This is a genomic window from Pseudomonas sp. UBA3149, from assembly GCF_002364655.1.
Classification (GTDB): Bacteria; Pseudomonadota; Gammaproteobacteria; order Pseudomonadales; family Pseudomonadaceae; genus Chryseomonas; species Chryseomonas luteola.
This window is the reverse complement of record NZ_DEYV01000040.1, coordinates 57672-115342: the sequence shown is the minus strand read 5'-3', so window position 1 is coordinate 115342 and position 57671 is coordinate 57672. Positions and strand designations below refer to the sequence as shown.

General features: G+C 55.7%; 52 protein-coding genes and 1 tRNA gene (2 of these 53 cut by a window edge). 25 read left to right on the top strand and 28 right to left on the bottom strand.

Annotation, left to right across the window (positions count from 1 at the left end; genetic code table 11):
- The 7 genes from B3729_RS22315 to B3729_RS22285 all read left to right on the top strand — a co-directional run.
- Positions 1-225: the 3' portion of a sarcosine oxidase subunit delta gene (locus tag B3729_RS22315; RefSeq protein WP_010796175.1), read on the top strand. 99 nt of this gene lie to the left of the window's left edge; only the last 225 of its 324 coding nucleotides appear in the window; the start codon falls outside the window, past its left edge; the stop codon is at positions 223-225.
- Positions 222-3239, top strand: coding sequence for a sarcosine oxidase subunit alpha (locus B3729_RS22310; RefSeq protein WP_286789027.1), 3018 nt, complete (start codon positions 222-224; stop codon positions 3237-3239). The genes B3729_RS22315 and B3729_RS22310 overlap by 4 nt, the downstream gene beginning before the upstream one ends.
- Positions 3232-3864 carry a sarcosine oxidase subunit gamma gene (locus tag B3729_RS22305; RefSeq protein ID WP_286789026.1) on the top strand — a complete coding sequence of 211 codons (633 nt, stop codon included), beginning with the start codon at positions 3232-3234 and terminating at the stop codon, positions 3862-3864. The genes B3729_RS22310 and B3729_RS22305 overlap by 8 nt, the downstream gene beginning before the upstream one ends.
- 182 nt (positions 3865-4046) lie before the next feature.
- Positions 4047-4904 carry a formyltetrahydrofolate deformylase gene (purU, locus tag B3729_RS22300; RefSeq protein ID WP_010796172.1) on the top strand — a complete coding sequence of 286 codons (858 nt, stop codon included), beginning with the start codon at positions 4047-4049 and terminating at the stop codon, positions 4902-4904.
- A 313-nt stretch (positions 4905-5217) separates the two neighbouring features.
- Positions 5218-6417: a formaldehyde dehydrogenase, glutathione-independent gene (gene fdhA, locus B3729_RS22295; RefSeq protein WP_286789025.1), complete on the top strand. Its 1200-nt coding sequence runs from the start codon at positions 5218-5220 to the stop codon at positions 6415-6417.
- A gap of 105 nt (positions 6418-6522) precedes the next feature.
- Positions 6523-6819, top strand: coding sequence for a YciI family protein (locus B3729_RS22290; protein WP_019367267.1), 297 nt, complete (start codon positions 6523-6525; stop codon positions 6817-6819).
- A 504-nt stretch (positions 6820-7323) separates the two neighbouring features.
- Positions 7324-8376 carry an acyltransferase family protein gene (locus B3729_RS22285; RefSeq protein ID WP_010796169.1) on the top strand — a complete coding sequence of 351 codons (1053 nt, stop codon included), beginning with the start codon at positions 7324-7326 and terminating at the stop codon, positions 8374-8376.
- Positions 8377-8677: 301 nt separating this feature from the next.
- On the opposite strand, the gene B3729_RS22280 is transcribed toward B3729_RS22285, so the two are convergent.
- The 10 genes from B3729_RS22280 to nikR form a co-directional block, all read right to left on the bottom strand.
- Positions 8678-9790: a polysaccharide biosynthesis/export family protein gene (locus tag B3729_RS22280; RefSeq protein ID WP_286789024.1), complete on the bottom strand. Its 1113-nt coding sequence runs from the start codon at positions 9788-9790 to the stop codon at positions 8678-8680.
- Positions 9791-10077: 287 nt separating this feature from the next.
- Positions 10078-11313: a flippase gene (locus tag B3729_RS22275; RefSeq protein WP_286789023.1), complete on the bottom strand. Its 1236-nt coding sequence runs from the start codon at positions 11311-11313 to the stop codon at positions 10078-10080.
- Between the two features lie 60 nt (positions 11314-11373).
- Positions 11374-12639: a hypothetical protein gene (locus B3729_RS22270; RefSeq protein WP_232235442.1), complete on the bottom strand. Its 1266-nt coding sequence runs from the start codon at positions 12637-12639 to the stop codon at positions 11374-11376.
- A gap of 90 nt (positions 12640-12729) precedes the next feature.
- A complete protein-coding gene (locus B3729_RS22265) occupies positions 12730-13488 on the bottom strand; it encodes a WecB/TagA/CpsF family glycosyltransferase (protein WP_286789022.1) in 759 nt (252 codons plus the stop codon).
- The gene (locus B3729_RS22260; protein ID WP_122041358.1) at positions 13481-14356 is read right to left on the bottom strand and encodes a glycosyltransferase family 2 protein; all 876 of its coding nucleotides are present in this window, start codon (positions 14354-14356) and stop codon (positions 13481-13483) included. Before B3729_RS22260 ends, B3729_RS22265 begins: the two co-directional genes overlap by 8 nt.
- A 195-nt stretch (positions 14357-14551) precedes the next feature.
- Positions 14552-16774, bottom strand: coding sequence for a polysaccharide biosynthesis tyrosine autokinase (locus B3729_RS22255; protein WP_010796163.1), 2223 nt, complete (start codon positions 16772-16774; stop codon positions 14552-14554).
- A gap of 17 nt (positions 16775-16791) precedes the next feature.
- Positions 16792-17229, bottom strand: a complete 438-nt coding sequence (locus B3729_RS22250) for a low molecular weight protein-tyrosine-phosphatase (protein WP_019367274.1) — start codon at positions 17227-17229, stop codon at positions 16792-16794.
- Positions 17230-17423: 194 nt separating this feature from the next.
- Entirely contained in the window at positions 17424-18842 is a 1419-nt protein-coding gene (locus tag B3729_RS22245) for an undecaprenyl-phosphate glucose phosphotransferase (RefSeq protein WP_010796161.1), read from the bottom strand.
- A 523-nt stretch (positions 18843-19365) separates the two neighbouring features.
- Complete coding sequence (locus B3729_RS22240; RefSeq protein WP_286789021.1) at positions 19366-20853, bottom strand: MDR family MFS transporter; 1488 nt, start codon at positions 20851-20853, stop codon at positions 19366-19368.
- A gap of 225 nt (positions 20854-21078) precedes the next feature.
- A complete protein-coding gene (gene nikR / locus B3729_RS22235) occupies positions 21079-21513 on the bottom strand; it encodes a nickel-responsive transcriptional regulator NikR (RefSeq protein ID WP_010796159.1) in 435 nt (144 codons plus the stop codon).
- A gap of 97 nt (positions 21514-21610) precedes the next feature.
- On the opposite strand from nikR, the gene nikA reads away from it, so the two are divergent.
- The 5 genes from nikA to nikE are packed head-to-tail and all read left to right on the top strand — an operon-like array spanning position 21611 to position 26524.
- Positions 21611-23164: a nickel ABC transporter substrate-binding protein gene (nikA, locus tag B3729_RS22230; RefSeq protein WP_409438612.1), complete on the top strand. Its 1554-nt coding sequence runs from the start codon at positions 21611-21613 to the stop codon at positions 23162-23164.
- Between the two features lie 3 nt (positions 23165-23167).
- Positions 23168-24112 carry a nickel ABC transporter permease subunit NikB gene (gene nikB / locus B3729_RS22225; protein WP_286789020.1) on the top strand — a complete coding sequence of 315 codons (945 nt, stop codon included), beginning with the start codon at positions 23168-23170 and terminating at the stop codon, positions 24110-24112.
- Positions 24106-24951: a nickel ABC transporter permease subunit NikC gene (gene nikC / locus B3729_RS22220; protein ID WP_286789019.1), complete on the top strand. Its 846-nt coding sequence runs from the start codon at positions 24106-24108 to the stop codon at positions 24949-24951. Before nikB ends, nikC begins: the two co-directional genes overlap by 7 nt.
- Entirely contained in the window at positions 24951-25724 is a 774-nt protein-coding gene (locus tag B3729_RS22215) for an ATP-binding cassette domain-containing protein (protein ID WP_150348472.1), read from the top strand. Before nikC ends, B3729_RS22215 begins: the two co-directional genes overlap by 1 nt.
- The gene (gene nikE, locus B3729_RS22210) at positions 25721-26524 is read left to right on the top strand and encodes a nickel import ATP-binding protein NikE (RefSeq protein WP_150348473.1); all 804 of its coding nucleotides are present in this window, start codon (positions 25721-25723) and stop codon (positions 26522-26524) included. Before B3729_RS22215 ends, nikE begins: the two co-directional genes overlap by 4 nt.
- On the opposite strand, the gene B3729_RS22205 is transcribed toward nikE, so the two are convergent.
- The 6 genes from B3729_RS22205 to B3729_RS22180 all read right to left on the bottom strand — a co-directional run bounded on the left by B3729_RS22205 (position 26521) and on the right by B3729_RS22180 (position 32485).
- Complete coding sequence (locus B3729_RS22205) at positions 26521-27744, bottom strand: methyltransferase (RefSeq protein ID WP_286789018.1); 1224 nt, start codon at positions 27742-27744, stop codon at positions 26521-26523. The two genes, nikE and B3729_RS22205, sit on opposite strands and share 4 nt — an antisense overlap.
- Before the next feature lie 57 nt (positions 27745-27801).
- Complete coding sequence (locus B3729_RS22200) at positions 27802-28554, bottom strand: transporter substrate-binding domain-containing protein (RefSeq protein ID WP_286789017.1); 753 nt, start codon at positions 28552-28554, stop codon at positions 27802-27804.
- Between the two features lie 191 nt (positions 28555-28745).
- Positions 28746-28821, bottom strand: a tRNA-Phe gene (locus B3729_RS22195).
- Between the two features lie 114 nt (positions 28822-28935).
- Complete coding sequence (locus tag B3729_RS22190; protein WP_010796151.1) at positions 28936-29208, bottom strand: oxidative damage protection protein; 273 nt, start codon at positions 29206-29208, stop codon at positions 28936-28938.
- On the bottom strand, positions 29205-30269 hold the full coding sequence (gene mutY / locus B3729_RS22185) for an A/G-specific adenine glycosylase (RefSeq protein ID WP_286789016.1): 1065 nt from the start codon (positions 30267-30269) through the stop codon (positions 29205-29207). The genes B3729_RS22190 and mutY overlap by 4 nt, the downstream gene beginning before the upstream one ends.
- Positions 30266-32485, bottom strand: a complete 2220-nt coding sequence (locus B3729_RS22180) for an AsmA family protein (RefSeq protein ID WP_286789015.1) — start codon at positions 32483-32485, stop codon at positions 30266-30268. The genes mutY and B3729_RS22180 overlap by 4 nt, the downstream gene beginning before the upstream one ends.
- A gap of 310 nt (positions 32486-32795) precedes the next feature.
- Between B3729_RS22180 and B3729_RS22175 the strand changes: the two genes are divergently transcribed.
- From B3729_RS22175 to B3729_RS22145, 7 genes are all read left to right on the top strand, one after another.
- Positions 32796-34454: an OFA family MFS transporter gene (locus B3729_RS22175; RefSeq protein ID WP_286789014.1), complete on the top strand. Its 1659-nt coding sequence runs from the start codon at positions 32796-32798 to the stop codon at positions 34452-34454.
- 159 nt (positions 34455-34613) lie between these two features.
- A complete protein-coding gene (hisB, locus tag B3729_RS22170; RefSeq protein ID WP_010796147.1) occupies positions 34614-35207 on the top strand; it encodes an imidazoleglycerol-phosphate dehydratase HisB in 594 nt (197 codons plus the stop codon).
- Positions 35207-35845 (top strand): imidazole glycerol phosphate synthase subunit HisH, encoded by a 639-nt coding sequence (gene hisH, locus B3729_RS22165; RefSeq protein ID WP_286789013.1) that lies wholly within the window; start codon positions 35207-35209, stop codon positions 35843-35845. Before hisB ends, hisH begins: the two co-directional genes overlap by 1 nt.
- Positions 35846-35990: 145 nt before the next feature.
- A complete protein-coding gene (gene hisA / locus B3729_RS22160; protein ID WP_019367289.1) occupies positions 35991-36728 on the top strand; it encodes a 1-(5-phosphoribosyl)-5-[(5-phosphoribosylamino)methylideneamino]imidazole-4-carboxamide isomerase in 738 nt (245 codons plus the stop codon).
- A gap of 26 nt (positions 36729-36754) precedes the next feature.
- Positions 36755-37525, top strand: coding sequence for an imidazole glycerol phosphate synthase subunit HisF (gene hisF, locus B3729_RS22155; RefSeq protein WP_010796144.1), 771 nt, complete (start codon positions 36755-36757; stop codon positions 37523-37525).
- 111 nt (positions 37526-37636) lie between these two features.
- The gene (locus B3729_RS22150; RefSeq protein WP_239383492.1) at positions 37637-38356 is read left to right on the top strand and encodes a substrate-binding periplasmic protein; all 720 of its coding nucleotides are present in this window, start codon (positions 37637-37639) and stop codon (positions 38354-38356) included.
- Positions 38357-38419: 63 nt separating this feature from the next.
- Positions 38420-39175, top strand: coding sequence for a substrate-binding periplasmic protein (locus tag B3729_RS22145; protein ID WP_150348482.1), 756 nt, complete (start codon positions 38420-38422; stop codon positions 39173-39175).
- 49 nt (positions 39176-39224) lie between these two features.
- Here B3729_RS22145 and B3729_RS22140 read toward each other — a convergent pair whose 3' ends face one another.
- The 4 genes from B3729_RS22140 to gpmI form a co-directional block, all read right to left on the bottom strand.
- On the bottom strand, positions 39225-39986 hold the full coding sequence (locus B3729_RS22140; protein WP_219651731.1) for a divergent polysaccharide deacetylase family protein: 762 nt from the start codon (positions 39984-39986) through the stop codon (positions 39225-39227).
- On the bottom strand, positions 39983-41329 hold the full coding sequence (locus B3729_RS22135; RefSeq protein ID WP_010796140.1) for a S41 family peptidase: 1347 nt from the start codon (positions 41327-41329) through the stop codon (positions 39983-39985). Before B3729_RS22135 ends, B3729_RS22140 begins: the two co-directional genes overlap by 4 nt.
- A gap of 24 nt (positions 41330-41353) precedes the next feature.
- Entirely contained in the window at positions 41354-42619 is a 1266-nt protein-coding gene (locus B3729_RS22130; RefSeq protein WP_150348484.1) for a murein hydrolase activator EnvC family protein, read from the bottom strand.
- Positions 42620-42798: 179 nt separating this feature from the next.
- Positions 42799-44334 carry a 2,3-bisphosphoglycerate-independent phosphoglycerate mutase gene (gene gpmI, locus B3729_RS22125; RefSeq protein WP_239383426.1) on the bottom strand — a complete coding sequence of 512 codons (1536 nt, stop codon included), beginning with the start codon at positions 44332-44334 and terminating at the stop codon, positions 42799-42801.
- 152 nt (positions 44335-44486) lie between these two features.
- On the opposite strand from gpmI, the gene B3729_RS22120 reads away from it, so the two are divergent.
- Genes B3729_RS22120 through secB form a run of 3 tightly spaced genes read left to right on the top strand, consistent with a single transcriptional unit; the run spans position 44487 to position 45685 of the window.
- The gene (locus B3729_RS22120; protein WP_010796137.1) at positions 44487-44909 is read left to right on the top strand and encodes a rhodanese-like domain-containing protein; all 423 of its coding nucleotides are present in this window, start codon (positions 44487-44489) and stop codon (positions 44907-44909) included.
- 22 nt (positions 44910-44931) lie between these two features.
- On the top strand, positions 44932-45186 hold the full coding sequence (grxC, locus tag B3729_RS22115) for a glutaredoxin 3 (RefSeq protein WP_010796136.1): 255 nt from the start codon (positions 44932-44934) through the stop codon (positions 45184-45186).
- Positions 45187-45214: 28 nt separating this feature from the next.
- Positions 45215-45685, top strand: a complete 471-nt coding sequence (secB, locus tag B3729_RS22110) for a protein-export chaperone SecB (RefSeq protein ID WP_010796135.1) — start codon at positions 45215-45217, stop codon at positions 45683-45685.
- A 52-nt stretch (positions 45686-45737) separates the two neighbouring features.
- Here secB and B3729_RS22105 read toward each other — a convergent pair whose 3' ends face one another.
- Complete coding sequence (locus B3729_RS22105; RefSeq protein ID WP_010796134.1) at positions 45738-46202, bottom strand: tRNA (cytidine(34)-2'-O)-methyltransferase; 465 nt, start codon at positions 46200-46202, stop codon at positions 45738-45740.
- Positions 46203-46301: 99 nt separating this feature from the next.
- On the opposite strand from B3729_RS22105, the gene B3729_RS22100 reads away from it, so the two are divergent.
- On the top strand, positions 46302-46895 hold the full coding sequence (locus B3729_RS22100) for a hypothetical protein (protein WP_286789012.1): 594 nt from the start codon (positions 46302-46304) through the stop codon (positions 46893-46895).
- A gap of 370 nt (positions 46896-47265) precedes the next feature.
- Here B3729_RS22100 and ntrC read toward each other — a convergent pair whose 3' ends face one another.
- The 5 genes from ntrC to glnA form a co-directional block, all read right to left on the bottom strand.
- Positions 47266-48696 (bottom strand): nitrogen regulation protein NR(I), encoded by a 1431-nt coding sequence (ntrC, locus tag B3729_RS22095; RefSeq protein ID WP_019367298.1) that lies wholly within the window; start codon positions 48694-48696, stop codon positions 47266-47268.
- A complete protein-coding gene (gene glnL / locus B3729_RS22090; protein WP_074827128.1) occupies positions 48693-49769 on the bottom strand; it encodes a nitrogen regulation protein NR(II) in 1077 nt (358 codons plus the stop codon). Before glnL ends, ntrC begins: the two co-directional genes overlap by 4 nt.
- A 197-nt stretch (positions 49770-49966) precedes the next feature.
- Positions 49967-50608 (bottom strand): DUF4124 domain-containing protein, encoded by a 642-nt coding sequence (locus tag B3729_RS22085; protein ID WP_286789011.1) that lies wholly within the window; start codon positions 50606-50608, stop codon positions 49967-49969.
- A 9-nt stretch (positions 50609-50617) separates the two neighbouring features.
- Positions 50618-51145, bottom strand: coding sequence for a DUF4124 domain-containing protein (locus B3729_RS22080; protein ID WP_010796129.1), 528 nt, complete (start codon positions 51143-51145; stop codon positions 50618-50620).
- Between the two features lie 134 nt (positions 51146-51279).
- Positions 51280-52686 (bottom strand): glutamate--ammonia ligase, encoded by a 1407-nt coding sequence (gene glnA, locus B3729_RS22075; protein ID WP_010796128.1) that lies wholly within the window; start codon positions 52684-52686, stop codon positions 51280-51282.
- A 369-nt stretch (positions 52687-53055) separates the two neighbouring features.
- Between glnA and thiI the strand changes: the two genes are divergently transcribed.
- Both thiI and typA read left to right on the top strand, forming a co-directional pair.
- The gene (thiI, locus tag B3729_RS22070) at positions 53056-54510 is read left to right on the top strand and encodes a tRNA uracil 4-sulfurtransferase ThiI (protein ID WP_286789010.1); all 1455 of its coding nucleotides are present in this window, start codon (positions 53056-53058) and stop codon (positions 54508-54510) included.
- 217 nt (positions 54511-54727) lie between these two features.
- Positions 54728-56548: a translational GTPase TypA gene (gene typA / locus B3729_RS22065; RefSeq protein WP_026004159.1), complete on the top strand. Its 1821-nt coding sequence runs from the start codon at positions 54728-54730 to the stop codon at positions 56546-56548.
- 118 nt (positions 56549-56666) lie between these two features.
- On the opposite strand, the gene B3729_RS22060 is transcribed toward typA, so the two are convergent.
- Together B3729_RS22060 and B3729_RS22055 are read right to left on the bottom strand one after the other, a co-directional pair.
- Entirely contained in the window at positions 56667-57431 is a 765-nt protein-coding gene (locus B3729_RS22060) for a TerC family protein (RefSeq protein ID WP_010796125.1), read from the bottom strand.
- A gap of 87 nt (positions 57432-57518) precedes the next feature.
- On the bottom strand, positions 57519-57671 hold the final stretch of the coding sequence (locus B3729_RS22055; RefSeq protein ID WP_019367303.1) for a CitMHS family transporter. 1185 nt of this gene lie beyond the right edge of the window; 153 of the gene's 1338 nt are visible here — the last part of the coding sequence; the start codon falls outside the window, past its right edge; the stop codon is at positions 57519-57521.

The window sequence follows — 57671 nt, the reverse complement described above, 5'->3', positions numbered from 1 at the left end:
AACTGCACCGATGCGGAGTGGGGCGACTACATGTTCTTTCGCGATAACCCGCGGGGCATCCACCATGAACTATGGGTCCATGCCACCGGGTGCCGTCACTATTTCAACGTGACCCGCAATACGGAAACCTACGAAATTCTCGAAACGTACAAGATTGGCGAGCAACCGCAGGTAAACGGCAAGCCGGTCGTAGTGGCCAAGGCTATCGAAGGAGAAACCGTATGAGTCAGGTCAATCGCCTTACCCACGGTGGTCGGATCGATCGCCGTCAGCCGTTGACCTTTACCTTCAATGGTCAGCGCTACCAGGGCTTTGTCGGCGATACGCTGGCGTCGGCGCTGCTGGCCAATGGTGTCGATGTCATCGGGCGCAGCTTCAAATATTCCCGCCCGCGCGGCATCGTGGCCGCTGGGGCTGAAGAGCCCAATGCCATCATGCAGATCGGCTCCACCGAGGCCACGCAGATTCCCAACGTGCGTGCTACCCAACAGCCCCTCTACGCAGAGCTGGTGGCCGCCAGCACCAACGGTTGGCCGAGCGTGAACAATGACCTGATGGGCATTCTTGGCAAGGTCGGCGGCAAGATGATGCCGCCCGGCTTCTACTACAAGACGTTCATGTACCCGCAAAACCTGTGGCTGACGTATGAGAAGTACATCCGCAAGGCGGCGGGGCTGGGTCGTGTGCCGACCGAAGTCGACCCGGACAGCTACGATCACATGAACCAGCACTGCGATGTGCTGGTGGTCGGTGCCGGACCGGCCGGTCTGGCTGCCGCCCTGGCGGCTGCCCGCAGTGGGGCGCGTGTCATCCTGGCTGACGAGCAGGAAGAGTTTGGCGGCAGCCTGCTCGACACGTGTGAGCTATTGGATGGCCAGCCCGCCGCCGATTGGGTTGCCAAGGCCATCGCGGAGCTGGAAGCCACCCCCGACGTGACCCTGCTGTCTCGGGCGACCGTCAACGGCTATCACGATCACAATTTTCTGACCATCCATCAGCGTCTTACCGATCATCTCGGTGAAAAGGCCCCGATGGGACAGGTGCGCCACCGAGTGCACCGTGTCCGCGCCAAGCGTGTCGTTCTGGCGAGTGGCGCCCATGAGCGCCCATTGGTATACGCCAACAACGACCTGCCCGGAAACTTGGTGGCGGGTGCCGTCTCCACATATGTGCGTCGCTATGGGGTAGCACCGGGACAAAAGCTGGTGCTGTCCACCAACAATGATTATGCCTACCGTGTCGCGCTGGACTGGCTGGAAGCAGGGCGTGAAGTCGTTGCCATCGCCGATGCACGTCAAAATCCGCGTGGGGCCTGGGTTGAAGAGGCGAGGGCGAAGGGGATTCGCGTCTTGACCGGCGCAGCGGTTACCGAAGCCCGTGGCTCAACGCGGGTGACCGGCGCGCGTGTCGTCGCCATCGACATCAAGGGGTTCCGTACTACCAGTCCCGGCGAGTGGCTGAGCTGCGACCTGATCGCCACGTCCGGTGGTTACAGCCCTGTGGTACACCTGGCATCTCACCTGGGCGGGCGTCCCTTGTGGCGCGAGGATATCCAGGCGTTTGTGCCGGGCCCGGCTCCGCAAAAGCGCGTCTGTGCTGGCGCCGTGAACGGCGTGTTCGCCCTGGGCGATGTGCTGGCCGATGGCTTTGAGGCGGGCGCCACTGCTGCTGGCGAGGCGGGTTTGAAGCCGGTAGCCGGCGAAGTGCCCCGGGCGGAGCACCGCTTCGAAGAGCCTTCGCTGGCGCTCTTTCAGGTGCCTCACGAAAAATCCACGGCCCGCGCACCCAAGCAGTTCGTCGATCTGCAAAATGACGTGACGGCAGCGGGTATCGAGCTGGCGTGCCGTGAGGGGTTCGAGTCTATCGAGCACGTCAAGCGCTACACCGCCCTGGGTTTTGGCACCGACCAGGGCAAGCTGGGCAACATCAACGGCCTCGCCATCGCTGCCCGTGTACAAAACAAGGCGATTCCCGAAGTCGGCACCACCATGTTTCGCCCTAACTACACACCGGTCACGTTCGGTGCCGTCGCTGGTCGCCACTGCGGCCATCTCATGGAGCCGGTACGTTTCACCGCGCTTCATGGCTGGCACGTCAAGCAGGGTGCCTTGTTTGAAGATGTCGGTCAGTGGAAGCGCCCCTGGTACTTCCCCAAGGCCGGAGAGGACCTGCATGCCGCCGTGGCCCGTGAGTGCAAGGCCGTGCGCGAGAAAGTCGGCATCCTTGATGCCTCGACCCTCGGCAAGATCGATATTCAGGGCCCGGACGCCCGTGAGTTTCTCAATCGCGTCTATACCAATGCCTGGACCAAGCTGGAGGTCGGTAAGGCCCGTTACGGCCTGATGTGCAAGGAAGACGGCATGGTCATGGACGATGGCGTCACGGCCTGCCTGGCCGACAATCATTTCCTGATGACCACCACGACCGGTGGCGCCGCGCGTATCCTTGAGTGGCTGGAACTCTACCATCAGACCGAATGGCCGGACCTCAAGGTGTATTTCACCTCAGTAACCGACCATTGGGCGACCATGACCCTGTCTGGTCCGGAAAGCCGTAACCTGCTCGCCGAGCTGACCGACATCGATCTGGACAAGGATGCGTTCCCCTTCATGAGCTGGAAGGAAGGCACCGTGGGCGGCGTACCGGCTCGGGTGTTCCGCATCTCCTTTACCGGCGAGCTGTCTTACGAGATTAACGTCCAGGCCGATTATGCGATGGGCGTATGGGAGCAGCTGATAGAGACCGGCAAGAAGTACGGCCTAACGCCCTACGGCACCGAAACCATGCACGTGCTGCGGGCCGAGAAGGGGTTCATTATCGTTGGTCAGGATACCGATGGCTCCGTCACCCCACAGGACTTGGGCATGGGCTGGGCCGTCAGCATGAACAAACCGTTCTCCTTTATCGGCAAACGCGGCATGAACCGGCAGGATTGCCTTAAAGCAGACCGCAAGCAGCTGGTGGGCCTCAAGCCAGTCAATCCCAAGGCGGTTCTACCGGAAGGCGCACAGCTGGTGTTCAACACTCAGCAGTCGATTCCAATGACCATGGTGGGGCACGTCACCTCCAGCTATTACAGCGCCTCGATGGGCTTTGGCTTCGCCTTGGCCGTTGTAAGGGGTGGCTTGGGCAAGATGGGACAAAAGGTTTATGCCGCGCTCAGGGATGGCACGTTCGTCGAAGCCGAAATCGTTTCTTCCGTGTTCTATGATCCGAAAGGGGAGCGTCAGCATGTCTAACGTGAACGTTTATCAGCAGCGTCCCGCCGGACCTGCACGCGCCGAATCCCCCTTGTTTCATGCTGAGCTCGACAAGCTGGTGGGCCGGAGCGTCGGCAGCGCGGGTGTGACCTTGCGCGAGAAAAAGCTGCGGGGCCATTTGGTCCTGCGGGGAGAGGCCAGCGATACCGGCTTTACCGGTGCGGTCGAATCCGTACTGGGTTTGGAGTTGCCCGCCGCCCTGGGCTTGACTGTGAAAGGTGAAACCTCCCTGCAATGGCTGGGGCCGGATGAGTGGCTCCTGATCGTTCCGCAGGGCGAGGAGTACTCCACCGAACTGAGCCTACGTGAGGCGATCGGCGATCGGCATATTTCCATCGTCAATGTCAGCGGTGGCCAGACCCTGTATGAGCTGACAGGACCGAATGTACGCAACGTCCTGATGAAGTCTACATCCTACGATGTCCACCCTAGTCAATTTCCGGTAGGCAAGGCGGTCGGGACGGTATTTGCCAAATCCCAGCTGGTTATCCGTCACACCGGTGAGGAGACGTGGGAGCTGGTGGTTCGCCGCAGTTTTGCCGACTACATCTGGCTCTGGTTGCAGGACGCCAGCGCCGAATACGAATTGGCCATCGCCAACTGACCGCGTACGGACAGGATGGGTTGTGCGTATCGATTCCATCCTTCCGCGAACTAACCATTTGGCTGGATACCACAGGTTAAACGTATACATTTGATCAGTAATGTGCGTGGGGCGCAGCGATACCTATGTCCCTGGCCCCAGGTTATTTAACCCACAACATCCAACCTATTCGGTAGCTATCCATGAGCCGCACCCCCGATACCTGGATTCTCACTGCCCAGAGCCCAAGCCGACTGGGGACCGTGGACGTCGTGACCCGCTTTCTGTTCGAGCAGCAGTGCTACGTCACCGAGCATCACTCCTTTGATGACCGCTTGGCCGCGCGCTTTTTTATCCGCGTGGAGTTCAAGGCGCCGACTGCCTTCGACGAGACTGCTTTTCGTGCCGGTCTTGCCGATGCCTTGGGACCGTTCGACATGCAAATGGAGCTGACCGCGCCAGGCTACCGCCCAAAGGTGGTGATCATGGTCTCTAAAGCCGATCATTGCCTGAACGACTTGCTCTATCGCCAGCGCATCGGCCAATTACCGATGGATGTGGTCGCAGTGATTTCCAATCACCCTGACCTTGAACCCCTGGCCCGCTGGCATGGCATTCCCTACCACCACTTTCCGCTGGACCCCCACGACAAACCTGCTCAGGAAGCACGAGTCTGGCAAGTGCTGCAGGATACCCAGGCGGAACTGGTCGTGCTTGCACGCTACATGCAGGTGCTTTCGCCCGAGTTGTGCCGTCGTCTCGATGGCTGGGCAATTAACATCCATCACTCCCTATTGCCAGGCTTCAAGGGCGCCAAGCCTTACCATCAGGCCTATCAGAAGGGGGTAAAGCTGGTCGGTGCCACCGCCCATTACGTCAATAATGACCTCGACGAAGGGCCAATCATCGCGCAGGGCGTAGAGAGTGTGGATCATGCGTATTATCCAGAAGACCTTGTAGCCAAAGGCCGAGACATCGAATGCCTGACCTTGGCCCGAGCCGTGGGATATCACTTGGAGCGCCGCGTCTTCCTGAATGCCAACCGGACGGTGGTGCTATAGCCGCGCCTCATGTCACTCATAAATTTTTCGGGAGGTTTAGGAAAGCTCTGGTCGCGCGATGAATTGAGGCGTACGGGATGGGTTGAGCAAGGCGATATCCATCAAGGATAGTCCAATTATAAAAGCAGAACCTGCCGCTTTCCGTGCGCTCACCGCACGCTTTCATTGACGTTCGGTTCACGTTTTCTACGCTCAGAATGCCCGTCGCAGAAGGGCTTAAGCGTAGCGCTACCCCATAGCATTCACTGTTGTATCGCTTTTCATGAACCAATGCCCGCTCATGGGCTTACTACAACAACAAGAGGAAACGCGTATGTCAGGCAATCGAGGCGTCGTCTACCTGGGCGCTGGAAAAGTCGAAGTACAGAACATTCCCTTCCCCAAAATGGAAACGCCCCAGGGACGTCAAATCGACCACGGTGTGATCCTGCGAGTCGTCTCCACCAACATCTGTGGCTCCGACCAGCACATGGTGCGTGGCCGTACTACAGCCCCCGAGGGTCTCGTACTGGGCCATGAAATCACAGGAGAAGTCATCGAGGCGGGCAAAGGGGTGGAAAACCTCAAAGTAGGGGATCTGGTCTCCGTCCCCTTCAACGTAGCCTGTGGCCGCTGCCGTACCTGCAAAGAGCAACACACCGGCGTCTGCCTGTCGGTAAATCCCTCCCGCGCTGGCGGTGCCTATGGCTATGTCGACATGGGTGGATGGGGCGGTGGCCAGGCGGAATATGTCATGGTGCCCTATGCCGATTTCAACCTGCTCAAGCTGCCTGACCGGGATCGGGCCATGGAAAAGATCCGCGATCTGACCTGCCTCTCAGACATTCTGCCCACCGGCTACCACGGAGCCGTCACGGCGGGCGTCGGACCGGGTAGTACCGTTTATATCGCCGGCGCAGGTCCTGTCGGCCTAGCCGCCGCTGCTTCAGCGCGCCTGTTGGGCGCTGCGGTCGTCATCGTGGGTGACGTCAATCCGGTACGTCTGGCTCATGCCAAAGCACAAGGGTTTGAAATTGCTGACTTGTCCCAAGACACGCCCCTACATGAACAAATTGCGGCACTTCTAGGCGAGCCGGAGGTGGATTGCGCCGTGGATGCGGTCGGTTTCGAAGCCCGCGGCCATGGTCACTCCGGATCACAGCACGAAGCACCTGCCACAGTCCTTAACTCACTGATGGGTGTTACACGTGTCGCCGGCAAGATCGGGATTCCAGGCCTCTACGTGACGGAAGATCCCGGCGCAGCTGACCAGGCGGCCAAACAGGGTAGCCTAAGCATTCGCTTCGGCCTCGGCTGGGCTAAATCTCACAGCTTCCATACCGGGCAAACGCCTGTCATGAAGTACAACCGACAGCTGATGCAAGCCATCATGTGGGACCGCATTAAGATTGCTGACATTGTAGGTGTCGACGTTATCACCCTGGATGATGCACCCAAGGGCTATAGCGAATTTGATGCGGGCGTACCCAAGAAGTTTGTGATTGATCCGCACGCTTTGTTCCGCGCGGCATAACGCGGTTGGCGAGGCATAAGGACATGCCTCCTTGATCGATACGCTTTACCCAGGGCCTGGTCATACAGGTATGCTAGGGAGACGCTATCAACCAAGGAAAACGCCATGCCTTTTTTGATCGAAACCTGGGACAAGCCCAACACTACCCAGCTGCGCCAGGACAACCGTCCTGCCCATCTGGATTTCCTCCGTGAAAATGCCAGCAAGCTGCTCGCCTGTGGAGCCAAGCTTGACGACGAAGGGGCAAACGCCAGCGGAAGTGTCTACATCGTGGATGTCGAAACCCGCGAAGAAGCCGAGGCCTTTTTGGCACAGGATCCCTTCAGCCAGGTTGGCCTGCCAGAAAAGGTCAATATCGTGCGGTGGCGTAAAGCAGTCCTGGACGGTAAAGCATTCGTCTAACGCATAATGCTCATAGCGTATCTGTCACGGCATGCGGCTAAAATGCGGACCGTTGCAGATACGCCCGCCATCAAAACAGTCCCGTTTATCTATTTGTAATGAGTTTCACTCAAAAAAAATATATAAACCCGAACAATAAGGGTATTGATCTGTCCTTATCCTGCTTGAGTTCGCTGAAGTCTGATATCAATACGATATCGATATGTCGCTTAGTTTGACACTGGCAGATACAAAAGATAATTGAGCGACCTGGCGAGCTCTATTTCACAGGTTTTCAATGAAGAGACGCAATATTAATTGAAAACTACTGCATCCTTCCGAGCTTAAAAGCTGCACATTAGTCAGCATATGGCAGTTAGAAAGTGATTCAGTTCAAATACAAGCCAAGTATTGAGTGAATATAAAAATGGAGGGCTTTCTGTGGCCTATCCTCTCAGGTCAGTAGATTAATAGTGGTCGATATCCGAGCGATATCATATGTATTGATTTAAGGAAGGGCGCCTAATGAGCACTACCAAACCCGAAAAAGATTTAAGGATCGAAACGATCAGGGGGTTGGCGCTATTTTTAATGGTAGCCGGTCACGTTATTGGCAGTTCGGGTGATCAGGGAATGAAAGTCGCAGATGACTCATTCCTCCGTTATCTCTACGACTCGCTTGTTTACATTCGCATGCCGCTCTTCACGGCCATCTCCGGGTATGTATATGCCCTGAGACCCGTTACTTCCGCAAGCTCCCTGCCGCGTTTCTACCAGGGCAAGTTTCGCCGGATTCTGATCCCGATGATCGTTGTCTCAACGCTCTTCTTCATCTCGCAAGCGTTGGTGCCCAACACCAATACGAAGCCGGAATGGAGCGATGTATTCGGTATCTATTTCTTCAGTTATGCCCATTTCTGGTTCCTGCAGTCCATCTTCTGCATCTTTGTCATGATTGCCTTGATGGAGAAGTTCAGCCTGCTGTCCTCTCTCAGGAATTACTTGATCATCATGTGTATCGCCCTGGTGGGCTCCTTGCACTACGAAGTATTCCCGGACTTCTTCTGCCTGTACAAGGCCATCCAATTGCTGCCCTTCTTCCTGTTGGGGCTGGGGCTTTATCGCTTCTCCGACCAGTTGAATACCGCTTCAAAACAGCTAGTGATTGGCGTCGTGCTGGCGGCATTGGTTGTCATTGATCAGGCCTATCTGTGGAATCAACTCTCCATCAGTGATCGTGGAATGGATTACATAGGGACGGCTCTAGGGATTACGGCCATTTACATGATCATTACCCGCCGGGTCTATTTCAAACCGTTGGCGTGGCTGGGGTATTTCTCTTTTGAAATCTACCTATTCCATGTATTTGGAACGGCGGGCAGCCGTATCGTACTGAACAAACTGGCAATCCATGATGTATGGATTACCTTTACCGTTAGTATGATTCTGGGGCTTATCCTGCCAGTAGCCCTTAAGAAGGCAGTCGGTCGCTTTAGTCTGCTTAATTTAGCGTTCTTTGGTATACAGTCAAAGAAGAAGCCTGCAATGAAGTTGCAGGAAAAAGTCTCGCTTAGTTAAGGCATGTAATAGCAAAAAGCCCAACACTAACGTTGGGCTTTTTTATGCCTGCCAAATAACTTCGTTATAAAGATCCCTTCGCAGAGTGCCGCGTCTTGACTTGACCCGGTATCGGCTGAGTGCTGCAGGTAGTTATTGTAAGTACATATGTAGCAGCTATGGCTAAAGGTTCAGCCAAGCCTGTCTTGAGCATTAATACCTGTAAGGGAGCCTCCAGTAGCAGTAAGGCGGTTCCGAGGAATTTATTAAGGCATAAAAAAGCCCTTCAAACGAAGGGCTTTTTGATCGTCCAGAAGGCTTCTTAGTTGAAGTTCTGTTTGGCGTTTGCGGTGGAGCTAAGCACGTTTGAAGAGCCCAGCAGCTGGCTGACGAAGCGGTTCCAGCGGGTGATTCCGGCAGGACCTACGAATACAACGTCTTGCGGCTGTAGTGCAAAGTGCTGTGCCAGAACGAAAGCGGTCGGCGAGGAAGCACTCAGGTGGAACACTTGAGCCTTCGCAGTTGGGGAAGAATTAAAATTCTCCGGACCACGGATTACATACACTTCATCCGCATCGGCAGTTTCCTGGTTCAGGCCGCCTGCCTGGCCGAGTGCGTCCATTAGCGTCAGGCTAGTGGTCTTGAAGTTGGCTGCCAGCGGGCTTACCACTTCACCCATCACGTAAACCTTGCGGTTATCGTTGTAGGGTAGGTGGATGCTATCGCCATCCTTGAGGTATACGCCGTACAGCTTGGAGTCCTTACGGTTCAGGGTGTCGGCATCCAGGCGGTACTCCTTGCCGTCACGTACCAGGGTCAGGCCGCTCAGGTCAGCTGTCTGGGTGTCAACGCCTGCCTGGCCCAGTGCTTCAACCAAGGTCATCGGCACAGTTGTCAGCGGAATGGAGTCGCCCTTGGTAAAGGCACCTGACAAGGTGACTTTCTGACTGCCAAAGCGCAGGACGCTCACGTCGACCTGAGGATTGTCGATAAAGGCCGCCAGACGAGTCGAGATGACCTTACGGATCTCCTCAAGCGTCTTGCCTTCTGCTGTCAGGGTACCAACGTACGGATAGAAAATAGTACCGTCAGGACGTACCAGTCGACCGTTCGCCTCGATCTGCTGTTGGGCACCAGAAGGAGCGGTTAGCTCGGGGTGATCCCATACAGTGATATACAGCAGGTCCGCCTTGCCTACACGATAAGCCGCTGGATGATACTTGAGCAGTTCCTGCCAGTTCCCAGTATCTGCAGTCGGGTTAACAGAGTCATGACTTTTCAAATAAGCCGATGTGATAGGAATCAGCTCAACCTTTGTCCCCTCAATGGAGCCGTTGGTCTTCAAATCGTCCCGGTGCAGGTATTGGCCTGGAGACCATACGCAGCCCTGCAGAAGCAGGGTAGAAAGTAGTGCAAGGGTAAAGGTACGTTTCATCTATTTTCTTCCTTGATCGCTGTAAAAAAGTTTTTAAAAACTTCGTATCGATCGATTTATAAGCGTCAGAACGTGTTTGGGCATAAGAAACTTTATGAATCATGTAGGCCTGTGGCGCGCCTGGCGCTGGATAATTCGTAACAGCTCCGTATCCAACCAAACCATACATATCAGCGCAGGCTGTGACAGAAGCTTAAAAAATTAGTTCACTTTTGCGGAAACACTCTTTTTAAAAGTAAATCGATCCAATTTTTGGCTTTATCCTGACGTTATATGTCAATAAGCCATTAGCTGATTTTTCGTGACATAACTTCCAGAGCAATGAAGTCAACAGCCACCCTGATCGACCAGGCAATGGCAGCTCCCTGAAGAGAAAATAGGTGTATGCACACGACCAGCAAGCCTATATAAGGCAAAAGCTCAGCCAGATGGATAAAAGCGGTGATCTTCGAATGGCCCTTCGCCTGGATTTTCGCAAAGGGAATCTGTGCCAGCGCGTTAAAGATGAAGCCAATCAGGAGAATACGCAGAACCTGCGCGCCTTCCTGACCATATTCCGGTCCCATCCATAAAGTCATGACCATGGGGGCGAGTATGAATAGAGGTAGCACCATGACTACACAGGCGGCGAGCAGGGCCCAGAACGCTCGATTGGCCTGAGCAGTCGCATCCGCCGAACGCTTGCTCAGAAGCGGGAAGATAACCCGAGCGACAGCATTGGGAATGATCAGCATGCGTGAGATGGCTTCAGAGGGCGCGGTGTAAAAGGAAACGCGCTGGGCTCCGACCATGTTGGACAGGATAAAACGATCAAAATACACCATGACAGGGCTGATGATATTGCTCACAGTCATCCAGCTGCCAAACGCGAAGAGTTCCTTGAAAACGCTCTTTTCAAATCGGTAAAAGCCCGGCGGAAATTCTCGCCAACATGGAATGAACGCCACGGCCATCGAAATAAGGCGGGCGATGACAAGCCCTATTGCCGTCGCGGTAAAAGACTCATCGACCAGCACGGCTACCAGGGGGGAAACAGCCAGAATGGAGTTGGTGATGGTGCGTAACAGGTTGAATTCTGCAAACCGTTCGTTTCCTTCCAGATAGGAAAACCAGATCATGGTGAGTAGAAAGGGCGGTATCGAAAGGCTTAGCCACTTGAAGCCAGCCACCGCAACGTCAACGTTTTCTGCCGAAACGTGTAGCAGGGAAACGAGTTCTCCTGCGCCCAGCCATAACAAGAGCACCGCGAGTGCGCTCAGACCGACCACAGCATAGGTAGCGGTCGCGATAACGGATTTATTCTTTTCGACATTGCCATGATGCATGGCCACGGCTCGTATGACGGCGCGTGTGAGTCCCGCGTCAAAAATAGTGGCATAACCGACAATAGCAAACGCCAGTGTAAACAGGCCGAATTGCTCGATACCTAACTTTCGAGAAAGAACACCCATGGTAGAGAGTGCGATAAGGCTTGGAATGACTACACCCAGAATATTCCAGGTGCTGTTTTTCAGCATTGTCATGGGGGCTCTTTTGCAGAAAGGCATGTCTGCCCTGGTCGGACAGACATGCAGGGGAGGGGGCTATCTAAAGCTGGGCTGCATCAGTGGGTGTTCTTCAACATACGAATCCAGCGCTGGGCTCTCCACGTTTCGGTGGTAGGCCTTGAGTGCCTGGATCACGAGCAGGAACGCAATCGTTGCCTGCATATATTCGAAGATACCCTGAAGCGGCCAGATCACCATATACGCCAGCAGGGCGGTAACGGTGAAGCTGGTATCCCTGTGTAAGCGCTTGGCGAAGTAGTAATAGCAGAACAGGGTCAGTGGGACGATCAGGAAGGCCAGGAAGCCGAATCTGAACAGCGTACCGAATATCCCAACGTCGGAAAGGAAGAAGTACTCGCCAAAGTGAGGGATAAAGCCATTGTTCCACATCAGGGACAAGGAGCCACTGGGTAACCAGTTATTCGCATGCAAATGGCCGAAGATATAACCGATGGTTTGTTCACGGACATTATCGGTTGGACCGTTTTCGAGCGATTCGGCATAGAAATCAAGATTGAGTCCCAGCTCTTTCAGCAGATCCGGGAACAGGTAGAGAGGAGAAACCAAAATACCCGATACCACGATCCAGATAACCGACTTGCTCTTCAGGCAAAGCAGCGTGAAGCAAAGGGACAGGAAGATCAGCTGGCGCGTTTGTGTTGCAAAGACCAGAGTCAGCAAAATGAAACAGGCGAACACAATATAAGGCGTCTTGGACCTGGGCGAGCCATCAATGGGCGATATCCCTTTGTTCCATACCTGAATGCAATAGAAATAAGCCAGGCACTGCGCCAGTGCACCGATTGAGGAGCGGTCTGGCCGGTCGAAGGACGCCACCTTGTCCCGCAGGTCCGGCAATACGGAGAACTTGAACATCCAGGCCAGAATGCACGCCATGAAACCTACAAACAGGAATGCCTTTTCAAATTGGGCAGCACTCATGTTCCGGGCGAGGTAAAGCATGACGGAAAAAGTGAAGCAATACAGTATGCGACGCTCTTCGATAATCCCGTATATCAATGGTTGCCCATAGTAAAGATTCGAGAAAATCGCTGGCAGCAGAATGAAGATAACCGACGAGTAGGCGCAATAAGTTAAAAGGATTTTCAAATCCTTCTGCTCTTTTCCCACAGACGCCAGTACATAGAAGGCTGTAAACGCCAGACAAATAACCAGATACAACTCGCTGACATACAAGATGCCAATCGGGTTATGGGGGGTTTCTTCGAAAATACCAAAATGTAATACGAAGACGAAAATTAATAATATGAAGTAGGCACCGCTTTTGCTTACTGCTCTCATATCGCTTCCCATCCAGCGTAACGTTGCATTCCATCCAGCATGGCTGTCTTCCCTGTCCTCAGACTGGCCAAAAAATGCAGTCGCAATCGATTAATTTACTTCTTCACTGCTTCGTCTTCCTGATCTTTCTTTGAGATAGATAGGAAGAATATGGGTGGCGTCATGAACATAGCGACGCACCAGACGCTGGGGCTCCGATAGCATTCTATGCAGCCACTCGATACGGGCTTTCTGCATCCAGACCGGCGCTCGCTTCAGGCTGCCGGTAGCAAACAAAATCGAGGCCCCGATGCAAAGGCCAACGCCTGTACGCTTGGTAGCATCGATCATGCTGGCCAACATTTCCTGCCGTGGCGCACCAACCGCGTAAAAAATGAGGTCCGAAGGGTTGGCATAGATGAAGTCGAGGCACTTCTGCACTTCGTCAGGCTTGTTGATAAAGCCCATCGGAGGGTTGTAGTGATTCAGCCGGATACGTGGATACAAAGCCTTGAGCTTTACCACGTCCTTTTCTTCCGAGCCAATCAGCGTAATGGACAAGTCTTCCTGGTCGGCTTTCTTCAGAAGCGAGACCGTAAGGTCGCTGCCTGTGATCACTTCCTTGATCTCAACGCCCAGGGATTTGAGCAAGGGCGACAGGATACGGCTATCACAGACACGCTTGTCAGCGGTGCGATACGCCTTTTGCAGATTTTCGTTTTCCTGGAACTGGACAACGTGATCAATGTTCGGCGTAACGATATAGGTGTAAGGTTTTTTCAGGCTGGCTGAAATATGCTTCAGTAGCTCATCCTTGGTGCCCAGGAAAAAGTCGATACCGAATGCCTGGCTTACTACTCCATTAGACATGCATTGTTGCCCCTTTGAACGCGCCCTTGATACCAGACCAGGCCAGCTTTGGACTCTTGTATTCCTTCAACACGGTTATGCCGGAGAGTAAAACCGCAGACATGAGTGCATACGGTGAGCCATAGAACTTCTTGTTGAAGCGAGTGGCTGCACGGTTGCGGAAGTAGTAGTAAAACTCGGACTTCCCGCCTGAGCTCATTGAGCCATAGTGATAGAGCTGGCTATCCGGTGCGACATACAGTGCAATACCGTGCTTTTTCGCCTGGTGCTGCCAATCCACTTCTTCGGAGTACATGAAGTAGGATTCGTCCATGTAGCCAACCTTATCCAGTATCTCGGCGTTGAAGGCCAGGCTGCAGCCCATGATGTAGTCCGGCTCACGGTTGAGCTGGCCGATCTCATCAATGGAAAGCCCTTTGCCGAGAAGCTTGGACTTGCCTAGCAGAGGGTACATGATCCCGCCGCCATAGCATTCGATCTTTCCTGTCTGAGAGCTCAGGATGACCGAACCTGCAATGGTGTTCTTGTCAGCCGTGATCTTATCCAGTAACGGCTTGAAGGCATCGTCTTTAACATAGGCGTCGTTGTTGAGAATCCAGAAGTTCTCAACCTTGAACTGTTCGCGTGCCCATTTCATTCCAAAGTTGTTACCACCGGCATAGCCGCTGTTAACAGGGCTGGCGATAACGGAAACCCGGTCTACGTTATGGGTTTCTTTCCATTGTTTCATCGTTTCGTAAGAGCCGTCCTTGGAGTCGTTATCTATCAGGACGACATGGTCGATTGTCTTACAAAAATTAAGAATACTTTCAGCGCAGGAAATGCTTTCTTGCGGAGCCTTGTAATTCAGCACCATTGCAACGTTCATTTCGATATCCCTTTAGCCTAGAAAATCAATTTACTGATCTGAAACGGTCAAAAGCCTTGAAATAACGTAGGAGCTCAAAAGAGCTCCTACCTGTGGACTTTTATGCTTCATCGTTCAATTGAAGCTTTCTCATGCTATGCATGGTGCTTTTTAGTCCCATTCCATGTTTGCAAGCGCTGCTGCCTATAACAGGCTTCAGCTCTTGCTTGGTCTCTCATAGGCGTACTGATAGTTACCGTAAGAGGAATAGTTGGAAGCCTTGCGCTCTACAGCGTTCAGGATCACACCCTTGAGCGGTACACCATTGAGATCAAAGCGACGCTTGGTAGCCTCCAGCTCCTTGGCACTGTTCATGCCGAAGCGTGCGACGATCAGGCTGGTACCTACATGGGCGCCAATGATGGCGGCTTCGGTTACGGCCAGGATCGGCGGAGTATCGATGATCACGATGTCATACAGGTCGCCGAGCTGCTTCAGAACAGTGGTAAAGCGATGGCTCATCAACAGTTCGGAAGGGTTTGGCGGGAACTGGCCACAAGACATGAAATCAAGCATGTCGACTTCGGTCTTCTTGATGGCATCGTTGATTGCAATGCGATTGCTCAGCAGGTCGGATAGACCGTCTTTCTGCTTCACATTGAAGATCTTGTGCATGTAGCCCTTGCGCATGTCCCCGTCGATCAGCAGAACGCGCTGACCCGACTCGGCAATAACAGCTGCCAGGTTGGACGAAACGAAGGACTTACCGACATCCGGGCTTGGGCCGGAGATCATCAGAATGTTGTTCTTAGCCTCGATCATCGCAAAGTGCAGGCTGGTCCGCAGGCTACGCAGCGCCTCGGTACTCAGGTCCGTAGGATGAGCGATGGACAGCAGCGCCGATTCGCCAATCTTGCGGGAGCCGCGGCCAAAGAGCTTTTCGGATTCGGACTGGTTGCGGCTGTACGGAATCGAAGCATAAACCGGCAGACCCAACTGCTCGATGGCTTCAGGTGTTTCAATACCGCGCTTGAGGGTATGGCGGGTATAGATAACGGCCAGGCCCAGCAGGCAGCCCAGAACCAGTGCAGCAACTACGATCAGCGGCTTGTTGGGGCTTGCAGGATCATCAATGTTCGCGTTTGCATTATCGATGATACGCACGCTGCCGACAGTACCAGCACGGATAACATCAAGCTCCTGCACCTTGTTCATCATCAGGGTGTAGGTCTGGCTGGTCACGTCAACGTCACGCTTGAGGCGGAGCAGCTCTTGCTGAGTGGAAGGCAGATTGCCTACGCGCTTCTCAAGCTTGTCCTTTTCAACTTCAAGCTGGCGCAGCTGGCCGAGTACGGCCTGGAATGCCGGGTGCTGAGTGGTGAACTTGCGGCTCATCTCAACACGCTTGAGGTTCAGCTCGGAAATCTGGCCATCCAGCGAAACGATCTGATCCAGAACACCCTTGGTCTCGCTGTCGATATCAACAGAGCGGCGGTTGGTCTGATATTCGTTCAGCGCACGCTGCGCGTCTTCCAGTTCTTTCTTGACAGAAGGAATCTGGCTACGCAGGAACTCAAGGCTCTGAGTCGATTCTGCTGCGTTGCGGTCAATGTTCTGAGCAACGTACAGATCGATCACTTCTTGAACAATGCGCTGAGCACGCAGAGGATCGGAGTCCTGCAGGGCAACGGACAGAATGCCTGACTGCTTGCCACGCTCGCCTGCGCTGATGCGGCCCTGGTATTCCTGAATTGTTCTGGACAGTCGCTTCTTCATGACTGTGAATTCAGTACCGGGACGTGCTTGCAGCTTGCTGACCTGGATGAAATAGCCATCCTGCTCGACAGGCTGGTTGACAGTGCCGTGCAGCAGAATCTGATTGTCGGCATCGAAAACCGTGAAGCTCTGGTTTTCTTCGACTTTCAGTGTCATAGGCTTGTCCTGGGCGCTGTCGGGGACGCGCAGCTCAGCAACTTCTACATCCTCACCGCCCCAGGCAAAGCTGTTCAGGCCCAGAACAGGGGAGGCAACTTCGTCTTCGCTTTCAGCTTTGAAATGACGAGCGACATAGCCACCAAAAATAGGGAAGTACTTGGGCGTTACGACAACATCCAGGTGCAGATTCTTGACCGCGTTGCCAATCACCAGACGGGATTTGAGCAACTCGATCTCAGTCACTGCCTCCGGAAGTGGCGGTGGCATGCCGGATGTTTGATCAGTCAGGCGTGTTACACCTTTCTTTTCTTCGATCTGCAGCATTGCATTGGATGCATACATGGGCGTAGCCAGCATGGCATAAGCAATACCGAGGAAAGTGAAGATACCGATAATAGAAAGAAGCTGCCATTTGTAATCAACGAGGATTCCAAACAGTGCTGAGAAATTAATATCGGTATCGTTCTTAACTTCAGTGGCCGTAAAACGAGGCATCGTGGTCATGAAATTCCTTCTTCCCCTTATCTAATGTATGGAAGCCAGCTATCTACGCATTTTGCTAAAAGTATATGTACTTCTTTGAACATTTCTTTTGAGAGGCGGTATGGATCGGGTACCTCACGGTTATTTACCCATTTACCAATCAGAAAAACTCTCCCTTTGATTTCTGGCGCCATACTTTCAACAGAACGAGAATGAAATTCTTCCATCGTCAAAATAAGGTCTGCCTTCCGAAGCATTTCTGCATCAACCTGGCGAGCTTTATGTGTCGATAGCTCAAGTCCGTTTTCTCTTAGTACTTCTTGAGCCGTACTATCCATAGGGCGGCCTACCAATGCACCAATACCCGCTGAACTGACTTCTATATTCCGCCCTTTCAGGCCTTCCCTTAGAAGCGTTTCGGCCATTGGACTTCTGCAAATATTTCCAACGCAAACCACTAAAACTGACTTAATCATGAAAACTCTTCCAGACGGGAAATCAGATGCTCTTGATGGCATTTACCAATCGTATCTGGAGCTCACCCTGACATGTCTTCCGCATCTGAACTCCTACTGGGATTCGATCAGGCAAGCTCTGACATCTCTACCTTAGAAAGTTCAGCTGTTGCCGGCCTGAATCACTTTTCGGTCGTCAGGTCCGGCAGCAGTTCTCAGTAAGCGTTCTTGTTGATGAAACCCTTGAAGAGGGTCAGGAAGATGATCTTGACGTCCCACCAGAAGGACCAGTGGTGAATGTAGTCCAGGTCGAACTCGATGCGCTTCTGCATCTTGTCCAGGGTATCCGTCTCACCACGCCAGCCGTTGACCTGGGCCCACCCTGTAATACCGGGCTTGACCTTGTGGCGCAGCATGTAGCCTTGAACCAGCTTGCGGTACTGTTCGTTGTGAGCAACCGCATGGGGTCGTGGGCCTACGATCGACATCTCACCACGCAGTACGTTAATGAACTGGGGAAGCTCATCGAGTGACGTGCGTCGTAGGAACGAGCCAAAGGGTGTGATGCGGCTATCGTTCTTGGTCGCCTGCGTCACCTTCTCGCCATTCTCCATGACCTTCATGCTACGGAATTTCCAGACTTCGATCGGCTTGCCGTCCATGCCATAACGCTTCTGGCGGAAAAATACCGGGCCAGGAGAGGACAGCTTGATGCCAATGGCGATAACCAGCATGGGAATGGAAATGATCGACAGAATGATCAGGGACAGAACGATGTCCTCGATACGCTTGACGATCAGGCTGGCACCATCCATTGGCGTATCGAAGATACTGATGCTGGGCAAACCATCGATGCTTTCGCTGCGGGCATGGAGCAGGTGGAACATGAAGACGTCAGGAATGATGTAGACCGAAGCGGTCGTATCGCTGAGTTCTTGCACCAGCCAGTTGATGTGCTCCTGGTGCGCCATGCTCAGGGTGATATAGACCTTGTCGATATAACCGGCGCGCGCATCGTCTACCAGCTGTTCCAGGTTGCCGCGAATCGAAAAACCGGGCTCGCTACGGTTGAGCTCGGGATGGTCTAGCGGATTCTCGACATAGAAACCGAGCAGTTGCAGGCCCATCCATGGCGCTCTGTCGATTGTATGGGCAAGACGCTGACCGATCTTGTCGGCACCTACGATGGCTACTCGGCGCGTATTGAAACCGGCTTTTCGCAGCGAGTGCATAACAGAGCGCAGCAGCACCCGATATCCGCACAGGCCAATCAATGAAAGAGCCAGCCATGCCTTCATGGTACTGCTGATTAAAAAGGATTCATTAAAGAAGAAATAATCAACCATGAAAACAGTTGAGAATGTTAATACCCAATAAGTTGATATTTTTATTAGTTCATTGGATATTCTTTCGCCGCGCCATGAAAGATACATTTGATTCATTTCTGTCAGGAAATGAAATATCAGAAGAGCAAGGAATACTATTACCCAGTGCTCAGGTTTCATGGGGACGCCAGGAATTACGGAGCCAGCCAGATAAGCTGTTCCTGAAATTACCATTAAATCTAACAAGCGATGTGATAGTGAGATCGCTGATGAATTCGAATGTAAAATACCACGTTCTTTAAAATTCATAGTTCCATCCTTGTGCATAAACGTATGCACGAACTTCAACAGGACCGAATAGTCATGGACAACGATCGATGAACATTCGTAGTCGATAACAACCGAACGTGTTTAGGATTCCATCGCGCTGACTCAGGGAATGCTTCAACGGTGACTATAGCCGTCGGTAGGACCGCCCGAAGATTCAAAGGTTCCTTGACTTTGAAGCCCTCGATAAGTGGTTACCGACTCATTCAAGGAGCAAAAGATGAAGGCGTGGTTATAGTCGTTTTAAAAGGTGAATTGGATCACCTTTTAATGGTTAAAAGTGGGCGGATGTTCAAGTTTTATAGGTATTCCAACACCGATAAGCGGTGCTCATAGGGATAAAAGGTCGCTGTGAATCTGTTACAAATTCTAGAAAATTCTTTTTGAAACCTGTTCGTTAGACCTTGAGTGACAATTGTTGTCTTTGCGGCTTGAAAGATCATTGGATTCCTTCACGTGCTTCAGATGGAGCGTGCTCGATATACCGCTCCGCGTATCGCTTGGATCATCGATCTGCCTTGTCGGTCCGGCCGCGCAAGGGACGCTCGGGTACAGACAAGGCGCAGGCAAGTGCGAGCAGGGAAAGCCCAGCCGATACCAGAAACAGTTTATGAAAGGTTGCAAGAAGCGTTTGGCGTAATGGATCGATCGTACCGGCTGACCCAGCCAGGTATGTCTGCAGCACGTTTTCAACGGAGCCCGCATAACCCTGCATAGGGGGTAGCCATAGCAAGAGTAGTGCAGACAAGCCAGCGGCGCCTACCGCACCTCCTAGTGAACGGAACAGCGAAATCGTACTGGACATAACCCCGATATCAGCCTGTGGAACAGCATTCTGGGCGGCAACCAGTGCAGTGGGAAACTGCATGCCCGTTGCAAGTCCTGCCAGAAACAGACTGCCGCCGGCCAGTAACCCGCTGCGCGGATCAATAAAGGCAAGTATTACTAGTGCGCATGGCATGATTAGCGTACCCACCAGGATCTGAGGTTTATAACGTCCCAGCACGGCGGTCAGTCGCCCACAGGTAAAGGCACCCAAGGGAATGCCCGCTGCAAACGGAATCAGATGCAGTGCCGCTTTGCTCATGTCATGGCCGGCGCCAGCTTGAAACCATAAGGGGATCAGCAGCGTTAGCCCTATGGCCTGGAAGTTGGTAAGGAAGTTGAGCATACAGCAGAGCCCGGCCGTTCTGTTCCGGAGTAGGCGTAAGGGCAGAAGTGGTTCTCTGGCGCGCTGCTCATGGTATGCGAATAATGTCAAAGCTGTTATTGCCGCAGCGGCAAGCCAGAGAAGATAGCCGCTGCTTAAGGGCGCTCCTTTGCCGATCAATGTTGTAGCCATTAAAAGCGCAGTAAGGCCGGTAGCCAGTAGCAGAATGCCCGGGTAGTCAATGATGGCCTTGCGGCCGGGCACGGGAAGGCTGGCTAGAACGCGGTAACAAATGAAGAGCCCGGCAATGCCAACGGGCAAATTGATCCAGAAAACCCAGCGCCAGGATAAATACTCGGTCATCAAGCCGCCCAATACGGGGCCTGCGATACTGGCCAGCGCATACATGCTGCTGATATAGCCTTGATAACGGCCTCGCTCGCGTGGCGGTACGACGTCGCCAATGACCGCTTGGCTTACGGCAATCAGCCCTCCTGCACCCAAGCCCTGTAAGAGTCTGGCCAGGATCAGTTGGGGCATGTCTTGGGCGAGCGCACAAGCGAGTGACGCTACCGTAAAGAGGCTGAAAGCTGCCGACATCATCTTTTGTCGGCCATAGAGGTCGCCAAACTTTCCGTAGAGCGGCATCGAGACGGTCATGGCAACCATGTAGCCCGATATTACCCAGGCTAGAAGTCCGGTGTCATTGAGCTGTGCAGAGATGGCCGGCAGCGAAACCGCCACGATCGTTTGATCCAGAGCGGCCAGCAAAATAGCCAGCATGGGTGCCGGCATAATGGCCTTTATGCGATGTGAACGTGCCGCGTCTGAGTTCAACTGCATTCTCGATAAGATAGGAACGATACCGGTCTGTTTCCATGATCGCTTCGTAGTATCAGTAGCAATGTATGGATAAGGCCTAATAAGGACAGGTCTGCCTCCTTTTTATAGTGCTTTTTTCTAAGGCTGAAATTTTCTTATTCACCTATTGAAAATTACCAAAAGCCTTGGTATCAGGGCTTTTCCTACAGGCTATACAGAAACTGCGCACAGAGTTATCCACAGGCTTTAGAGGTCATGCTCATGGGTATGAGTGGCAGGGGGCATCGGTACGATGAACGCTCTGCCATGGCGTACCCCACGCTCTGCAGTGACATGCTGGGCCAGCTCTCGGACCTCCGCGGTAGTTCCCTTCAACACTGAGACCTCCATGCAGCTTCCATGATCCAGATGGACATGCAAAGTAGCCAGTGTAAGGTCGTGGTGGGCATGAAACGTACGGGTCAGCCGCTTCGAGAGTTCACGAGCATTATGGTCATAGACATAACTCAAGGTGGCGATACAGGTGGAGTCGGCTGGCAGATCCTGCGCGACGGGTTCGCGCATGCCTTCTCTCAGCAGGTCCCGGATGGCCTCGGAGCGTCCTTGATAACCGTGGCTCGCCACACGATCGTCAACAGCGGCCAACAGGTCGTCATCCAGTGTAATCGTTACTCGTTGCATAAAAACCAATCACCTTCAGTATGAAGTTTTCTCGTAGACATCATACTCTTCCCTGACTATTCTCCCGCGCTTGTCTACGCATAACGGGAGTGGGAGTGTGAATCAGCTTGGCTTCAAGAGAAAGCTCGGGGTGCTTCTATTGGCAGCGGGATTGGTTCTGCCTGTTATGGCGCAAGCTGAGGTGCTTACCTACTCCTGGCCGACGAATGCCGGGCCGCTTGATCCTCGCGGTTATTCACCGAACCAGATGTATGCCCAGGCGATGGTCTATGAGCCACTGGTACGCTATAAGGTCGATGGCAGTGTCGAGCCCTGGCTGGCGACCCGGTGGGATATATCCCCGGATGGACGGACCTATACGTTTATCCTGCGCGATGGCGTGCGCTTCAGTGATGGCAGCGTGTTTGATGCGGCAGCGGCAAAAGCCAATATCGAAGCCGTTCTGGCAAATCGCAAACGGCATGCCTGGATGGAGCTGGTTGAAACCATCGATCATGCCGAAGCGCCAGATGCCCATACGCTGCGTCTGGTTTTAAAGCATCCTTATTATCCTACCCTGCTTGAGTTGGCACAGGTGCGCCCCCTGCGGTTTGCAGCGCCCAATGCTCAACCTGGACAGCCGATAGGAACAGGCCCCTGGCAACTGGTTGAAAGTCGTCGAGGCGAGTTTGATCGCTTTGCCCGCAACCCTTATTACTGGGGCCCAAAGCCTGCCTATGACGAGGTACTGGTTAAGGTCATTCCTGACCCGAGTGGGCGGGCGATTGCGCTCGAGACGGGGCAGCTTGACCTGATCCAGGGTTCCGAGGGTGAGGTTTCCGCCGACACTTTCGTTCGCTTGAAACAGGTGGGCTACCATACGGCTATCTCAGCGCCTCTGGCGACCCGGGTCATTGCACTCAATACCAACCTTGCGCCTACCAATGAGCTGGCGGTGCGACAGGCCATCAATTGGGCCGTCGACAAGGATGCGATCGTCAAGCACGTCCTGTATGGCCTGGAACCACGGGCCGATACGCTTTTCTCAACCAACCTGCCGTATACCGATGTTGGCCTGAAGCCGTATGGCTATTCTCCTGAGAAGGCTAGCGAGGCGCTGGAGCAGGCTGGTTGGATACTGAATCCAGGCGAGAAGATTCGCTACAAGAATGGGCAGCCGTTACGCCTGGAGCTGTGCTTCTATGGGGCAAATGCACTACAGAAGAGTGTGGCTGAGGTTGTTCAGGCCAACCTGGGTAGTCTGGGTTTCGATGTGGTTCTCAAGGGAGAGGACGAGGGGGCTTTGGTAGAGCGCCAGCGTGATGGTCGCTTTGGAATGATCTTCGCAGAGACATGGGGAGCACCCTACGATCCGCACTCTTTCGTCAGCTCCATGCGTTATGCCGGGCATGCGGATTATCAGGCACAGAAAGGCCTGCCAATGAAGGCCGCCATTTACCAGAAGATCGGTGAAATATTGGCGTCGGTAGAGGAGGGCAAACGGCAGGCGCTCTACAAGGACGTGTTGACTACTTTGCATGAGCAAGCGGTTTACGTGCCGATTTCATACCTGACCGCTACCAGCGTAAGCCGCGATTCAGTCGAAAACGTGCAGTTCGGCGCGACTCTTTTCGACGTGCCTTTCGAGGTCATGAAGCCGGGCGGAGAGTAACTTATGCTGCGTTATATCGCCTATCGGCTGGCCCTGCTGATACCCATCCTGCTTGCTGTTTCGCTACTGGTATTCGTGCTGCTGCATATGGGGCGGGGTGATCCTGCTCTGGATTACCTGCGTCTCTCCCAGATTCCGCCTACGGACGCGGCCCTGGCGGAGGCGCGGCATACGCTGGGGCTCGATCGTCCTTTGGTTGAGCAGTACTTGATGTGGCTCTGGCGCGCGCTGCATCTGGATTTCGGAACATCATTCGTGACGGGACGGCCCGTCCTGGGTGATCTTCTCTATTACCTGCCCGCCACCCTTCAGCTAGGAGGCGCTGCGCTGGCGGTCACTTTGCTGGTCAGCTTGCCGCTGGGCATCTGGGCGGCCCGCAGACCGGGTGGCTGGCCGGATCAGCTTGTACGGTTTATCGCCTTTTTTGGCGTTTCGATGCCCAATTTCTGGCTGGCGTTCCTGATGGTCGCCCTGTTTTCCGTGACCCTGGGATGGCTGCCTTCCATGGGGCGGGGAGGAATAGCGCATCTGGTCATGCCGGTACTGGCAGTGGCGCTGATGTCGTTATCGATCAACGCGCGACTTCTTCGTGCCAGCCTATTGGAAGCCAGCGGGCAGCGACACGTCTTGTACGCGCGCCTGCGTGGGCTGCCGGAAGGGCAGGTATGGCGCAGACATATCCTGCGCAACGCCTGGCTACCCGTCGTGACAGCCATCGGGATGCATGTCGGTGAATTGATTGGCGGCACGCTGGTCATCGAAACGATTTTCGCCTGGCCCGGGCTGGGCCGTTTTGCAGTCAGTGCCGTTTACAACCGGGACTTCCCCGTATTGCAGTGCTTTACGCTGCTGATGACCGGGCTGTTTGTCCTCTGCAATCTGGTTGTGGATGTACTGTACGCCTGGCTCGACCCTCGCACGCGATTGGAAGGAGCACAGGCATGCTAGTACAGACGATGAACGCGCCCCGGACGCGCTCATGGGGGGCTTGGCTGGGTGGTGTATTGGTCATCCTTCTGCTCGCCTTGACGCTGCTGGGGCCCTGGTTGGCTCCCTACGATCCGACTGCCGTCGATGTGAGCCAGCGGCTACAGGGGATGAGCGAAGCACATTGGCTGGGAACCGACCATCTGGGTCGTGACGTCCTGTCGCGCCTCATTACTGGGGCACGTTTGTCCCTGGGTACGGTTGTGCTGACGCTATGCCTGATCCTCACGCTTGGCATTGTCGTAGGCGGTGTGGCCGGGTTTATCGGTGGTCGACTGGACACGGTGCTGATGCGAGTCGGCGAGTTGTTCATGACCGTACCCACCTTTGTTCTGGCGCTCTTCTTTATTGGTGTGCTGGGAACAGGGCTTTCGAATGTCATCCTGGCCATCGCCCTTTCGCATTGGGCCTGGTATGCCCGAATGGTTCGCAGCCTGGTGATCTCGCTGCGTGGGCGAGACTATCTGCTGGCATCCCGTCTGGCGGGTGCGTCACGTCTGCAGAGCTTTGTCAGCCACATTCTGCCGAGCGTGCTGGGTCAACTGATGGTCCTGGCCTCGCTGGATATCGGCCACATGATGCTGCACGTATCAGGTTTGTCCTTTCTCGGTCTGGGCGTCAGTCCACCTACGCCGGAGTGGGGCGTGATGATCAACGACGCCAAAGAATTTCTCTGGACGCATCCTCAACTCTTACTCTGGCCGGGTCTTATGACTTTCCTGACCGTAATGGCCTTCAACCTGCTTGGGGATGCGTTGCGGGATCGCCTGGATCCCTCGCTGCGCACAGGAGGGCATTGATGGGTCGTGTATTGGAAGTCCAGGGCCTGACCCTGGCTGTTAATGATCACGTCTTGGTCAAGGATCTGAGCCTGACGGTCAGGACCGGGCGTGTTACCGCTTTGGTGGGTTCCAGTGGCTCTGGCAAATCCATGACCTGTCTGGGCATGCTCGATCAACTTCCCGCAGGCGTGACAAGGGTGTCAGGACACGTGCTGTGCGACGGACAAAGGACGAGCGGCGAGCATCTGCGGGGGCGTCAGGTTTCCATGATCATGCAGAATCCCCGTTCTGCCTTTAATCCTGTACTGACGATGCGGGCGCATGCTTACGAAGTGCTGGCGCTGCGTAACATCCGTGGTGCAGATGCCCAGGCGCGTCTGGACGCCTGCCTGGTGGATGTTGGCCTGAATACTTCCTCTCAGGTGCTTGACCTTTATTCCTTTCAAATGAGTGGCGGCATGTTACAGCGCATGATGATTGCGTTGGCACTGCTGGCTGAAACCCCTTTTCTATTGGCCGATGAACCAACAACGGATCTTGATCTGCTCATGCAGGCACGTGTGCTGGATGTACTTGATCGACTGGTTGAAGAGAAAGGTCTAGGAATTCTGCTGGTAACGCATGACATGGGAGTTGTTGCCCGTTGCGCCCACGATGTGCTGGTGATGGATGAAGGGAGCCTTGTGGAGGCTACGTCTGTCGAGCAATTGTTTGAAGCACCATGTAGCCCTGCCGCGCGTGATCTGCTGGCTGCGCATCAGGCGCTCACCTTGGCGGAGGATTATGAATGAGACTGCTCAGCGCTGAGGGTATCGGGCACGGCTATCGCTCGGGAGGTTTCTGGTCACGGCGGCCCTTGCAGACCGTATTGCAGGGTGTGGATTTTCACATTGACGAAGGGGAAAGCGTTGGTCTTCTGGGAAACAGCGGCAGTGGTAAAAGTACATTGGCGCGTCTGTTGCTGGGACTTGAAAGACCGATAACCGGGCGCGTCAGCTTTCGGAATGAGGTGCTATCCGAGCTACGGGGTGAAGCGCTTCGTACGTTTCAGCGCCGTGTCCAGTTGGTCTTCCAGGATGCACCAAGCGCATTCAACCCTCGCCACTCGATTGGCTGGAGTCTGTCTGAACCGCTTCGACACTTGATGGGTCTTTCCAGGCCGGACTGTTTGCGGCGAGTTGCTCAGCTGTTGGAGCAGGTTGGATTGGCGGCTTCCATGGCTGACAGGTTCCCCGGCCAGCTCAGTGGCGGACAGCTCCAGCGGGTCGGCATTGCGCGGGCGCTGGCATCAAACCCCTCGCTCATTGTACTGGATGAGGCGCTGTCCAATCTGGATCGAGTCCTTCAGGTGCAGATACTGGATATGCTCAGCGAAATACGTGAAACGCAAGGAACAGCCTTTCTGTTGATTACCCACGATCTAAGCCTGGTACAGCGGCTGTGCCATCGGGTGGCTGTGCTGGATCAGGGGCGGCTGGCCGAAGAGTGTAAGGTAACCACGGGGCTGCGTTTTGAGCATCCGGCTGGAGTGGCGTTACAGAAAGCCATTCTGCCGGCTCGACCTGTAAGGCGCGCGCCGGCCGTTCTTTAAGGTTTCTCAGCCAGCAGCATCAGATTGCGGGGTGTCAGGCTAGGGTCGCAAAAGCTGCCTAGTCTGACCTCGTAGCCCTGTTCCTCCAGAAAGAGCGCCCGATCAAGGAGCAGCCAGAGCTCGAGCGGTCGCCGGAAAAGCCCGCGGACCAGTTCAAGATTGCGAACAGCGGCGAGACGCTTCCAGCCGGCGGCCTCAAGTGCCTCCCAGTTGCGCTCAGGGATGGGCGGCAAGCCTTTGAGCGTGGCAAGCTCCAGGCAGTAGTCGCGAAAGGTGCGCTGCAGCCAATGGGTTGCCAGTGGAGGAGTAGGAAGGTATTCATCGATTCCGCAGATCTCTCGCTGAAGCAGGTCGAATCCCAGCCTTCTGGCCATGGAGAGGTCACGCTGGCGGCGAACCCGGGCACCGGCGGTCACGGTTTCACACAGGGGCAGCCCAAGGTCCTCCTTGCTCAGGAGAAGTGCTGACTGCCTGGCGTTCGCGGAAAGCGGGCGGTACTCATCGCCGCTGATACGGTTATAGCAACAGGGCGCTAACGCCAAGGCAGGGCAGCCTGTCTGGCTGGCTACCTGCATCAACCGCACATGGAGATCACCGCACGCATGCAGCGCTACAGGCGTGTGAAAGGCCTTAAGCCTTTTCGTAACAGAATCAGCCATTACATCCTGTTCATAATGATGGGCTGAAAGCCCCAGGCGCTCGCTGATACGTTGCCCTGTCTCTACCAGTGAGGGATCGTATTCCAGACAGTCGAACGCAGCGCCATGGACGCCCAGGCGTCGTCCTAAATGACCTTTGCCTGAGCACCAGTCCAGCCAATGCGAGGGAGGGCTGCTGAACAAGGCGTGGTGAGCGAATGCCTCCACCTGCTGCCATTTGCGTCCCGGCACGTCCACGCTCAGCCTGTTAGGCGCTTCGCTGTACTGCCTGGGCAACTCGCCGATCATGCACAGCTGACGTGCCTCTTCGGCCCAGGCTGGAAAAGGCGAGGGGGCCTTGAGTGCATGGGGATGTGTATGCGTAGCCTCCGCCTCTTCAAGTGAGCGGGCGCGAAGCCACGAGGATAACCCCGGGTTGGCCTTCTCCCAAGGCAGTGTTGGCTGGGTGAACGGCTTGGGTCGCCAGAGCGCCTGGTGCTGTATCAGGAAGCTGTCCAAGGCATTGAAGCGTGCTTCTAACGCACTGCCCTGGAGGAAGGAAGCAGGATAGGTCTCACTCATGCCGATCACGGAGGCTAACGGGGCGGCGAAGCATAACGCACCGCCCTGTCGCTGTGATCAGTAGAGGCTGAACGGAAAGTATCGGGCGTTGATCTGCTGGTATGTCCCGTTGGCGAGAAGACCTTTGAGCGCTTCATCCAGGCGGGCTTTCAGCGGATCGTTCTTGCGTACCGCTATCGCAATGCGGTCCTTTTGCAGGACGGGTTCGCCTTTAAGCTCGAAGCGTTGCCCCTCTGGGGTCTGCAGCCAGGCGTAATGCGCAAAGCGGTCTCCCAGTACGGCATCCACACGCCCATCTGCAAGGGCCTGGTTGGCTTCCTCCTGGGAGTCGTAGAAGCGCATGTTGACCTGACCGCCCAGATGGTTGGAGAGCCAATCTGCCGAAAGCGTCGCGCGGCCGGCACCGATAACCTTGCCTTTGAGTCCGCGGGGGTCTGTGCTGAACGGTTTATCCCTGGGGGCAATGAACTGAATGCTGTTCATGTAGTAGGGGATAGTGAAGGAGACGAGCTGCTCACGCTCCGGTGTGATCGACATCGAGGAAATGATGGCGTCGAACTTGCGTGCGTTCAGTGAAGGCAGCATGCGATCCCAGCTGGTGATCACGAACTGGCATTGCACCTTGAGTTCTGCACACAGTGCCTGGGCAATATCCACATCGAAGCCGGTCAGCTTGCCGTTACCACTAACGCTACTGAACGGGGGAAGCGAGCCTTGAACGCCCACTTTGAGAACGTCGGCTGCCAGAGCTGTGCCGCACAGGCTTAAGCCCGCCATCAAAGAAATAACCCATCGCTTGAGCCGCTTCATTCATTCCTCCATCTACAGGTCTGTATAAGCTTTACAGCTGTTTAACCGCAGGTTGTCAAATAAAAGACCCAAGACGAGCAATTGGGCGAGCGGGAGAAAATCGTGCTGAAGCCTTTCAGGGCAGTGATACGAGGCGGGACAAACATGCAGGCAAAAAAAAAGCCCGATCAGTGATCGGGCTTTTAGAATCATGGTGCCCAGGGACGGAATCGAACCGCCGACACGGGGATTTTCAATCCCCTGCTCTACCAACTGAGCTACCTGGGCAACGGGGCGCATTAAACCGTTATAAACGATTTGTGTCAAGCGCGAGTTGAAAAAAAATTCAATTTTTACCGTGACTTAAGTGTTTAGCCCAAAATCAGAAGGGCTGGCCCCAGATCATTCGCTTGGCGGTACGTATCCTTCGGCTTGCGCGTACTCTTCGCCAGAAAGGAATTTATCCATTTCCTGCTGAAGGAATTTACGGTCATCGGCATTCATCATGTTCAGACGGCGCTCGTTGATCAGCATGGTCTGATGTTTCTGCCAGTCATCCCAGGCCTGCTTGGATACATTCAGGTAAATGTCCTCGCCCTTGGCGCCCGGATAAGGCGGGCGATCCAGGCCAGGCAGTTCTTGCTTGAGCTTGCGGCACATGACAGTGCGGGTCATACGGTTTCTCCTTTCAACGCCTCTTCGGCGCGCTTGAGCAATTTCTTGACCGGGGCTGCCAGCCCCAGGCGTGGCGGATTGGCGAGGTTATACCAAAGCCAGTCCGGTTCGGTCATGGATTGATTGCGGCTGTCCACATGAATCAGCCAGGGCTCAATGTTGAGCTGGAAATGGCTGAAGGTATGTGTAAGGCCAGGCAAGGCCTGACGCTGCTCCATGATCAGGCTGTAACGCTCAGTCAGGGCCCCCAGCTGATCGACCGTATCGAGTTCAGGTGGACTCCAGAGGCCACCCCAGAGCCCGGAAGAAGGACGCCGGTAGAGCAGGATGGCATTGTCATCATTGATGATCAGTGGCATCAGGGTCCGCTTTTGCGGCAAGGTCTTCCGTGGCTTGGGTTCGGGAAAATCGGTTTCACGTCCCAGCCGATGGGCCTGGCAGCCTTCTTTCAATGGACAGAGCAGGCAGGTGGGCTTGCTGCGTGTGCACAGTGTAGCGCCCAGGTCCATCATGGCCTGAGTGTAGTTGCCCACACGAATATGAGGTGTATAGCGCTCCGCCACGTCCCATAGCGCTCGGGCGACGGCGGGCTCGCCGGGATAGCCGGACTGTGCCGAATAGCGCGCCAGAACCCGCTTGACGTTGCCGTCCAGAATCGGCGCGCGAATGTTCATGGACAGGCTGGCAATGGCACCTGCCGTCGAGCGGCCTATGCCTGGCAGGTCCACGAGGGCTTCGACACTGCGTGGAAACTCACCGCTGTGCTCGGTGACGACAATCTTTGCCGTCTTGTGCAGATTTCGGGCGCGACTGTAATACCCCAGTCCCGTCCAGAGGTGCAGTACTTCGTCTTCAGAGGCAGCGGCAAGCGCCTGGACATCGGGAAACGCCTGCATGAAACGGTCAAAATAGCCCAGCACTGTACTGACCTGGGTCTGCTGGAGCATGATCTCCGAGACCCAGACCCGATAAGGGGTGATGTTCTGCTGCCAGGGCAGGTCCTTGCGGCCATGAATGTCGTACCAGTTCAGGACTGCGCTGGAAAAGCGTTCCGGATTCATCGTTTGTGGAATAACCCCTTGATGGCATCTTTGAGTTCGGGACTGACCTTGTCTCCGAGCTTTTCATCCAGTTTCTCATTAAGTCGATCACCCGCCAGTCGGGCGACGATCTTGCTCATGCCGTCGCGATCCAGGCGGCAGGCCTTAGCGCCCAGCTCCAGCGGACCCCGGCAATGCAACGGCCACTCGATGCCGGTATAGCGCTCATTGACCTGACAGGCCGGGTCGGGCATGTCGCTCTTGTCGCCTTCGACGGTTACGCCAATGCGGTAGTCCAAGCCCAGCACGCGTAAGTCGATATCACCGTTGCCCTTGGCCGTCAGGCCGGGAATGCGGGCAATCAGGTCCTGGTTGCTGGCGACTCCATTATTGATGGTCAGACTACCGCTCAGCTCGCGGAACGGAGTGTCCTGGCCATCATGCGCACTGGCAAGTGTCTTTTTGTTGAGCAGCGCGATGCCCTGGCAGAGCTGGCCCTCTAGGTTGGCATTGGCCAGGACACCATTGCTCAGACGAAAGCGCGCCGTTCCATCCAGGCTATCCATCCATGCCTTCTGGCTATTGCCTTGCGCGGTCAGGTTGGCATCCAGATCTAGCGCCCCCCGTACGGGTGGCTTTTGGCCCTGGGCCTGGAGAATTTTTTCAACCGGTACCTGAGCAATACGTTCGGTCACATTGAGTTTGGGTGTGATTCCTCGAACATCAAGGGCACCATTGGCCTGAAAGCGACCGCTGAACAAGTCGCCACGCAATTCGCTCAGTGTGACGAGGCCGTCTTTACCGTTGAGCTTGAGGCTGGCGTTATCAATAGGCAGCTTGGTGACCACGAAGTGATCCAGGTTGAGCGAAGCGTTCAGATCCAGTGCTTTGAGCCGCTCTACAGGAAGAATGTCCTCACTGCTCCAGGCATGCTGAGTGGGGGAGGAGGGAAGCGGTGAATTGCCCTGGCTGGCAACCGCATCGGCTGCAGTCACTTCGTTCTGGCGAGCTGTATTGCTCTCGTGCTGAGCGGCAGCCGTCTTGGCGGGCAGGTAGCGATCCAGGTCGAGGCGATCACCCTTAAGGTCAATGCGCAAGGCTTTACGGGCGAAGTCTTCTACGGCAATACGACCCGAGAAGGTGCCGCCATCCAGTACAAGGTTCAGGTCTTCCAGCGCCAGGCTGTTCTGGTTGCCGGACAGGCGTGTATTGAACTCAACTTGCTTGAGCGTGTTGGCGTCAGCCATTTCCGGCAGGGCGACACCAATGCCGGTCAGAAAGGCGCGCAGATCGGTCTGTGCAATGGACAGGCCGCCTTCAAGCTTAGGTGCCTTTTCAAGGTCATGCACTTTGAGTTCACCCAGCGCCTTGAGCTGGTTGAAAGTCAGCTTGAGGCCGTTCCACTCAGCAACCTGAGCGGCCCGGTCCAGAAGAAGTTGACCTTCCGCTGAATATTTCAGCAGCTGTCCGCCGAAGGGCTCGCCTGTGGCATCGCCGGACAGGTTGGCATTGTCCAGCTGGTAGCGCTGTAAGGCATTGTCAAAGCGCAGCTCGCCAGTCAAGACCACCGAGGCATTGACGGGCGGTTGATTGGTCGTGAGGGTGCCCAGCAATTTCAGCGGAATATTAGTGCCTTCGCGGATGCTGCCAGTGCTCAGGTCGAGGCCTTCGAAAGCATAATGCGCGCCGCTGCGGGCATCGCTGTAATCGAGGCGTGAGTCCTTGACTGTCAGGCTATCGATATCCAGCTTGAGTGGGCGGCGTGGCGTGTCATCCTGGCCGGCTGGCTGCTCCGCCGGTTGGTCGTTTGGCGTACCGGGGGTTTTATCGGGTGCAGGGCGGCCAATGTTTTCCCAGTTGGCCTGGCCTTGTTCGTCGCGTGCCAGCGTCAGGTTGAGGCCGTCCACGCGAATATCACTCATCTCGACATCATGGCGAAGCAGCGGCAATACGCGTACCGAGAAGCCCAACCGCTGTACGTTGGCAAGCGGCTTTTGTGGTGTGGTGGCACTGGCGATGGTCGCATCATGAAGTTGCAGGCCAAGCCATGGAAAGAGGCTCCAGCCTATATCGCCGTTAAGGGTCAGCTCGATGTTGGCCTTGTCCCGAGCAAGTTGGCGGATTTCGTCTTTGTAATCGTTGGGGTCGAACAAGTGGGTCAAGGCAAAGCCCAGCGCCACGATGATCAGCAGCAGCCCAAGAAAGACAAGGCCGAGCACTTTTCCGAACGCTTTCATTGACGGGTCCTTATCTAAAACTTAAGTAATGGCCGAGTATAACGCTGCCAAGTGGTCGTTTTGGCTGGATGAACGTCAGAAGCGCGATATCGGCCTCAGACTCTCTGTCGCGCTGTAAATGCCGTTTGGCGTGTAGGCACGAAAAATTGAGTGCTGTGCTCTGGTATTTACACGCCATGCGCTCTATTGTCGCGCCCCGACTAAAGGAGAATTCGTTCGCGTTTTTGAAAAAAACGGTGCGTTGGGGAATGCCCGGTCTTTTCTGCGAACACTTCAGCGAGTCGTCAACACTTCATATAGGGGATTTCTCATGAGCATTACGCTCACACAGAGCGGCACTTCCGCTCGTCCCGCTTTCCTATCCAAGGAACGGATCGTTGCCACCCATGGCTTCAACCGCTGGCTGGTACCGCCAGCAGCACTGGCCATTCATATGTGTATCGGCATGGCCTACGGTTTCTCCGTATTCTGGTTGCCGCTGTCTCGTGCCGTTGGCATTGATGCACCCATTGCCTGCGCGCCCACCATGGGCTTTTTCGATCAGCTTTTCGCCACGGGCTGCGACTGGAAAATCTCCCAGTTAGGCTGGATGTATACCCTGTTCTTCCTGTTCCTGGGCTGCTCGGCTGCCTTTTTCGGTAGCTGGCTGGAGCACGCCGGTCCTCGCAAGGCAGGCGTCGTGTCGGCATTCCTGTGGTGCGGCGGTCTGGTGATCTCGGCCATGGGCGTGTATACCCACCACATCTGGCTGCTCTGGCTGGGGGCTGGTGTGATCGGGGGGATCGGGCTGGGGCTTGGCTATATTTCGCCAGTTTCGACACTCATGAAGTGGTTCCCTGACAAGCGGGGCATGGCGGCCGGCATGGCGATCATGGGCTTCGGCGGCGGTGCGATGGTCGGTGCGCCCCTGGCCGACATGCTGATGCGCCATTTCGCAACGGCTGAAGATGTTGGTGTCTGGCAGTGCTTCCTGGTCCTGGCCGGCGTCTATTTTGTCTTCATGATAGGTGGCGCGCTTGCGTACCGCGTACCGCCGCCTGGCTGGCGTCCGGAAGGATGGTCGCCTTCGCTGAAAAAGACCGGCAATGACATGATCACCAGCCGTCACGTGCATGTCAGCAAGGCCTGGCGCACGCCCCAGTTCTGGCTGGTGTGGGCGGTACTCTGTCTGAACGTTTCCGCTGGTATCGGTATCCTGGGTATGGCATCGCCCATGCTGCAGGAAGTATTCGGTGGTCGCCTGATCAACGTCGGTATTCGCTTCAATGACCTGAACAAGGATCAGCTGGCGCAGATCGCCACGATCTCTGCCGGCTTTACTGGCCTGCTCAGTCTGTTCAACATCGGCGGTCGTTTCTTCTGGGCATCGTTCTCGGACTTTATCGGTCGCAAGATCACGTTTTTCGTGTTCTTTGCGCTGGGCTTTGCCTTGTACGCGATCATTCCGTGGACCAGCCACATGGGCAGCGTAGCGCTGTTCGTGTTCACGTTCTGCCTGATTCTGTCCATGTACGGCGGCTGCTTCGCTACCGTGCCGGCTTATCTGGCGGATCTCTTCGGTACGCAGATGGTGGGGGCGATCCATGGTCGTCTGCTGACGGCCTGGGCCGCTGCCGGTATTTTCGGTCCGGTGCTGGTGAACTACCTGCGTGAATACCAGCTGGGCCTGGGGGTTCCGCGTGCAGCTGTCTATGACACTACGCTTTATATCCTGTCGGGCCTGCTGATCCTCGGCTTTATCTGTAACCTGCTGGTACGCCCGGTGGCAGACAAGCACTTCATGACCGAGGCCGAGCTGGCTGTTGAGCGTTCCAAGAGCAACGACAACAACTTCGACAATCTAGTGATCGAATGGTCGGCTGACCCGTCCAGCAAGACTTGGGTCATTCTGGCCTGGGCTGTGGTCGTCATTCCGTTGGCATGGGGTGTTCTCATTACCCTGGGCAAAACGGCTGTGCTGTTCGGCTAAGCGATACCGCTCGCGGCAGGTGCAATGCCTGCCGCGTTTCCCGCCACTCGTCCCATCCTTCCTCTCGTTTGCGTTTAGGTGCCTTTCACGGCTTCTGCTTCCTGGCTATGGCTTCTATACTGTTTACCCTTTTTGCCCCCTCATTTCGCGGAGCAGGTAATGGCCGAACGCAAGGCAGCCGTCGAGCGCAATACCCTGGAAACCCAGGTCAAGGTATCCATCAATCTGGATGGCACCGGGCAAGCCCGATTCGACATCGGGGTTCCCTTTCTTGAGCACATGCTGGATCAGATCGCCCGCCACGGGTTGATCGACCTGGACATCCATTGCAAGGGCGACCTGCATATCGACGATCACCATACCGTTGAGGACGTGGGCATCACGCTGGGTCAGGCCTTTGCCCAAGCCATTGGCGACAAGAAAGGCATCTACCGTTACGGACATGCCTATGTGCCACTGGACGAAGCCCTGTCCCGGGTCGTCATCGATTTTTCCGGGCGTCCCGGTCTACACTGGCATGTACCGTTTACCCGGGCTACGGTCGGAGGCTTCGACGTCGATTTGTTCATCGAGTTTTTCCAGGGCTTCGTCAACCATGCGCAGGTAACGCTGCATGTGGATAACCTGCGTGGCATCAACACTCACCACCAGATCGAGACAGTCTTCAAGGCGTTTGGACGCGCGCTGCGCATGGCAGTCAGCCAGGACGAGCGCATGGCAGGACAGATGCCATCTACCAAGGGGTGTCTCTGATGCAGATGGTAGCAGTCATCGACTATGGCATGGGCAACCTGCACTCGGTTGCCAAGGCGCTTGAGTATTCAGGCGGCGCACGCGTGCTGGTCACGGGCGATCCGCAGATCATTCGGGAGGCAGACCGCATCGTCCTGCCCGGCGTAGGCGCTATCCGCGATTGTATGGCTGAGATCCGCCGCCTGGGCATTGATGTGCTGGTTCGCGAAGTCAGCCAGGATCGTCCCTTCCTGGGAGTCTGTGTGGGCATGCAGGCCTTGATGGAAACCAGCGAGGAAAACAACGGTGTTGACTGTATCGGCCTGTTTCCCGGTCGGGTGCGCCGCTTCCCTGCCGATATGGTAGAGAATGGTGAAAAGCTTAAAGTCCCGCACATGGGATGGAACGAGGTGGCGCATACCCTCGATCATCCGCTTTGGCATGGTATTCCAGACCAGAGCCGCTTCTACTTTGTGCACAGCTACTACATCGAGGCCGCCAACGCTCGCCAGGTAGCCGGCCGAGGCCATTATGGCGTGGACTTTACCGCCGCCTTGGCTGACGGTCCGCGCTTTGCCACGCAGTTCCATCCCGAAAAGAGCGCAACCTGCGGTTTGCAGCTCTACCAGAACTTTGTTGCCTGGGACGGCCGCTGGTAAGCCTGGCTGACTGTACTAGCCGCCATGGCAAGGCTTGAGCGCAAGCACAAAGCCAGCCCGTGGCGTTTTATCACTATTAGTGAACGCATTCCTGGCGCTGAACCTGTGCCATGCAGGCCGCCCCGAATGCCTTGGGTAGAGATCTATGCTGATTATTCCTGCAATTGATTTGAAAGATGGCGCCTGCGTGCGTCTGCGCCAGGGCCGTATGGAAGATTCCACGGTTTTCTCCGACGATCCTGTAAGCATGGCGGCCAAGTGGGTCGAAGGCGGCTGCCGTCGTTTACACCTGGTTGATCTTAATGGAGCGTTCGAAGGCCAGCCGGTCAATGGCGAAGTGGTTACCGCGATCGCCAAGCGCTATCCCTCCCTGCCTATCCAGATCGGTGGCGGTATCCGCTCATTGGAAACCATCGAGCACTATGTAAAGGCTGGCGTGAGCTACGTGATCATCGGCACCAAAGCCGTAAAGGAGCCAGCATTCGTAGCTGAAGCCTGCCGAGCCTTTCCAGGCAAGGTCATCGTTGGGCTGGATGCCAAAGACGGCTTCGTGGCGACTGATGGCTGGGCGGAAGTCAGTCAGGTGCAGGTAATCGATCTGGCCAAGCGCTTCGAGGCAGACGGCGTTTCGGCGATTGTTTACACCGATATTGCCCGTGACGGCATGATGCAGGGATGCAACGTACCGTTTACTGCCGCGCTGGCAAACGCTACCCGAATTCCTGTCATCGCGTCGGGCGGTATCCATAACCTGAGCGATATCCAGAACCTGCTGGATGCCAAGGCACCCGGTATCATCGGCGCCATTACCGGTCGCGCGATCTACGAAGGCACGTTGGACGTCGCAGAGGCTCAGGCCCTGTGCGATCGTTATCAGGCATAAGACAGCCGACAGACGAGGGATACCGTATGGCACTTGCCAAGAGAATCATTCCCTGCCTCGACGTGGACAATGGCCGCGTGGTGAAGGGCGTCAAATTCGAAAATATCCGTGACGCCGGAGATCCGGTAGAGATTGCCCGTCGTTACAATGAGCAGGGCGCAGATGAAATCACCTTTTTGGATATCACCGCCAGCCACCAGGGCCGCGATACCACCCTGCATACGGTCGAACGTATGGCGAGTCAGGTGTTCATTCCGCTGACCGTGGGCGGTGGCGTTCGTACCGTGCAGGATATTCGTAACCTGCTCAACGCGGGTGCAGACAAGGTCTCGATCAATACTGCAGCAGTCTTTACGCCCGAGTTCGTCGGAGAAGCCGCAGACCGTTTTGGCTCGCAATGCATCGTTGTCGCCATCGATGCCAAGAAGGTCTCGGCACCGGGCGAAACGCCGCGCTGGGAGATCTTTACCCACGGTGGCCGTAAGCCGACCGGGCTGGACGCCGTTGCCTGGGCACGCAAGATGGAGGACTTGGGAGCGGGTGAAATCCTGCTGACCAGCATGGATCAGGACGGCACCAAGAGCGGGTTCGACCTCGGCGTGACACGTGCCATCAGTGAGGCCATCAATATTCCTGTTATCGCATCAGGTGGTGTCGGTAATCTTGAGCACCTGGCTGCCGGTATTCTGGAAGGCAAGGCCTCGGCGGTATTGGCTGCCAGCATTTTCCATTTTGGAGAATACAGCGTGCCTCAAGCCAAGGCCTATATGGCTGAACGGGGTATTGTGGTCCGATAAATAGAGATTTACGTCACACTTGGCACGCTTCCTGTTAAAGAAATTGCCCAAAACAAAGCAGGAGGCGTGTCCATGTTCAACGTTGTCATGGCGTTTTGGGTCAGTGTGTTGATGGTGAGTGCTGGGGCCGCCCAGGCAGCCAGTGCCAACAATCGTATTGATCTGCTGACAGAAAATTTTCCCCCTTACAACATGTCGGTCGATGGCAAGAACTTCGCACAGGAGGAAAGCCTGAGCGGAATAGCCGTGGATATCGTCCGGGAGGCCTGTAAGCGGGCCGGAGTTGCTTACTCGATGACGCTCCGCTTTCCCTGGGAGCGTATCTACAAGACCGCACTGGAGCAGCCTGGCTACGGCGTTTTCGTGACGGCTCGTCTCCCCGAGCGGGAAGATTCTTTCAAGTGGGTGGGGCCGATAGGACCTGATGACTGGATTCTGCTTGCCCGTGCGGACTCATCGCTAAAAATTGGCAGCCTGGATGACGTAAAGCGTCAGGGTTTGCGCATTGGCGCCTATAAAGGTGACGCGATCGCCGAAAGTTTAGTGAAGCAAGGCATAAACCCAGACCTCTCACTGCGGGATCAGGAAAACGTTCAAAAACTTCAGGCAGGGCAGATTGACGTCTGGGCCACCGGCGATCCGGCGGGCCGTTATCTGGCGCGTCAACAAGGGGTTACTGACTTCAAGACCGTTCTGCGGTTTAACGAAAGCCAGCTCTTTTTAGCCTTGAACAAGCAGACACCTGACAATGTGGTGCAAAAACTGCAAAACGCACTGGAGCAGATGCGCAAGGATGGTGAAGTCCAGCGCATCCTGGAGCATTACCTTTAAATAAGCATTCGATTGTGCCTTTGCCGGTGGCACAGCAGTTATAAGAAACAAGGAGCTGAAGTGATGTCCAAGTCGATATTGCGTGTGGTGATGTTGGGGTTGTTATTGGGAGCAGGCGCAGCAAAGGCTGCGGTCTCCGACAATTACTCGATGGTCCTGCTGACTGAGAATTTCCCGCCATTCAATATGGCTGTCGACGAAAAGAATTTCGCCAAGGATGACGGGATTGACGGCATCAGCACGGATATTGTCCGTGAAATGTTCAAGCGTGCCGGAGTCAACTATTCCCTTTCTCTGCGTTTCCCCTGGGACAGGCTTTATAACCTGGCGCTGGAAAACCCTAATTACGCGCTGTTCTCCACGTCCCGCACACCTGCCCGCGAGTCGCAGTTCAAATGGGTAGGGCCCCTGGGTAAGACGCGTAAGGTGTTAATGTCGACTAACGCCAGCAATATCAAGTTGACCAACCTGGAAGGCGCGAACAAGTACAAGATCGGTACTTACAAAAGCTCGGCGGTCAGCCAGATCCTGGCTGACAAGAAGATTCCGTTTACCGAGTCCCTTCGCGACCAGGAAAACGTCGGCAAGCTGGAGAGGGGCGAAATCGACTTCTGGGCAACGACCGATGTTGTGGCTCGGTATCTGGCCAAGCAGGAAGGGGTGTCCAATCTGCAAACCGCGTTGGTCATCGATGAGGCAGACCTATACCTGGCGGTCAACAAGGATACGCCGGATGATGTAGTTGCCAAGCTGCAGAAGACGCTGGATGAGATGCGCAAGGAAGGCGTAGTCGATCAGATTACCAATAACTACCTGTGACCCTTCAGGGCCCTGTAGCAAAACCGGAGCCTGGGCTCCGGTTTTTGTTTCAGCGGTACACACCATTCTTGCCATGACCGGCCATGGCTTTATTGCTGCGTAGAGCAATCATCTGCTCGACATCGATAATCTCGATCCCATTAGCGATCAAAGTGGGCAGCTCGCGCTCCAGAACGCTTAGCGTGGCTGGACGAGGATGACCAATCAGAACGGCCGTGCCTTGCTTGCGTGCCAGCCTGACGCCTTCCTGCAATTGCGCTGCGATTGCATCAGCCTGGTTTACATTGTCCAGGAACACATCGCGGGAAAGGCTCGCCAGCCCAATCTTCTGAGCTTCGGCGGCTGCAACCGTGGCTGCACTGGTACGGCTATCGAGGAAAAACAATGATTTGGCCTGCAGGGTTTGCATGAGCTGGCTCATGGCCGGGCGATCAGCCGTCATCCGACTACCTTCATGGTTGTTGACCCCGCTGACATAGGGGACTGTAGCCAAGGCGTTTTCGAGACGCTTCAGACGCTCCTCACCGGAAAGCTCGGGATGCCAGGCGAAGGGGCCGCCCGCAGGGTCCATAGGCAGATGCAGAATGACCGTACGGCCTGCCTTATGGGCTTCGCGAGCCAATGTCGCGCCGAAGGATGTGCCCGGCATGATGGCCAGGGTCACCGGCCCGGGCAGACCAAGAACGCGACGATCCTGGGAGAGGTTCTGTCCCAGGTCATCGATTACGATGCTCAGGCGTGGTGGCTCAGCCGCAGCGGCTCCAGCTGCCAGAGCGAGCAGCAGGAGCGAGCCAATCCAACGCCTGATCACTGATTGCGTGTGATGCTCAGCCCTTTCAGGAGGCTGAGGGCTTGGGACAGCTGGAAGTCATCATCTTGCGGGCGGGGCGTCTGGTTAGGCGCCTTGCTTCCGGTAGGACGATCCGGGCCGCCGTTGGCATTACCCAGGTGACCGGCCAGATCAGCTTCTTTGAAGAACTCAGGATTGTCTTCTGGGGTGACTTTGGCGGGTGCGACCGCCACATCAGGGGTGATGCCCTGCGCTTGAATGGATCGACCCTTGGGTGTGAAGTACAGCGCTGTGGTCAATTTGAGTGCGCGGTCGTTGTTAAGCGGCAGAACTGTTTGCACCGAGCCTTTACCGAACGTATCCGTACCCATCAGGATTCCGCGCTTGGAATCCTGCAGAGCGCCCGCCACGATTTCCGCCGCCGACGCGCTGCCACCATTGATGAGGACGACCAGCGGAACACCTTCGCTGGGGTCAGCCGCGTCGGCCGAGAAGCTCAGCTCGGAGTTCTGGATGCGACCCTTTGTATAGACGATCAGCCCCTTGGTCATAAAGGCATCTGCAACCTCGACAGCGGCCTGCAAAACGCCGCCGGGGTTGTTTCGCAGGTCGAGCACCAGGCCGTTGAGCTTATTGCCCTTGTTCTCTTTGCGAAGCTGCTGGAAGGCCTTTGTTACTTCATCGCCCGTGTTTACCTGGAACTGCGAAATGCGCAGCAGGCCGTAGTTAGGCTCCAGCAGTTGCGCCTTGACGCTCTTGACCTTGATGACGGCCCGGTTGAGTTTGACATCGAAGGGGCGGCCACCGCCGCGTACGATAGTCAGGGTAATCGGACTGCCGATCTTGCCGCGCATCTTGTCTACGGACTGGCTGATGGACTGACCCTTGGTGGGCTGGCCATCGATCTTGACGATCAGGTCTCCCGGCTGGATACCGGCCTTGGCAGCCGGCGTGTCATCAATAGGGGAGACCACTTTTACGAAACCGTCCTCCTGACCCACTTCGATCCCCAGACCACCAAATTCGCCGCTGGTGGTTTCCTGAAGCTCAGCAAAATCCTTGGGTTCAAGGTATGCCGAATGCGGGTCCAGGTTGCTCAGCATGCCCTTGATGGCGTTTTCGAGCAGAGTCTTGTCGTCCACCGGCTCAACATAGGCTGCCTTGATGCGGTCCATCACCTCAGCGAACGTACGCAGCTCTTCGAGTGGAAGCGGCGCGTTGTTGATGGGCGCTGCTGCCCCTTCGACCGGGGTCACCGCGGCGGGCACTTCTCCTGGCGTCTGTTGCTGGGCCCAGGCGGTTGAAACGCCACTCAGCCCTATCAGCGAGAAAGCCAAGGCGGTGAGACGAAAGCAATGCGGCATGCGTAGCTCCTAATGTGTCCGGCACTAACCCTGGGCACGGCACCAGGTAAGCGGATCCGACGGACGACCCTTCTGACGTATGGCGAAATAGAGGGCAGGGGTGTCCTGACCTCCGCTGGTCCCGACGGTTGCAATCGCATCGCCCGCCTTGACCTGATCACCTGCACTCTTTAACAAGCTTTGATTATGCCCGTATAAACTGAGATAGCCGTTGCCGTGATCAATGATCACCAGCTGTCCGGCCCCTCGTAACCAGTCGGCAAACACTACCCGGCCCGCATGAATAGCGTGTACCTGGGTGCCTGCGCTGGCTGAAATCAGTACACCATCCCATTTGGCGCGCGGGTCATCGCCACGCGGGCTGCCAAAGCGTGCCAGCAGGCGACCGTTCACAGGCCAAGGCAGCTTGCCTTGTGCGCTGGCAAACGGACCGCCAAAGCCTGGTGCAGAACTAGACACCGCAAGGCCCGGTGTGTTCGTTGGCCGTGTCGTTTTGCTGCTTGCGCGACTACGCTCTTCCGCTTCCCGCGCCTGTGCCAGTGCACGCTGGCGAGCCTGCTCAGCCTCACGAGCCTGGCGGGCCAGTGTCTCTTCAATGGTTTTCAGGACCTTGCCGAGTTCTGCCTGATCCTGCTCGCGCGATTTCAGCGCACGGTTGCGGTCGGAGTAGTCGCTGTTCAGCTTGGCCAGGGTCTCCTGGCGTGCCTTGCGGACTTCGGCCAGCTTGTCCTGCCGCTCCTGCAAAGCGGCTTGCTGAGCGGTCAGCTGCGATTGCTCGTTACGAATGTCACTCTCTACCCCGGCTAGCTGTTTCAGGGTGTCGTTGAATGTCGCGAGTTGGTCGAGGCGGGCCTGATTGACATAGTTATAGTAGGTCAGGGTGCGGCTGACCTTTTCCGGTTGTTCCTGATTGAGGAGCAACTTCAAGTATTCCTGACGGCCGCTTTGATAAGCGGCACGAATCTGAATAGCGATCAGTTTTTGTTGCTCAAGGCGTGACTGATCGAGTTTTTTTTTCTGGTCATCCAGCTTCTTCAGCTTCTCCTGACCTTGATCCAACTGATCCTGGAGATCCTTGACCTGCTTTTCCAGGTCGCCCATCTCCGTTTCGGTCGATTTGAGCTGCTTTTGCACGCCGGACTTTTCGGTCTGGATGCCTTGCAAGAGCTTCTGCAGTTCGGCGATATCACGCTTGGTGGCTTCCAACTGGCGCTGGGTATCCTCGCGCTGATCGGCCACGGCCGGAGTAAGCAGACATGCAAGAAGAACGAGGGTAAGGGCGCGAAGCATCGAGTAACAAATATCCCATGAGGAAGCGCCCTAGTATGCACGGGGCGGCTAGCAAAAAAAACGGCGAGACGAGCCGTAGATGACTAGGTGCTCTTTTATTGGTTGACGATCAGAAGTACCGCTGAGTCGTCAGGGACGCAACGATACTCCCAATCGGGTAAATGAGCAGGCCGTGATATTTAATTCACGGTAATAATCGTACGACCGGTCATCTCCTTGGGTTGCTCCATACCCATAAGCGTCAGCAAGGTGGGCGCTACATCGGCCAGTACACCGCCTTCACGAATGTGAACGGAGCGCTTGCCTACATAAACGAACGGAACCGGCTCGGTGGTATGCGCAGTATGCGCCTGACCCGTGGATTCATCTTCCATCTGCTCGACATTGCCGTGGTCTGCCGTAATGATGGCCTCGCCGCCGACCTTGTCCAGCGCTTCCACAATGCGTCCCATGCAGGCGTCCAAGCATTCCACTGCTTTGACTGCCGCCTCGAATACACCGGTATGGCCCACCATGTCGCCATTGGCATAGTTGGCGATGATGACGTCGTAGCGCTGGTTTTCAATCGCATCGACAATCTTGTCGGTAACTTCCGGGGCGCTCATTTCAGGCTGCATGTCATAGGTGGCAACCTTGGGGGAGGGGATCAGGATACGTTCCTCGCCCTCGAAGGGTTCTTCCCGACCGCCCGAGAAAAAGAACGTGACGTGCGCATATTTCTCGGTTTCGGCAATCCGCAGCTGAGTCTTGCCGTTCTTGGCCAGGTATTCACCCAGGACATTGTTCAGACTTTCCGGGGCAAAGGCACTGGGTGCAGGAATGCTGGCAGCATATTGGGTCAGCATGACATAGCCTGCCAGGTTTAGCGTCCGGGTACGGGGGAATTCCTTGAAGTCCGGCTCGACAAACGCACGGGACAGTTCACGGGCGCGGTCAGCGCGGAAGTTCATGAATACCACAGCGTCACCGTCTTCTACTTTAACGGGAGTTCCGACGGTCGTTGCCTTGACGAATTCATCGCTCTCGCCGCGCTCGTACGCTGCGTTGAGGCCTTCGGTAGCCGTTGCGGCATGGTATTCCGCGGTGCCGTCCGTAATGAGGTTATACGCAGCGGATACGCGGTCCCAGCGATTGTCGCGGTCCATGGAGAAATAGCGACCAATCAGCGACACGATACGACCTTTGCCCAGGCGGGCAAACGTGGCGTCTAGCAGGTCGATCGAGCTTTGCGCGCTCCTGGGCGGTGTATCGCGACCGTCGAGGAAGGCGTGCAGGTAGATCTTCTCGGCGCCACGCTTGGCCGCCAGCTCTGCCATGGCAACCAGATGGTCCTGGTGGCTATGGACGCCGCCATCGGACATCAGGCCCAGGATATGGACGGCCTTGCCTGCGCCGACTGCCTTGTCGACGGCTTCGCCAATGACCGGATTCTCGAAGAACTCGCCATCGCGGATGGCCTTGGTGATACGGGTGAAATCCTGATACACCACACGGCCGGCTCCCAGGTTCATGTGACCTACCTCGGAGTTGCCCATCTGGCCGTCAGGCAGGCCCACATCCATGCCGGAGCCAGAGATCAGACCATGGGGCTGTGTCGCCAGCAGGCGATCCCAGACCGGCTTTTTTGCCGCGTAAATGGCATTGTGCTTGGTTTCCTCGCTGTGGCCAAAGCCGTCGAGGATGATCAGGACCAGAGGTTTGGGTGTGAATGCCATGATTTCGGACTCTTGTTAGCGCTGTTTCGAAAGGCAACGGTTATCTGAAGTGTAACTGCCAAACGCCTAGCGACGCCACGCATGCAGGGTATGGTGCATGAGGTCGCGTGTGTATACTGGCCAGCATTTTTTGACTCCGGATACTTCGTGCCATGCAATTCGTTTCCCGGCTGATCGAGTTCGCCACTCACCATTACTTGCTTGTTGGCGCCTTGTTGGTGCTCTTGATCCTTCTGCTGATACACGAGACACGTCGTAGCGGGCGCAGCCTGTCAACGGCGGAGCTGACCAAGCTTCTCAATACAGAGCAGGGCATTGTGCTGGACATTCGTCCGAAGAAGGAGTTCGCTACCGGTCATATCGTCGGGGCAGTGAACATTCCTCAGGACAAACTGGCCAGCAGCCTGTCCCAACTGGAGAAGCACAAGGATAAGACCCTTATCGTTGTCGACAGCAATGGTCAGCAGGCCGGCGCTGCCTGCACGCCGCTACAACAGGCCGGATTCACTACGGCCCGGCTGACGGGAGGTCTCTCTACCTGGCGTGGGGAAAACCTGCCGCTCGTGAAAAACTAATTGTCGGACAGGAGGTACTTTCATGCCTGAAGTCATCATCTACACCAGTGCCTGGTGTCCTTACTGCCATCGAGCCAAGCACCTGCTCGACAGTAAAGGTGTGAAGTACCAAGAAATTGCCGTCGATGGCCAGCCTGCAGTGCGTAGTGAAATGACACGCAAGGCCGGCCGGACCAGTGTTCCGCAGATCTGGATTGGCGAAACCCATGTGGGTGGCTGCGACGATCTGTATGCGCTCGAGCGCTCAGGCCGTCTCGACCCGCTCCTCTCTGCCTGAATTAACCGATAAACAATAAGGTTCTGTCATGACTGATAACCTAAACGGAGCGCAGCAGACTGAAGAAGGCGCTCAGTTCTCCCTGCAACGTATCTATATTCGCGACCTGTCTTTCGAGGCGCCCAAGAGCCCGGACATCTTCCGTCAGGATTGGCAGCCAAACGTCAACCTGGATCTATCCACCCGCCAGAAGGCGCTGAACGAAGATTTCTACGAAGTCGTCCTCACGCTGACCGTAACGGTGAAGAACGGTGAAGACACCGCTTTTGTTGCTGAAGTACAACAGGCCGGTATCTTCCTGATCAAGGGTCTGGATGCCTCTTCCATGAGTCATGCGCTGGGCGCCTTCTGCCCGAACATCCTGTTCCCTTATGCACGTGAAACACTGGACAGCATGGTCGTGCGTGGTTCCTTCCCGGCGCTGATGCTGTCGCCGGTGAACTTCGATGCGCTGTACGCTCAAGAGCTGTCGCGCATGCAGACTGCAGGTCAGGCCTGATCTACGCTGTAGAAAAAACGCCCTTCGGGGCGTTTTTTTATGCCGCAGTGATTTATTCCGGCATGAAAAAGCCCAGCTGGCGCCAGCCTTCGTAAACGGTAATGGCTACCGCGTTGGAGAGATTGAGGCTGCGACGATCCGGTAGCATGGGCAGGCGTAGCAGGTGCTCGTGGGGAAGGGCATCACGCACCTCGGCTGGCAGCCCGCGGCTCTCGGGACCAAACAGCAGGGCATCGCCTACTTCATAGCGGACATCGGCATAGGACTGTGTAGCCTTGGTAGAAAAGGCCATCAGCCGACGGGGTTGTAAATCTGCTATACAAGCTGACAGCGATGCGTGACACCGCACGGTCGACCACTCATGGTAGTCCAACCCGGCGCGACGCAGCTTTTTGTCGTCAAGCGCAAAGCCAAGTGGCTCGATCAGATGCAGACGGCAGCCGGTAACGGCACACAAGCGAATGATATTGCCCGTATTGGGCGGAATTTCCGGCTCGAACAAAATGACGTCAAACATGGTAGCTAACACAGGAATAAAGAGCGGTATGGTAACGCCACCCGGCGACAATGGCTGCTGCTTCGTACGGTGGATATGGGCTGGTTGCGGAACGGTGGCATGTTGAGACGTCTGTTTCATGCCGTACGCCGTCTGTTTCTCGAGGTACGCGAAGCCAAGGCTGCTCGTGAAAGAGAACTCCAACGGGTGGATGATCCTGAAGAGCTACGCCGTGAGCTACAGACTCGCAATCGCCGCCTCCTGGTGTGGTTGGGCGCCATGTCACTGGGCGGGCTGCTGTTCGGGCTGATGGTCGGCCGGATCTATCACGGCGATGTAGGGCCTCGGCAGCTAATCGTTCCTCAAGTACGCGTGGCCCAGGCTGCAGAATACGTTGACGAAGGCTCTGGGAAGCCTATGTATCGTCTGGTGCTGTTCCTGAACAAGGCCCTTCAGTATGAGCGCTATCGCCCAGACGGTGCGTTGAATCTGCGTTTGCCCAACATAAGTTTGGTAGGCGGCAATCAAAGTGCTCAGGTAAAGACAAAAGAGTCACGCAGCTTTTCCTGGTCAGTCACTCAGCAGGGCAAGGACGTCAACGTGCTTGTAGTTGGACTAGGAGGAGCCCTGGCTACTCAGGACCGCCTGGACAAGAAGGAAGACGACCACTGGGAACTGGTCATTGACGTTCCACTGATCTCAGCTGGCCAGTAAACGTGCGCACAATTGAGGCAAGTTTCAAGTGCTGCACATTTTTGGTGCAAGCCTTGAATGCTAAACATTATTCTTCTTTTATGATGCTGTGTTTCTTGTAAAGCCAGTGCAATTGAAGGGTTTCAGCTTTGTATCTGTAACCTATTGATTTAAAGGCCTGAGAAGTAGCCTCTTATCTCAGAACAAAAAAAGACCACCCGGAGGTGGTCTTGAAATAAAAAGGGGATTCCCCAGCCTGCCTGTACCGAGGTCCCCAAAAAGGTTGGTTACCAAGTACATAGCAGGCGGCGTGCCAACTTTTCATAATTTTCTGAACAAAAAGTTCAGGCATAAAAAAGCGCTGTTTAAGGCGCCTTTTAGCCTACAGGGCTTAGTCTTCACCCTCTTCATCTGGGCCATCGACTTTCATGCCCAGCTCTTTGATCTTCCGGGTCAGCGTGTTGCGTCCCCAGCCCAGGAGAACCGCGGCATCACGACGGCGGCCGGCGGTATGCTTGAGCGCGGTCTCGATCATGATTCGCTCAAAAGCAGGCACGGCACTGTCTAGAAGGCTTGACTGTCCACGAGTCAATGCCTGATCCGCCCAGTGACGCAAGGCTTGTTCCCAGTTGGCGGCGGGTTGCGCATCCTGCGGCTGGCTAAGGAGTTCCGGCGGCAGGTCATCGATCAGTACCTCCCGGCTGGACGCCATCACCGTGATCCAGCGACAGGTATTTTCCAGTTGCCGGACGTTACCTTGCCAGGACAGGCCCTTCATGTACTCCTCGGTTTCCGGTCTTAGCGTCTTGGGCTCTACCGCCAGCTCTTGCGCCGCTCGTGCCAGGAAATGCCGGGCCAGCGCTGGAATATCTTCCCGGCGATCAGCCAGACGAGGAATGTGGATACGAATCACGTTGAGGCGATGAAACAGGTCCTCGCGAAACTTGCCATCCCGGACCAGACCCTCCAGGTTCTGGTGGGTTGCGGCAATGATGCGGACATCCACCTTGACTGGAGTATGGCCCCCTACGCGATAGAACTCACCATCAGCCAAGACCCGCAGCAGGCGCGTCTGGGTATCGGCTGGCATGTCTCCGATCTCATCAAGAAACAAGGTTCCACCATCGGCCTGCTCGAAACGGCCTCGACGCTGGTTGGCCGCGCCTGTGAAGGCCCCTTTTTCGTGGCCGAACAGCTCGGACTCCATCAAGTCCTTGGGAATGGCGGCCATGTTCAGCGCGATGAAAGGCGCTGCCGCGCGCGGGCTGTGGCGGTGCAGGGCATGGGCAACCAGCTCTTTGCCTGTGCCCGACTCGCCATTGATCAGAACCGTAATGTTGGAATGGGAGAGCCGGCCGATGGCGCGAAACACCTCCTGCATTGCCGGCGCTTCACCAATGATTTCCGGTGTTCGCGTCAGGTGAGCGGGCTCCTCGAATCCCTGCTGTTCCTGGGCATGCTGGCCGGCGCGCTTGACCAACGCGACGGCCTCATCGACGTCGAATGGCTTGGGCAGGTATTCAAACGCGCCCCCTTGATAGGAGGCGACAGCGCTGTCGAGATCCGAATGTGCCGTCATGATGATCACAGGCAGACGAGGGTGAACCTCCCGAATGCGAGACAACAAATCCAGGCCACTGGCGCCAGGCATGCGAATATCGGAAATGATGACATCCGGCTGCTGGCGGCCGAGCCGATTCATGACGCTGTCCGCATTCTCAAAGGCAACGGTCGTCATGCCTTCCTGCTGAAGGGCCTTTTCTAGTACCCAGCGAATGGAACGGTCGTCGTCGACGATCCAGACGGTCTCCGAACGGCTCATAAAGGCTCCTTATCCAACGGCAGGAAAATACTGAAGGCAGTGTGTCCAGGTTGACTCAGGCACTCGATAAGGCCTTGGTGCTGAGAAATGATGTTTTGCGTGATGGCCAAGCCCAGACCGGTCCCGTCTGGGCGACCGCTGACCATCGGATAGAAGATGGTTTCCTGCATGTCGGCAGGAATACCCGGGCCGTTATCGATGATTTCGACCTTGCACACCAACCGATGGCGAATATGGGCAATAGTGAACTGGCGGAGCGCACGCGTCCGCAGCGTGATACGTCCCAGGCGCAGCTCATTGTGTTCGGAAATGGCCTGCATGGCGTTTCGCACAATATTGAGGACTGCCTGGATCAACTGCTCCTTGTCGATAAGGAGGTCCGGAATGCTCGGATCGTAATCGCGTACCAGAGAGATACCACCCTGGCTTTCGGCATCCACCAGACTGCAAACACGCTCTAGCACCTCATGAATATTGGTACGTGCCAGTTTGGGCAGCTTGTTGGAGCCGAGCATGCGATCCACTAGGTTGCGCAGGCGGTCAGACTCCTCAATGATGACGTTCGTGTAATCCTTCAGGGACTCGTCCGGTAACTCTCGAGAGAGGAGTTGCGCAGCGCCACGGATACCTCCAAGGGGATTCTTGATCTCATGGGCAAGCCCGCGAACCAGCAGTTTGGTCGTTTCCTGTTTGGAAAGCTGGGCTTCCTCTTTGGTAATTCGCAGGAGACGATCCCTGGGATGCACCTCCAGCAACAGGTAGGTCGTAGAAGGGCTGAGCACAGGCGTAACAGCATAATCCACCGTCAGGTTGTTGCCTGTAGTGGACACCAGCAGTGCTTCACGCTTGGTAAACGGGTGCGAGTGCTCCACTGCCTGACGAAGGGCTTGGAGCGCTTCCGGCGACTCGGTGAACAATTCACTGATGAATTGACCGTGGCTACGCTGACCGCTGACGGCCAACAGCATTTCAGCTGCCGGATTCATGTACTCAAGGCGCAGCTCGGCGTTGAGCAGAATGACTGCCGTCGTAAGGTTATCCAGCAGCAGACGATGCATCATTTCCGTAGGCATGGCGAATCAGCTTTGATGTGACGACCCATGAAAATGCAAGAAACAAACCAAGCTACGTAAATAGGCTGCCCTGTGTTAGGGCAAGCCCATAACCTGTGCACTGCACGTAGCCTTAAGCTGTTTTCTGGCTAATCAGGATGTCTCGTTTTGGTGCGGCCTACAGTATTGCACCGATACAGTGCATCGGGTCTAGCGCTTTACTCTTCTTCGGGTTTTTCAGAAAGCGGACATTCGGGACGAATACCCCACTCACCGTCCTTGCAGGGGTTGGCCAGACGCCGCTGAGACAGCGACATGCGCTTCATATGAAAAGGTTGGCTAGGCGTACGCTCGACCACGACGCCGCCTTCCGTAACGATCTCCACCGCGATCTGATGCGTGCCCCGGTCCAGGTTTTCGAGTGGAAATACCGGACTGCGCCCAGGGGCTCCTGCGGGTTGGCCATCCAGAATCAGCCGGTAGAAATGAGTAGGCATCAGTTCTGGATCGCTGGTGGCTGTTACGATCAGCTCACCGGCATTGCTCCGAATCGTAGCGTCCGGCTCCGGTACAAGAATGCGCAGCATCTGGTAGGACGCGATTTGGGCGGGCTGCGGCGGTGGAGCGGATGGTTGCACCGGCTTACGAACATCCGGATTGGAAGGCGACAGCTTGATTGTGCGTGGCGCAGCAGGCGACGGCATGCTATTGGAAGGCTGAATCGTGACAGGGTTGGCCTTGATGCCCTTTGGAGGGCTATCTGTGAAGATGCGGTTACCTTCGGCATCGGTGTAGGTGTACACGGCTGCAAAGGCCGGCTGCGTCAGGAAGAGTAGTACAAGCAGATAAATGAAGCGCATCGGTAAGGATCAACGACTCGGACTGTTGAGGCTGATGCGTTGCACCGTGATCTCAACGGGCTCGCTCTGTTGTACGACACGTGTACCTTCGACCACCTCTATGGCCAGGCTGTGGGTGCCACGGTCTATGTTAGTCAGATGAAAAAAAGGTGCTCGGGTCGGCTCACCATAAGGTTGCCCATCCACCAGCAGGCGAAGTTCATGGCCGGGCGATAGGGCAGGCGTTATGGTCGCGCTGATAGAAAAAGTGCCATTGTTCGCTCGTAGCGCTTCATCGTCAGGCGCATCCAGGCGCAGGGTTTGATAGGGCTGACTCGTGGCTGCGCCCGTGTCGGGCGGGGACGGAGAGGGCGCGGTCGACGCCGGCGTCTCGGCTTTCACGGTGTTGGGGCGCTGCAGTTCGACCCGTTCGGCAGGCGCGTTCGCTGGCGGCTGGTCGCTGAAGACTGTTTGGCCGTTCGGGCCTACCGAGCGATAGATTTCGGCGTGAACAGGCAAGGTCATGGCAAACACTAGGCTGGCGAACAGCAGGCGCATATCTGTTCCTAGGGTGACACTGGCGTTACATAGAGAAAGAGGTAAGTCATAAGCGTTGCACTGACAGGCCCTTATGACAAGCGCCCATAAGCAAAAGGCCTCCCGAAGGAGGCCTCTGCTGTACAACCGGTGGCTTAGACGCTGTAGTACAGGTCGTATTCCAGCGGGTGAACGAAGGTGCGAACCTTGATCTCTTCTTCGCTCTTGAGCTCGATATAGGTATCGATGAACTCATCAGTGAAGACGCCACCCTTGGTCAGGAACGCGCGGTCAGCGTCCAGGGACTCCAGTGCTTCCTTCAGGCTGCCACATACCTGCGGGATCTGCTTGGCCTCTTCTGGCGGCAGGTCGTACAGGTTCTTGTCGGCAGCATCGCCAGGGTGAATCTTGTTCTGGATACCATCCAGGCCCGCCATCAGCAGTGCAGCGAAGCACAGGTAAGGGTTGGCCGCCGGGTCCGGGAAGCGCGCTTCGATACGGCGGGCTTTCGGGCTGGAAACGTAGGGGATACGGATCGAGGCGGAACGGTTGCGAGCCGAGTAGGCCAACATGACCGGTGCTTCAAAGCCGGGAACCAGACGCTTATAGGAGTTGGTGGACGGGTTGGTAAAGCCATTCAGAGCCTTGCCATGCTTGATGATGCCGCCGATGAAGTACAGGGCAGTATCGGACAGGCCGGCATAGCCTTCGCCTGCGAACGTGTTCTTGCCTTCCTTGGAGATAGACATGTGAACGTGCATGCCCGAGCCGTTATCGCCATACAGCGGCTTCGGCATGAAGGTTACGGTCTTGCCGTAGGCATCAGCGACGTTGTGTACGCAGTACTTCAGCGTCTGGACTTCGTCCGCCTTGGCTACCAGCGTGTTGAACTTCACGCCGATCTCATTCTGGCCGGCAGTCGCCACTTCATGGTGGTGAACTTCAACAACCAGACCCATTTCTTCCAGCGCATTACACATGGCCGTACGGATTTCGTGGTCGTGGTCAACCGGCGGAACCGGGAAGTAACCGCCCTTGACGCCCGGACGGTGACCCTTGTTGCCGCTTTCGAAATCAGCGTCAGTGTTCCAGGACGCCTGTTCGGAGAAGATCTTGAACATGGAGCCGGAGATGTCAGACTTGAACTTCACTTCGTCGAAGATGAAGAACTCGGGCTCTGGACCCACGAATACAGTGTCACCGATACCGGTGGACTTCAGATACTCTTCAGCGGCCTTGGCAATAGCCCGGGGATCGCGCTCATAAGGCTGCATGGTGGACGGTTCGATGATGTCGCAGACCAGGATGACGGTCGGCTCTTCAGTGAACGGATCCAGCACGGCGGTGCTGTCGTCCGGCATCAGGATCATGTCGGAAGCTTCGATACCTTTCCAGCCAGCAATGGAGGAGCCATCGAACATTTTTCCGTGTTCGAAGAAGTCTTCATCGAGGGCGTCGCGAGCGGGCATAGTAACGTGCTGCTGCTTTCCCTTGGTGTCCGTGAAGCGCAGGTCTATCCACTTCACGTCGTTTTCTTTGATCAGTTGAACCGCCTTCGACATGTTTTCCTCCAGAGGGATTGAGGCTGGGAGCGGTTGGCGTAACTCCCAGGATCAGGTGTACCCGTAGCAAGGGCACTTCTGAAAACGGTTGCGCTTTCAGAAGAGCCCTATCCTCGCCTAAGGGCTACTGCCTCACAAGGGAGCAAGTAGCGTGCCAGTGCCCTGTAATGGACAGGGCCGCACTAACACTAGGCCTTGGCCGTTAATGGTGCCTCTGGAATAGACCATCGAGCACCAAAAGCGTGCTTTATATTTTTTATAGCACCAAATTGGTGCTTTTATGGATTTAGACCAATGGAAGTCAGAACTTTCAGTTTGAGCTATACTTGTCGACCTTTTCTCGTCGTTTCCGCTCTTCTTTAAAATTTCATGAAGCTCATCGTCAAAGTCTTTCCGGAAATCACTATCAAAAGTCGTCCGGTGCGCAAGCGTTTCATTCGCCAGCTGGCGAAGAATATCCGGGTGGTCTTGAGGGATCTGGACCCGAACCTGACGGTGGAGGGTGAGTGGGATAACCTGGAAGTCGAAACACAGCAAACCGAGCCGAAGGTTCTGCGCGAGATGATCGAGCGCCTGACCTGCACGCCAGGGATCGGTCATTTCCTGGAGGTCCATGAATACCCGCTGGGCGACTTCGAAGATATTCTCGACAAATGCATCCAGCATTTCGGTGAGCGCATTCGCGGCAAGGTATTCTCCTTGCGCTGCAAGCGGGCCGGCAAACATGATTTCAGCTCCATGGACGTAGAGCGCTACGTCGGGGGCGGACTGCGCCAGCGCTGTGGCGGTGCGGGGATTTCCCTCAAGGATCCCGAGGTGCTTGCACGCATTGAGATCCGCCATGACCGCCTGTTCGTGATTGATCGGCAGCACGACGGTCTGGGAGGGTATCCACTGGGTGCTCTCGAACAGGTGCTGGTCCTCATGTCCGGTGGTTACGACTCAACCGTTGCTGCCTACCAGATGATGCGTCGCGGCTTGGTCAGTCATTTCTGCTTCTTCAACCTGGGTGGGCGTGCCCATGAATTGGGCGTTATGGAAGTTGCCCATTATCTGTGGGAGAAATTCGGCCGCTCCCAGCGCGTGCTGTTTATCAGCGTGCCGTTTGAAGAGGTGGTCGGCGAGATCCTGACCAAGGTAGATGACAGCCAGATGGGCGTCATCCTCAAGCGCATGATGCTGCGCGCAGCCAGCCGCATGGCCGAGCGCCTGGACATCGATGCGTTGGTCACGGGCGAGGCGATCTCGCAGGTTTCCAGCCAGACCCTGCCCAACCTGGCCGTAATCGACCGTGTCACCGATACGCTGGTGCTGCGTCCACTGCTGGCCAGTCACAAGCAGGACATCATCGACACGGCCGAACAGATCGGCACGGCGGCATTTGCCAAGCACATGCCGGAGTACTGCGGCGTGATTTCGGTGAACCCGACGACCAAGGCCAAGGGCTACCGTGTGGAGCACGAAGAAACCAAATTCGACATGGCCATCCTGGACGCAGCCCTTGAGCGCGCTACGATGATGACAGTCGACAAGGTGATCGACGAGCTTGGCAAGGACTTGAAGGTTGAGGAAGTCAGCCAGGCGCTACCTGGTCAGATCGTGCTCGACATTCGTCACCCAGATAGTCAGGAGGATGATCCTCTGGCCGTGGACGGTGTCGAAGTGCAGGCTATGCCATTCTTTGCACTGAACAATCGATTCAAGGAACTGGACGAGAATCGCCAGTACCTTCTCTACTGTGACAAAGGTGTCATGAGTCGCCTGCATGCTCATCATTTGCTCAATGAGGGGCATGCGAATGTACGTGTTTATCGCCCGGACTAAACAGCCCGGGCTGTTTGGCGGCAGCATTCGCCATCGCCCTCCCGACCGGGATTGAGGGCAGGCCTGTCGGGCTGCTCGTAGGCGCAGATCTCATTGGCGCCTTTGTTTCTCTGGATTAAATGCCCTTTGGGCTTGAATGAATTTTGCTGAATGTCGTGTCGGGCTTGCTGTGATCAGCCGCTGCGGCCCGGCTCAACTTGATAACGAGACTGAAAAAGTGATCGAGAATCTTCGTAATATCGCCATCATCGCCCACGTTGACCATGGCAAGACCACGCTGGTAGACAAGCTGCTGAAGCTGTCCGGTACGCTGGACCGCAAGGAAGCCGAAGGCGAGCGCGTCATGGACTCCAACGACCAGGAAAGAGAGCGTGGTATTACCATCCTGGCCAAGAACACGGCGATCAAGTGGAACGGCTATAACATCAACATCGTGGATACACCCGGTCACGCTGACTTCGGCGGTGAAGTAGAGCGTGTAATGTCGATGGTTGACTCCGTACTGCTGGTTGTGGACGCGCAAGACGGCCCCATGCCTCAGACCCGTTTCGTGACCCAGAAGGCGTTCAAGGCGGGCCTGCGTCCGATCGTGATCGTGAACAAGATCGACCGTCCGGGCGCGCGTCCTGATTGGGTTATCGACCAGATCTTCGACCTGTTCGACAACCTGGGCGCCACCGATGAGCAGCTGGATTTCCCGATCGTCTACGCCAGTGCCCTGAACGGCATTGCCGGCATGGATTACGAGAAGATGGACGACAACATGGATGCTGTGTTCCAGGCCATCATTGACCACGTACCGGCCCCCCAGGTCGACGTGAACGGCCCGTTCCAGATGCAGATCTCCCAGCTGGACTACAGCAGCTTCCTCGGCGTAATCGGCATTGGCCGTATCGCACGCGGTACAATCAAGGCCAACACTCCGGTAACCGCTATCGGTGCCGATGGCAAGAAGCGTAACGGCCGCATTCTGAAGATCATGGGTCACCACGGTCTGCAGCGTGTCGAGGTTCCTGAGGCGCAGGCCGGTGACATCGTTTGCGTCAGCGGCATGGACGAGCTGTTCATTTCCGATACCCTGTGCGACCAGCAGACCGTCGAGGCGCTGCCTCCGCTGACCGTTGACCAGCCGACCGTTTCGATGACCTTCCAGGTCAATGACTCGCCGTTCGCTGGCAAGGAAGGCAAGTTCGTGACCAGCCGTAACATCAAGGACCGTCTGGACAAGGAGCTGCTGCACAACGTGGCACTGCGTGTTGAGCAGGGCGAATCTCCCGAGAAATTCAAGGTCTCTGGCCGTGGTGAGCTGCACCTGTCCGTATTGATCGAGAACATGCGTCGTGAAGGCTTTGAACTGGCGGTAGGCCGTCCAGAGGTGGTGATCATCGAGAACGAAAACGGCGAGAAGCAGGAGCCGTACGAGAACGTCACCATCGACATCGAAGAGCAGCACCAGGGTCCCGTGATGGAGCAAATGGGTCTGCGTAAGGGCGATCTGAGCAACATGATCCCTGACGGAAAAGGCCGTGTTCGTCTGGAGTACACCATTCCGGCACGTGGTCTGATCGGCTTCCGTAACAACTTCCTGACTCTGACCTCGGGTACTGGCATCCTGACCTCGACCTTCAGCCACTATGGCCCGATCAAGGCAGGTGAAGTCACCAACCGTCAGAACGGCGTACTGGTGTCCATGGCTACCGGTACTGCACTAACGTATTCGCTGGAGACTCTGCAAAGCCGCGGCAAGCTGTTCCTCGCGCCTGGTGATGAAATCTATGAAGGCCAGCTGTGCGGTATCAACAGCCGTGACAACGACCTCGTGCTCAACCCCACCAAGGGCAAGAAGCTCGACAACATGCGTGCTTCCGGCAAGGACGAGGTTATCGCCCTGGTTCCGCCAATCAAGTTCACCCTTGAACAGGCCCTGGAATTCATCGCTGAAGATGAGTTGGTTGAAGTAACCCCGAAGTCGATTCGTCTGCGCAAGAAGCTGCTCAACGAAAACGATCGTAAGCGTTACGAGCGCAGCAAGGTGTAATAACCCGACCGCGCGACTGAAAAGCCCACTCGCTGAAAGGCGGGTGGGCTTTTTTATGCCTGGTGAAAGGAAGCTATAAAAAAGCCCCGGTAAACCGGGGCTTTCACTGCCGTAGGGCTTACGGCGTATTCTTACGCAGTTTCACAGGATGCCCTTGCTGGGCCTTCTTGCGGGCGGCTGCGGTACGCATGCGGATATTGATGGCTTCCACTGCCAGCGAGAACGCCATGGCGAAGTAGACATAGCCCTTGGGTACGTGAATCTCAAAACTCTCAGCGATCAGCACAGTACCTACTACGATCAGGAAGGACAGTGCGAGCATCTTCAGGCTAGGGTGCTTGTCGATGAAGCTGCTGATACCACCCGCTGCCAGCATCATCACCAGTACTGCAACAATGATCGCCGCAACCATCACTGGTACATGTTGCACCATACCCACTGCCGTAATGACCGAGTCCAGCGAGAACACGATGTCGATGATCGCGATCTGGACGATGGTAGAGATAAAGCTGCCGCCCTTGCCCTTGGGCTCGTCGCTTTCTTCCTCTTCACCTTCCAGGCCGTGATAGATCTCGGTACTGCTCTTGTACAGGAGGAACAGGCCACCAAAGAACAGAATGAGGTCGCGCCCGGAGATGCCTTGGCCAAACACATGGAACAGATCGGCCGTCAGGCGCATCACCCAAGTGATCGAGAGCAACAGCAGGATCCGTGTCACCATGGCCAGTGCCAGGCCGAAGAAACGTGTGCGTGGTTGCATCGCCTTGGGCATACGGCTCACCAGGATCGAGATCATGATGATGTTGTCGATACCCAATACGATTTCCAGGGCCGTCAGGGTAAAGAAAGCCACCCAGATTTCCGGGCTTGTCAGCCACTCCATTCCAATTCCTCTTCATTAACGTCGGTACGACGAGTACCGAAAACAAACCGACAAAACTAATCAGGTAAATGTGAAAATTTCGTTAGTTCAGGCACCACTGAACAGCGGAAACACACCTAGTAACAAAGCTGTTACTAGCATAGCCAGACATGTCACGACTGCCCACTTCAAAGTAAAGCGTTGATGATCGCCAAACTCTACTTTAGCCAAACCCACCAGCAGGTAGGTCGAAGGGACCAA

Coding starts and splice junctions, on each gene's coding strand:
- B3729_RS22310 (WP_286789027.1), top strand. CDS start 222: ATGAGTCAGGTCAATCGCCTTACCCACGGTGGTCGGATCGATCGCCGT.
- B3729_RS22305 (WP_286789026.1), top strand. CDS start 3,232: ATGTCTAACGTGAACGTTTATCAGCAGCGTCCCGCCGGACCTGCACGC.
- purU (WP_010796172.1), top strand. CDS start 4,047: ATGAGCCGCACCCCCGATACCTGGATTCTCACTGCCCAGAGCCCAAGC.
- fdhA (WP_286789025.1), top strand. CDS start 5,218: ATGTCAGGCAATCGAGGCGTCGTCTACCTGGGCGCTGGAAAAGTCGAA.
- B3729_RS22290 (WP_019367267.1), top strand. CDS start 6,523: ATGCCTTTTTTGATCGAAACCTGGGACAAGCCCAACACTACCCAGCTG.
- B3729_RS22285 (WP_010796169.1), top strand. CDS start 7,324: ATGAGCACTACCAAACCCGAAAAAGATTTAAGGATCGAAACGATCAGG.
- B3729_RS22280 (WP_286789024.1), bottom strand. CDS start 9,790: ATGAAACGTACCTTTACCCTTGCACTACTTTCTACCCTGCTTCTGCAG.
- B3729_RS22275 (WP_286789023.1), bottom strand. CDS start 11,313: ATGACAATGCTGAAAAACAGCACCTGGAATATTCTGGGTGTAGTCATT.
- B3729_RS22270 (WP_232235442.1), bottom strand. CDS start 12,639: ATGAGAGCAGTAAGCAAAAGCGGTGCCTACTTCATATTATTAATTTTC.
- B3729_RS22265 (WP_286789022.1), bottom strand. CDS start 13,488: ATGTCTAATGGAGTAGTAAGCCAGGCATTCGGTATCGACTTTTTCCTG.
- B3729_RS22260 (WP_122041358.1), bottom strand. CDS start 14,356: ATGAACGTTGCAATGGTGCTGAATTACAAGGCTCCGCAAGAAAGCATT.
- B3729_RS22255 (WP_010796163.1), bottom strand. CDS start 16,774: ATGACCACGATGCCTCGTTTTACGGCCACTGAAGTTAAGAACGATACC.
- B3729_RS22250 (WP_019367274.1), bottom strand. CDS start 17,229: ATGATTAAGTCAGTTTTAGTGGTTTGCGTTGGAAATATTTGCAGAAGT.
- B3729_RS22245 (WP_010796161.1), bottom strand. CDS start 18,842: ATGAATTTTAAAGAACGTGGTATTTTACATTCGAATTCATCAGCGATC.
- B3729_RS22240 (WP_286789021.1), bottom strand. CDS start 20,853: ATGCAGTTGAACTCAGACGCGGCACGTTCACATCGCATAAAGGCCATT.
- nikR (WP_010796159.1), bottom strand. CDS start 21,513: ATGCAACGAGTAACGATTACACTGGATGACGACCTGTTGGCCGCTGTT.
- nikB (WP_286789020.1), top strand. CDS start 23,168: ATGCTGCGTTATATCGCCTATCGGCTGGCCCTGCTGATACCCATCCTG.
- nikC (WP_286789019.1), top strand. CDS start 24,106: ATGCTAGTACAGACGATGAACGCGCCCCGGACGCGCTCATGGGGGGCT.
- B3729_RS22215 (WP_150348472.1), top strand. CDS start 24,951: ATGGGTCGTGTATTGGAAGTCCAGGGCCTGACCCTGGCTGTTAATGAT.
- nikE (WP_150348473.1), top strand. CDS start 25,721: ATGAGACTGCTCAGCGCTGAGGGTATCGGGCACGGCTATCGCTCGGGA.
- B3729_RS22205 (WP_286789018.1), bottom strand. CDS start 27,744: ATGAGTGAGACCTATCCTGCTTCCTTCCTCCAGGGCAGTGCGTTAGAA.
- B3729_RS22200 (WP_286789017.1), bottom strand. CDS start 28,554: ATGAAGCGGCTCAAGCGATGGGTTATTTCTTTGATGGCGGGCTTAAGC.
- B3729_RS22190 (WP_010796151.1), bottom strand. CDS start 29,208: ATGACCCGCACTGTCATGTGCCGCAAGCTCAAGCAAGAACTGCCTGGC.
- mutY (WP_286789016.1), bottom strand. CDS start 30,269: ATGAATCCGGAACGCTTTTCCAGCGCAGTCCTGAACTGGTACGACATT.
- B3729_RS22180 (WP_286789015.1), bottom strand. CDS start 32,485: ATGAAAGCGTTCGGAAAAGTGCTCGGCCTTGTCTTTCTTGGGCTGCTG.
- B3729_RS22175 (WP_286789014.1), top strand. CDS start 32,796: ATGAGCATTACGCTCACACAGAGCGGCACTTCCGCTCGTCCCGCTTTC.
- hisB (WP_010796147.1), top strand. CDS start 34,614: ATGGCCGAACGCAAGGCAGCCGTCGAGCGCAATACCCTGGAAACCCAG.
- hisH (WP_286789013.1), top strand. CDS start 35,207: ATGCAGATGGTAGCAGTCATCGACTATGGCATGGGCAACCTGCACTCG.
- hisA (WP_019367289.1), top strand. CDS start 35,991: ATGCTGATTATTCCTGCAATTGATTTGAAAGATGGCGCCTGCGTGCGT.
- hisF (WP_010796144.1), top strand. CDS start 36,755: ATGGCACTTGCCAAGAGAATCATTCCCTGCCTCGACGTGGACAATGGC.
- B3729_RS22150 (WP_239383492.1), top strand. CDS start 37,637: ATGGTGAGTGCTGGGGCCGCCCAGGCAGCCAGTGCCAACAATCGTATT.
- B3729_RS22145 (WP_150348482.1), top strand. CDS start 38,420: ATGTCCAAGTCGATATTGCGTGTGGTGATGTTGGGGTTGTTATTGGGA.
- B3729_RS22135 (WP_010796140.1), bottom strand. CDS start 41,329: ATGCCGCATTGCTTTCGTCTCACCGCCTTGGCTTTCTCGCTGATAGGG.
- B3729_RS22130 (WP_150348484.1), bottom strand. CDS start 42,619: ATGCTTCGCGCCCTTACCCTCGTTCTTCTTGCATGTCTGCTTACTCCG.
- gpmI (WP_239383426.1), bottom strand. CDS start 44,334: ATGGCATTCACACCCAAACCTCTGGTCCTGATCATCCTCGACGGCTTT.
- B3729_RS22120 (WP_010796137.1), top strand. CDS start 44,487: ATGCAATTCGTTTCCCGGCTGATCGAGTTCGCCACTCACCATTACTTG.
- grxC (WP_010796136.1), top strand. CDS start 44,932: ATGCCTGAAGTCATCATCTACACCAGTGCCTGGTGTCCTTACTGCCAT.
- secB (WP_010796135.1), top strand. CDS start 45,215: ATGACTGATAACCTAAACGGAGCGCAGCAGACTGAAGAAGGCGCTCAG.
- B3729_RS22105 (WP_010796134.1), bottom strand. CDS start 46,202: ATGTTTGACGTCATTTTGTTCGAGCCGGAAATTCCGCCCAATACGGGC.
- B3729_RS22100 (WP_286789012.1), top strand. CDS start 46,302: ATGTTGAGACGTCTGTTTCATGCCGTACGCCGTCTGTTTCTCGAGGTA.
- ntrC (WP_019367298.1), bottom strand. CDS start 48,696: ATGAGCCGTTCGGAGACCGTCTGGATCGTCGACGACGACCGTTCCATT.
- glnL (WP_074827128.1), bottom strand. CDS start 49,769: ATGCCTACGGAAATGATGCATCGTCTGCTGCTGGATAACCTTACGACG.
- B3729_RS22085 (WP_286789011.1), bottom strand. CDS start 50,608: ATGCGCTTCATTTATCTGCTTGTACTACTCTTCCTGACGCAGCCGGCC.
- B3729_RS22080 (WP_010796129.1), bottom strand. CDS start 51,145: ATGCGCCTGCTGTTCGCCAGCCTAGTGTTTGCCATGACCTTGCCTGTT.
- glnA (WP_010796128.1), bottom strand. CDS start 52,686: ATGTCGAAGGCGGTTCAACTGATCAAAGAAAACGACGTGAAGTGGATA.
- thiI (WP_286789010.1), top strand. CDS start 53,056: ATGAAGCTCATCGTCAAAGTCTTTCCGGAAATCACTATCAAAAGTCGT.
- B3729_RS22060 (WP_010796125.1), bottom strand. CDS start 57,431: ATGGAGTGGCTGACAAGCCCGGAAATCTGGGTGGCTTTCTTTACCCTG.